Source organism: Micromonospora sp. S4605 (assembly GCF_003176715.1).
Taxonomy (GTDB): domain Bacteria; phylum Actinomycetota; class Actinomycetes; order Mycobacteriales; family Micromonosporaceae; genus Micromonospora; species Micromonospora echinaurantiaca.
Genome location: NZ_QGSW01000169.1, coordinates 1 through 45304 on the forward strand (window position 1 = coordinate 1; position 45304 = coordinate 45304).

The following is a 45304-nucleotide window of genomic DNA, read 5'->3' on the forward strand; positions in this document are numbered from 1 at the left end:
GGTCCGGCACACTCTCCGTATCCACCCATCCCTCTTCAGGAGCCGAGCCGATGTCGCTGCTCGCCAGATTCAGCCTCGCCAACCGAGGGCTGGTCGCCCTCATCGCGGTGGTGGCCACGGCGTTCGGAGCGTTCGCCGTACCGTCGCTCAAGCAGCAGCTGCTGCCGTCGCTGGAGTTCCCGGCCGCGTTCGTGGTGGCCGCCTACCCCGGCGCCGGCCCGGAGATCGTCGAATCCCAGGTCACCGAGCCCATCGAGAACAGCCTTCAGGGCATCCCGGGGCTGGAGGAGGTCACCTCGACCTCCCGCGAGGGCTTCGCGACCGTCCAGGTGCTCTACGAGTTCGGCACCGACCTGGACGACGTGGTCAACAAGATGCAGACCGCGTTGAGCCGGATCGACACGCAGCTGCCGGAGAACGTCGACCCGCAGGTCATCGCGGGCAGCACGGACGACCTGCCGGCGGTGGTGCTGGCCGCGTCCGGCGGCGACGACCAGCGCGCGCTCGCCGAGCGGCTGCGCGGCACGGTGGTGGCGGACCTGGAGGCGATCGACGGGGTCCGGTCGGTCGACGTCACCGGCACCCGGGACCAGGTCGTGGTGATCACCCCCGACCCGGCGAAGCTGGCGGCGGCGAAGCTCCAGCCCACCGCGATCGGCGCCGCGCTGAAGACCAACGGCGTGACGATCCCGGTCGGCACGGTCACCGACGGCACCGAGGCGCTGCCGGTGCAGGTCGGCACCCCGCTCGGCACGCTGGACGACCTGCGCGGCATCGTGGTCTCCCCGGCCGCGGGCAGGACCGGCCCGGTGCTGCTGGGTGACGTGGCCAGCGTCGCCGAGCAGACCGCCCCGGCCACCGCGATCACCCGGACCAACGGCAAGGACAGCCTGGGCATCGCGATCACCGCGAGCCCGGACGGCAACGCGGTGGAGATCTCCCACGAGATCCGGGACCGGCTCGCCCAGCTGCGCGAGGCCTCCGGCGCCGAGCTGACCATCGTCTTCGACCAGGCGCCGTTCGTCGAGAAGTCCATCGAGAGCTTGACCACCGAGGGCCTGCTCGGCCTGGTGATGGCGGTCGTGGTGATCCTGGTCTTCCTGCTGTCGGTACGGTCCACCCTGGTCACCGCGGTGTCCATCCCGCTGTCCGTGGTGGTCGCGCTGATCGCGCTCTGGATCGGCGACTACTCGCTCAACCTGCTCACCCTGGGCGCGCTGACCATCGCCGTCGGCCGGGTGGTGGACGACTCGATCGTGGTGCTGGAGAACATCAAACGGCACCTGGAGTACGGCGAGGAGAAGATCCACGCGATCCGCGCCGCCGTCCGCGAGGTCGCCGGCGCGGTGACCGCGTCCACCCTGACCACGGTCGCCGTGTTCGCCCCCATCGCCCTGGTGGGCGGGTTCGTCGGGCAGCTCTTCGCGCCGTTCGCGATCACCGTCACGGTGGCCCTGCTCGCCTCGCTGCTGGTCTCGCTGACCGTCATCCCGGTGCTCGCCTACTGGTTCCTGAAGCCGAAGGGCGGCACCCCGGACGACGAGGCGGTCCGCCGGGCGGCGGAGGAGAAGGAGCTGCGCAGCCCGTTGCAGCGGGCGTACCTGCCGGTGATCGGGTTCGCCACCCGGAAGCGGGCCACTCGCTGGATCACCCTGGGGCTCGGCGTGCTGGTGCTGTTCGGCACGTTCGGCCTGTCCCGGCAGCTGGAGACCAACTTCCTGGACGACTCCGGCCAGGACACCCTGAGCATCCGCCAGGAGTTGCCGGTCGGGACCGGGCTGGCCGGCACCGACGCGGCGGCCCGACAGGTCGAGGCGGTGCTGAAGCGGACCGCGGGCGTCGAGACGTACCAGCTGACCGCCGGGGCCGGCGACACCCCGTGGGCGGGCGGCGGCGGCAACAACGTCGCCACCTGGTCCCTCTCGCTCGGCGACGACACCGACGCCAAGGAGATGCGGGGCATCCTGCGCAAGGAGTTCGACGCTCTCGGCGCGGGCGCGGGCGAGTTCAGCTTCGGTGGCGGGCAGGGCGCGGCGGCCAACCAGATCGAGGTGGTCGTCCAGGCCAGCGACCCGGCGACGCTGGACCGGGCCGCCAAGGAGGCGGAGGCGGCGCTGGCCGGCGTCGCCGGCGTGGAGGACGTCGCCAGCAGCCTGGCCGCCGAGGTGGAGCGGGTGGAGGTGACCGTCGACCGGGTCGCCGCCGGCCGGTTCGGCCTCACCGAGGCGGCTGTGGGCCAGCTGGTGTCGCAGGCCTTCCGCGGCGCCCCGCTCGGCCAGGTGACGCTCGACGGCGGGCAGCGGGACGCGGTGCTGCGGCTGTCGGCCGTGCCGCCGACCACCGTGGAACAGCTGCGCGCGCTGCCGGTCGGCCCGATCAAGCTGGACGACATCGCCGACATCGCCACCACCGCCGGGCCCCAGCAGGTGACCCGGATCGACGGTGAGCGCAGCGTCTCGGTGACCGGTACGGCCACCGGCTCCAACCTCGGCGCCACCAGCCAGGAGCTGCAGCGCCGGCTGGACGACATCGACGTGCCGGGTGCGACGTTCCGCATCGGCGGCGTCAGCGCCGACCAGGAGGAGGCCTTCGCCGACCTCGGGCTGGCGGTGCTGGCGGCGATCGCGATCGTCTTCCTGATCATGGTGGCGACGTTCCGGAGCATCACCCAGGCGCTGATCCTGTTGATCTCCATTCCGTTCGCCGCCACCGGCGCGATCGCGTTGCTGCTGGGCACCGGCACCCCGCTCGGCGTGCCGGCGCTGATCGGTGTGCTCATGCTGGTCGGCATCGTGGTGACCAACGCGATCGTGCTGCTGGACCTGGTCAACCAGTACCGGGCCCAGGGCCTCGGGGTCGCCGAGGCGGTCATCGAGGGCGGCCGGCGGCGGCTGCGGCCGATCCTGATGACCGCGGTGGCCACCATCTTCGCGCTGCTGCCGATGGCGTTCGGGCTCACCGGCGAGGGTGGCTTCATCTCCAAGCCGCTGGCCATCGTGGTGATCGGCGGTCTGCTCAGCTCCACGCTGCTGACCCTGATCCTGGTGCCGACGCTCTACGCGATGGTGGAGCACACCAAGGAGTCGATCCGGCAGCGGCGCCAGCGCCGTCGCGGCGGGCCCAGCCCGGCCACCCCGGTCGAGTCGACCGAGCCGGCCGACGGCGGGCAGTCCGCGGCGGAGCGGGCGCCGGCACCCGTCCCGGCCGGCGAGGCCGCCGACCGGGAGCGCACCGAGCCGGCGACCCCCCCGGCGCCGTCGGCCGCGCTGGTGGACGGCACCGACCAGTTCGAGGTGCTGCGGCTGCCGAAGAGCCGCACCTCGCCACTGCCGCCGACCGAGTGACCCGGTAGCACCGCAGACGCCCCCGACGGGTCTCCTGTCGGGGGCGTCTGCTGTCCGCGCTCCGACGGTTCGGCGGTGGCCCGGCGGGTAGGGTCCGGTCCGTGGCGTCCACCCTCTCGGTCCTCACCCGGAACCGGAACTTCCGCAACCTCTTCCTGGCCGAGCTGGTGGTCTTCGGTGCCGACTGGTTCGTCATGGTGCCGCTGCTGGTGCTCCTGCCGAAACTGACCGGCAGCGGGGTGTGGGGCGCGCTGGTGCTCGCGGTGGACACCGGGATCGTGGCGCTGCTGCTGCCGTACACCGGCACGGTGGCCGACCGGTTCGACCGGCGGAAGATCATGATCGCGGCGAACGTCGCCGCGCTGCTCGGCGTGCTGCTGCTGCTCGGTGTCCGCAGCGCCGGCACCGCGTGGCTGGCCCTGCTGGGCATCGGTGTGGTGGCGGTGGCCAAGGCGTTCTACTCCCCGGCGGCCCAGGCCGCCCTGCCCAACGTCCTCGAACCGGACGAGTTGGCCGCCGGCAACGCCGTGGCCGGGTCGGCCTGGGGCACCATGACGATCGTCGGCGCTTCGCTCGGCGGCGTGCTCAGCGGGGAGGTCGGCCCGTACGCCTGCTTCTGGGTGGCCGCGGTCGGCCTGGTGCTCGCGGCCGGCCTGGCCGCGTTCATCCGCCGGCCGTTGCAGGCGCCGCGGGAGAGCGGGCGGCCGACGCCGCAGACCTGGGCGGCGGTCGGCGAGGCGCTGGGCTACATCGGGCACCGGCCCCGGGTGCTGGCGCTGGTCACCGTGAAGTCGGCGGTGGGCCTGGGCAACGGCGTGCTGACCGTCTTCCCGTTGCTGGCCGGGGTGTACGGGGCCGGCTCGGCGGGGACCGGCCTGCTCTTCGCGGTCCGCGGGGCCGGCGCGCTGGTCGGGCCGATCCTGATGCGCCGGGTGCTCACCAACCGGTCCTGGCTGCTGCCGGGCCTGGCCCTGTCGATGTCGCTGTACGGGCTCTCCTACCTCGGCATCTCGCTGGTCGACTGGTTCCCGCTGGTGCTGGCCCTGGTCTTCGTCGCCCACTTCGCGGGCGGCAGCAACTGGGTGATGTCGAACTTCGCCCTGCAGGGCGAGGTGCCGGACCGGCTGCGGGGGCGGGTCTTCGCCACCGACATGATGCTGGCGACGCTGGCCATCTCGGTCAGCCAGCTGGTGGTGGCCGCCGTGGTGGACACCGTGGACGAGCGGGTGGTGCTGGCCGGCTGCGGCCTGGTCACGCTGGTTTACGCGGTGGGCTGGCGAATCGCCACCCGGCGGCTGTCGCTCTCCGACCCGGTCGCCGAGCCGGACCCGACCACCGTCCGGTGACCGCCGGCCGCACGCCCGCCGGTGAGCCGTCGCGGGTCCCAGGGTGCGGACGGCGGTCCGTGGTGTCGGTACCGGGCCATAGCATGAGCGCGTGCCGACGACTTTCGCGCCCGGGCCGGTCCGGGTCCGGGTTCCCGCCACCAGCGCCAACCTGGGGCCGGGCTTCGACGCGCTCGGGCTGGCCCTGACGCTCTACGACGACGTGGCGGCCGAGGTCACCTCGGGCGGCGTGGCGGTGACCGTGACCGGGCAGGGCGCCGGTGAGCTGCCGGCCGACGACCGGCACCTGGTGGTGCGGGCCATGCGGGTGGCCTTCGACGCCCTCGGCGCGCAGCCGCCCGGGCTGGCGGTCGAGTGCGTCAACCGCATCCCGCAGGCCCGCGGGCTCGGGTCCTCCTCGGCGGCGATCGTGGCCGGGGTGCTGCTGGCCCGGGCCCTGGTGGCCGACGGCGAGCGGCGGCTCGACGACGCCGGCGCGCTGCGGCTGGCGGCCGAGCTGGAGGGCCACCCCGACAACGTCGCTCCCTGCCTGCTGGGTGGGTTCACCCTGGCCTGGACGGAGCCGTCCGGTGCCCGGGCGGTGTCGCTGCCGGTCGCCGAGGGCGTCCGCCCCACCGTGTTCGTGCCCGAGGAGCGGGGCCTGACCGCCTCCGCGCGGGCGGCGCTGCCGGCGACCGTGCCGCACGGCGACGCGTCGTTCAACGCCGGCCGGGCGGCCCTGCTGGTGCACGCGCTGACCACGGATCCCGCGCTGCTGCTGCCGGCCACCGCCGACCGGCTGCATCAGGCATACCGCGCGCCCGGCATGCCCGGCACCGCCGCCCTGGTCGATGCGCTGCGTGCGGCCGGTGTGGCGGCTGTGGTCAGTGGGGCGGGGCCGACGGTGCTGGCGCTGGCCGAGCCGCCGGAGAGTTTCCAGGCGGGAACAGGTTGGCAGGTTCTGCGGTTGCAGTCAGACGTAGGCGGAGCACAGGTCGCCCGGGGTAGACTTGGACACGCGGAGCGGGACCCTGTTGCCGCAGGTCGGAAGAGTTGATTACGCTCTAGACCTAGCACAGCCGCGAAGCATGCGATCTCCTGCGGGTCGGCGCACCCCCGAAGCTCTCGGCGGTAAGCCCGTCACCCCTGCCTAGGCCCACGCCGCACCGCAGTTTCCACAGGTCGCCGCAGACGGCGAGACCTGCTCACCGACGCTGGTGAGTCGGGAGACCGACCGGCTGCTGTGTCACAGACTCCCGCGACGCGTCCATGCGAGGCGGGTGCACCGAGGCCGCCCGGCCACCTGCTGTTCGACTCCGGGCAGTCCCGGCCTATCGAGGGAAGGAATCCATTGAGCGACACCACCGACGTGACGTCGGATGTTTCCAACGTCGCTGGCGATGCCACCACCGCCGCTCCCGCCCGTCGTCGGCGTAGCGGCACCGGTCTGTCGGCGATGCTGCTGCCAGAGCTGCAGAGCCTGGCCGCGTCGCTCGGCATCTCCGGTACGGCTCGCATGCGCAAGGGCGAGCTGATCAGCGCGATCTCCGAGCGGCAGGGCGGCGCCGCCGCCGGGACCCCTCGACCGCGGGCCGAGGTCGCGGCAGCGGCCGCTCCCGCCCGTGACGAGGTCCACGCCGAGGTACGGGAGACCGGCGAGCGGCCGGAGGCCGAGCGGCGTACCGCGGAGACGCCTGCGGCGCCGGCGGCCGCCGAGCCCGAGGGCCGGGGCCGGTCCCGGCGCAGCCGGGCCGCCGCCGCCGAGGCGCGGGCCGAGGAGGCCACCGCCGAGACCGGCGAGCGGGCCGAGCGCGGCGAGGGCCGCGGCGGTCGCGACCGTGCCGAGCGGGGCGAGCGGACCGCCGAGCGCGGTGAGCGTGCCGATCGGGCTGAGCGCGGCGAGCGGGCCGAGCGGGCTGAGCGCGGCGAGCGAGCTGAGCGGGCCGAGCGCGGCGAGCGGGCCGAGCGCAACGAGCGTGGCGACCGTGGCGAGCGGGGCGACCGCAACGAGCGGGGCGAGCGCGCCGAGCGGGGCGAGCGCAACGAGCGGGGCGAGCGCAACGAGCGGGGCGACCGCGGGCAGCGCGCCGAGCGTGACAACGACTCCGACGACGAGGGCGAGGGCGGCGGCCGGCGTGGCCGGCGCAGTCGGTTCCGCGACCGTCGGCGGGGCCGGGGCGAGCGCGCCGAGGGCGGCGACGGCGGGCGCGAGCCGCAGGTCAGCGAGGACGACGTGCTCGTCCCGGTGGCCGGCATCATCGACGTGCTCGACAACTACGCCTTCGTGCGGACCACCGGCTACCTGGCCGGCCCGAACGACGTCTACGTCTCGATGTCCCAGATCAAGAAGTACGGCCTGAGGCGCGGTGACGCGATTACCGGTGCGGTGCGCGCGGCCCGGGACGGCGAGCAGCGGCGGGACAAGTACAACCCGCTGGTCCGGCTGGACACCATCAACGGGATGGAGCCCGACGAGGCCAAGCGCCGGCCGGAGTTCTACAAGCTGACCCCGCTGTACCCGCAGGAGCGGCTGCGGCTGGAGACCGAGCCGCACATCCTCACCACCCGGGTGATCGACCTGGTCATGCCGATCGGCAAGGGCCAGCGGGCACTCATCGTCTCGCCGCCGAAGGCCGGTAAGACGATGGTGCTGCAGGCGATCGCGAACGCGATCACCCACAACAACCCGGAGTGCCACCTGATGGTGGTGCTGGTCGACGAGCGGCCCGAAGAGGTCACCGACATGCAGCGGTCGGTGAAGGGCGAGGTCATCGCGGCGACGTTCGACCGTCCGCCGCAGGACCACACCACCGTCGCGGAGCTGGCGATCGAGCGGGCGAAGCGACTGGTCGAGCTGGGCCACGACGTGGTCGTGCTGCTCGACTCGGTGACCCGGCTCGGTCGGTCGTACAACCTGGCGGCGCCGGCCAGCGGCCGGATCATGTCGGGTGGTATCGACTCCACCGCGCTCTACCCGCCGAAGCGCTTCCTCGGCGCGGCCCGCAACATCGAGAACGGCGGCTCGCTGACCATCCTCGCCACCGCGCTGGTGGAGACCGGGTCCATGGCGGACACGGTCATCTTCGAGGAGTTCAAGGGCACCGGTAACGCGGAGCTGAAGCTGGACCGGAAGATCGCCGACAAGCGGACCTTCCCGGCCATCGACATCCACCCGTCCGGCACCCGCAAGGAGGAGATCCTGCTCGCGCCGGAGGAGCTGGCCATCGTCCACAAGCTCCGCAAGGTCCTGCACTCGCTGGACTCGCAGGCGGCCCTGGACCTGCTGCTCGACAAGCTCAAGCAGACCCGGACCAACATCGAGTTCCTGATGCAAATCGCCAAGTCGACGCCGGGGGAGTGACCCTCCCCGGGTGACGGACGACAAGGGGCACGGCCGTTCGGCCGTGCCCCTTCGTCGTGTCGGCGGCCACCGGCCGTTCAGCTTCCCGCCGGTGACCACGCCCGGTCGAGTGCCGAAGTTTTCCTTCGGTTCAGTCGTGGAGTATTGAAACTTCTATTCACTGTCCGGTTGACTGTCGTCCATGCGTACCCGCAGACGATCCGCCCGGCTCGCCGGCGTCCTGCTGATGACGCCGTTGCTCACCCTGGCCGGCCCCGTGCCGGCGACCGCCGGGGCACCGGCCCCCGACCGCTTCGCCACCGCCGCCGAGGACGCGCCGCGCGCCTCCTCCCATCCCACGGACTCCGTGACGCTGGCCGGCGACCCCGCCGCGAGCACGGCGAGCGCCGGGGCGCCGACCGGCGTGGAGCCGGCCGGCGGCCTGGAGACCACGAAGACCACCCGGCCGGTCGCTCCCGGCCTGGAACTCACCTCGTTCGACCGGTACGACGCGGATGGCTGGCTGCGCGCCGACGCGCTCACCGCCGACCTGACCGGCGGCGTCACCGTCGACTACGTCAACTCCGGCGTGGTGAGCCGCGCCGAGCCGCTCCGCGGGTCGGTGGACGCCGCCCGCGCCGTCGCCGCGGTCAACGGGGACTTCTTCGACATCAACAACTCCGGCGCCGCCCAGGGCGTCGGCATCCAGAGCGGCAAGCTGGTGCAGTCCGCGGTCAGCGGGCACCGCAACGCCGTCGCGATCACCACCGAGGGCCTCGGCCGGGTGATCGAGGTGAACTTCGACGGCACCGCGACGCTGCCCACCGGGCCGGTACCGCTGACCCAGTTCAACAACATGGTCCAGACCAACGGCATCGGCGTGTTCACCGCGCTCTGGGGTTCGTACACCCGGGAGCGGGCGGTCGCCGGAGCCGGTCGGGTCACCGAGGTCGCGGTGGTGGACGGCCGGGTGGCGAGCGTGGGCACGACGGCCGGCAGCGGGCCGATCCCGGCCGGCACCACCGTGCTGCTCGGCCGCGAGGCCGGCGCCGACGCGCTCGCCGGGCTGCGCCCCGGCGACCCGGTGGACGTCGCCTACCAGCCCAAGCCGGCCGACGGCAGCACCCTGCACGCGGCGGTCGGCGGCGGCAACGTGCTGGTCCGCGACGGCGTGGTGCAGAGCATCGCCGACGCGTCGCTGGCGCCGCGGACCGCTGTCGGGTTCTCCGCCGACGGCCGCCGCATGATCATGCTCACCGTGGACGGCCGGCAGGTCGACAGCCGTGGCGTCACGCAGACCGAGATGGGCCGGATGATGGCCGAACTCGGCGCGCACCACGCGCTGAACCTGGACGGCGGCGGCTCATCGACGCTGCTCGCCCGGGAACCCGGCGCGGCCGCCGTGCAGGTCGAGAACAGCCCGTCGGACGGCACCGAACGCGCCGTGCCCAACGGTCTCGCGCTCTACGCGCCGAAGGGCAGCGGCCGGCTCACCGGCTACTGGCTGGAGACCGCCAGCGACCCGACCACCGCGCCGGGCGTCTCCCCGGTGCGTGGCGGCCGCCCCGACCGGGTCTTCCCGGGCCTCACCCGGCGGCTCACCGCCGCCGGCCACGACGAGACGTACGGCCCGGCGGCCGGCACGCCGAAGTGGCGGGCCAACCCGGCGGTGCACGGCGTCGTCGACGCCGACGGCCGCTTCCGGGCCGGACTGCCCGGCCGCACCACCGTCACCGCCTGGCGTGACGGGGCCAGCGGCACCCTCGACCTGACAGTGCTCGGGCCGCTGGCCCGGATCGACTCCACCGTGGACCGGGTCGGGCTGACCGCCACCGGCGGCACCGCGCTGTTCGGCGTGGTCGGCTACGACGCCGAGGGCAACACCGCCCCGATCGAGCCCGCCGACCTGCGGCTCGACTACGACCGGGAGTTGCTGACCATCACCCCGACCGCGGACGGCAACCTCTCCGTGACCGCCCGGCGGGACACCGGTTCCGCCCTGGTCACCGTCCACGTCGGCCGGAGCAGCACTGTCGTGCCGGTCACCGTCGGGCTCACCGACGTGCCGGTGGCCACCTTCGACGACGCCGCGTCCTGGCGGTTCAGCCAGGCCCGGGCCAGCGGCGCGGTCGCCCCGGCGCCCGGTCGCACCGGCACCGGCCTGCGGATGACGTACGACTTCAGCCAGTCCACCGGCACCCGGGCCGCGTACGCCGACCCGCCGGCCTGGATCCCGGTCGCCGGACAGCCGCAGGCGTTCGGCATGTGGATCCACGGCAACGGCACCGGCGAGTGGCCCAGCCTGCACCTGCACGACGCGCAGGACACCCAGCACGTGCTGCGCGGCCCGTACATCACCTGGACCGGCTGGCGGTACGTCGAGTTCGCCGTGCCGGCCGGGGTGCAGTACCCGGTGCGGATCCGCCGGTTCTACGTGGCGGAGACCAACGCCGCCGCGCAGTACCAGAGCCAGGTGATCATCGACGACCTGGTGGCCCGGGTGCCGCCGACGGTCGACGTGCCGGTCGAGGCGCCGCGTACCGACCGGGTGGTGCTGCGCGACGGCGGCGTCGACGGCGCGCCGTGGCGGTTCGCGGTGCTGTCCGACGCGCAGTTCGTCGCCGCCGACCCGGACAGCGACCTGGTCGCCCAGGCCCGCCGTACGCTGCGCGAGGTGAAGGCGGCCCGACCGGACTTCCTGGTGATCAACGGTGACTTCGTGGACACCGCGTACCCGGCGGACTTCGCGCTGGCGAAGCGGGTGCTGGACGAGGAGCTCGGCGGGGAACTGCCGTACTACTACGTGCCGGGCAACCACGAGATCATGGGTGCCCCGATCAGCAACTTCCGGGCCGCCTTCGGCGACACCGAGCGGGTCTTCGACCACAAGGGCACCCGGTTCGTCACGCTGAACTCGTCCACCGGCTCGCTGCGCGGCGGCGGCTTCGACCAGGTCCGGATGCTGCGCGAGGCGCTGGACTCCGCGGCCGGCGATCCAGCCGTCGGCTCGGTGGTCGTGCTGCACCACCACCCGCCGCGCGACCCGAGCCCGGCCGAGGCCAGCCAGCTCGGCGACCGGAAGGAGGCGGCGCTGCTGGAGCAGTGGCTGGCCGACTTCCAGCACCGCACCGGCAAGGGGGCGCTCTTCGTCGGCGGGCACGTCGGCACCTTCCACGCCGACCGGGTCGACGGGGTCCCGTACGTGATCAACGGCAACTCGGGCAAGAACCCGTCCACCCCGGCGGACCAGGGCGGCTTCACCGGCTGGACGGAGTTCGGGGTGGACCCGGTGAGCCCGGCCGAGGCCGACCGGGCCCGCCGCGACCCGCTCGCCGAGGGGCCGCGCTGGGTGAGCGCCGAGACGCACGCGCACGTCGATCAGCTCGCGCTGGCGGCGCCGGGGACCGTCGCGGTCGGCGCACCGGCGACCGTCACCGCCACGGTCACCCAGCCGGGTGGACGTACGGTGCCGGTGGCCGCCCCGGTGAGCGCGGACTGGTCCGCCTCGCCGAACCTGCACATCGGCTCGGCCGCCGGCCTGCGGCCGTGGCACGTGGCCCGCTTCGACCCGGCCACCGGGCGGCTCACCGCGCTGCGTCCGGGCGCCCAGGTCACCCTCGCCGTCGAGGTCAACGGCGCACGGGCGCAGGCGAGCATCGCCCTGACCGCGGCGACGGCGGCGGAGGCGCCCGCCGCCTGACCGCGCACCGGTGGGCTCTCCGCGGACCGCGGGGAGCCCACCGGGGTCAGAAGTCGCCCTCGGCCACCTGGAAGACGGTCAGGCCGAGGTCGCGCCACATCCGCACCACCTGCTGGCGGTCGTCGAAGACGCCCACCACCCGGTACCGGTCGCGGATCTCGCGCTCGTAGATCTCCCGCTTGACGATCGAGTCCCTGCGCGAGTCGCCGATCGCCCGCAGGTGCAGGGCCAGGTACGGCACCCGCACGTGCCGGGCCAGCCACGCCTCGGTGTCGGCCCGGGCCGAGGCGTCCCGGCCGGAGCAGAAGACCACCCCGTGGCCGGCGGCGTGCATCGCCCGCACCGCCGCGATCACCGCCGAGTTCGGCGCGTCCTCGCCGACCCGGGTCATGTCGTACGGGCTGCGCGAGACGTTCAACGCCACCGTGCCGTCGATGTCGACCAGCACGATCTCGGGCGGCTCGGCGGACGGTGGGTGCACCCGGGCGGGGCGGCCGGTGCGGGCCTGCGGCACCGGCAGCGGCAGGGTGCGCCCCTCCAGGTACCGCTCGTGCAGCCGGCGGATCGCCGCCTCGCCGACCCGGTCGGCCGCCGGCCGCTCGGCGTCCCGGCGCAGGCACTCGGCCAGCGGCACGTCGGTGAAGTCGTGCACCTCGAACTCGGCGCCGTACCGGGCGGCCAGGTCGGCCCAGTCGCGCAGCGTCCGGGAGCGCAGGTTGGTGTCGTCCACGCAGACGTCCGCCCCGGCCCGCAGCAGCGTCTCCACCTGGGCCCGCTGCACCAGCGTCACCTGCCACTCCGCCCGCTGGGTGAAGAGCCGCTCGCCGTGCAGCATCCGGCGCAGGTCGTCCCGGTTGACCCGGACCACCCCGGGTTGCAGGGTGCGGGCGAAGGTGGTCTTGCCCGAGGCGGGCAGTCCCCGGGTCGCGATCAGGCGGGCCATCACTCACTCCGGTTGGTTCGGACGGGCGGGCCGGAAGCGCTCGCCGGCCGGGGCCTCCGGCCGACGCGATCAGCGGGCCGGCGTACCCCGGACGGGGCACGGCCGCGCCCGGCCGTCCCGGGGTGAATGCCCCGCCAGGCGGCGGGAATGCGACGGGGCGGGCCGGTGTTGTCGATGCCGGACCCGCTGTGCGGCCCGGTTGCCGGGTCGGCGTAAGCCCATGGCACACTGGTCAATCGGCCACCGGTTCCGGTTCACGCCCGAGCCCGTCGCGAGTCGCGGCGGGTGGCGACGGCGACCCGGCGACCACCGACGAGAGGACCGAGGCGACATGAAGCCCAACATCCACCCGGAGTACGTGACCACCGACGTCACCTGCTCCTGCGGCAACACCTTCACGACCCGCAGCACCGCCAAGGGCGGCTCGATCCACGTCGAGACCTGCAGCGCCTGCCACCCGTTCTACACCGGCAAGCAGCGCGTGCTCGACACCGCCGGCCGGGTCGCGAAGTTCCAGCAGAAGTACGCCAAGGTTCAGGCCAAGAAGGGCAAGTAACTTCTCGTTCGGCGCCCGCGTCCGGTTTCCTGCCGGACGCGGGCGCCGTCCGTATGTGCACCGGTCCGTCGCGTCGAAGGAGCAACCCCAGCATGAGCAGTGAGCGCCTGGCCGCCCTCCTCGACGAGTACGCCGAGCTGGAGAAGCGGCTGGCTGATCCGGCCATCCACGCCGACCAGGGCACCGCCCGGCGGGTCGGTCGGCGGTACGCCGAGCTGGTCCCGCTGCACAAGGCCGCCGGCGAGCTGGAGCAGGCCCGAGCCGACCTGGCCGCCGCCCGCGAACTGGCCGCCGAGGACCCCGCCTTCGCGGCCGAGGCCGAGGCCATCGCGGCGTCCCTGCCGGCGCTCGAGGAGCGCCTGGCCGAGCTGCTGATCCCGCGCGACCCGCACGACGCCAAGGACGTGATCGTCGAGATCAAGGCCGGCGAGGGTGGCGAGGAGTCCGCGCTCTTCGCCGCCGACCTGCTCCGGATGTACACCCGGTACGCCGAGCGGCGCGGCTGGCTGACCGAGGTGATCGACGCGCAGGACTCCGACCTCGGCGGGGTGAAGGACGTTTCGCTGGCGATCAAGACCAAGGGCGTGCCCGAGGGGGGCAACGGCGTCTGGTCGCGGCTGAAGTGGGAGGGCGGCGTGCACCGGGTGCAGCGCGTCCCGGTCACCGAGTCGCAGGGCCGGATCCACACCAGCGCGGCCGGCGTGCTGGTGCTGCCGGAGGCGGAGGACGTCGACGTCACCATCGACCCCAACGAGCTGCGGATCGACGTGTTCCGCTCGTCCGGCCCGGGTGGGCAGTCGGTGAACACCACCGACTCGGCGGTGCGGATCACCCACCTGCCGACCGGGATCGTGGTCTCCTGCCAGAACGAGAAGTCCCAGTTGCAGAACCGCGAGCAGGCCATGCGGATCCTGCGCGCCCGGCTGCTGGCGGCGGCCCAGGAGCAGGCCGACGCGGCCGCCGCGGACGCCCGCAAGGCGCAGGTCCGCACGGTGGACCGCTCGGAGCGGATCCGCACCTACAACTTCCCGCAGAACCGGATCACCGACCACCGGATCGGCTACACCGCGTACAACCTGGACCTGGCTCTCGCCGGTGACCTGGACGGCGTGCTGGACGCCCTGACCGAGGCCGACCGCGCCGCCCGCCTGGCCGGCGACCCCGAACTAACCCGCCGCTGACCCCTGCCCCGTCGGACGGGTCAGGAGGCGCGGGGGCGGGCCTTGGCGCGGAGCATCTCCCGGTCGGCGATCTCGAAGGCGGTGCCCAGCGCGTCGCGCAGCCCGGTGCCCGAGCCGGAGACCTCGGCGAACCCGATGCTCACCCCGACCGGGGTGCCCGGCACCAACGACTCCCAGTCCTCGGTACGCACGGCGGCCTCGATCCGGCGGGCCACCTCGGCGGCCTCGGTCATCCCCGCGCCGGGCAGCACCACCACGAACTCGTCGCCGCCGTAGCGGGCCACGAAGTCGCCCCGGCGCATCACCCGGTTGATCACCCCGGCCACCCGTTGCAGCACCAGGTCACCGGAGTGGTGCCCGTGCCGGGTGTTCACCGCCTTGAAGCCGTCCAGGTCGCAGACGCCGATCACCACCTGCTCGCCGCGGGCGACCACGGCGGCGATGTAGCGCTCCAGGCGGCGGCGGTTGGGCAGCCCGGTCAGCGGGTCGGTCAGCGCCTCACCCTCGTAGCGGGCCGCCTCGCGGCGCATCTCCTCGTGGTCGATGCGGGCGGCGATGCCGTCGATGTAGACGTCCCGCAGCCGGTCGTTGCGCTGGGCGGCGAGCCGGAACGCCAGCCGGTCGGCCCGGTGCGCCGCCGCGTGGTCGCCGGCCCGGGCCAGCGCGATGCTGCGCAGCCGGGCTGGTTCGGCGGCACCGAGCGTCTCGCTGGAGACCCGGACGGACTCCAGCCGGGTGACCGCCTCGATCGGCCGCCCCTCGGCGATGGCCAGGCACACCTGGCCGAGTTCGCGCATGTCCCGGGCGCGGGCGCTGTCCCCGCCGTGGCCGAGCAGCCGGGCCGGCGCGGCGTCGGTGCCCACCTCCAGCCGGTCGCCCAGCGCCGCCTGCCGGGCGGCGGCGTAGCCGTACGCGGCGAGGCTGCTCGGGCGCAGCCGCCCGGCACGCCCGCCGCGGATGAACCGGCCGAGGTCGGCGGCGACGTCGCGGAGCACCCGCAGGCAGCCGTCGCTGTCGCCGTTGTGGTCCAGCGCCACCGCGTTGCGCAGCCGGATGCCCGGCGCGGCGAAGGTCTCCTCGGGAATGCCGGCCGCCTGCCCGAGCTGGCGGGCCCGCTCGATGGCCCCCAGGGCGTAGCCGTGGAAGCTGAGGTAGGAGTAGGCCATCGCGAGGTCGTGCCAGCCCCAGGCGGTGTCCCGGTCGGGGTCGTCCACCGCGCCCAGCGCCCGGGCGGATTTGACCAGGTGGGTGACGCAGCGGTCCAGCGCGCCCTGGTGGTGCGCGGCGAGCGCGGCCAGCGCGTTCAGGTGCCCGTGCAGGTAGGGCTCGGCGAGGTCGCGGACGGCGCCGGAGGCCTCCTCGATGGCCCGGGTGAACTCCGCGGTGCGGCCCAGGTTGATCAGCGCGGAGAGCCGCTGCACCAGCGCGTCGGCCCGGGCGTACGGGTCGCTGGTGCTCCGGATCACCCGGTCGACCACGCTGTACGCCTCGGCGGACCGGCTCGCCTCCTGCAAGGCCCGGGACTGCCGCAGGGCGTCAACCTGGTCGGTGACCCGGTCGAGCCAGCCCACTCGCGACCTCCTGTCGGTGTGCGTCGGCACGCACCCGCTCGTAATGTGAACCGCGACGCTTCATGATTATGTCGTGACCATCGTGCCGCAACACCCGTCCGAAGGGACGAACCGGGAGCGTCCGTCCGTGGCGGTGCTCCGGGCGGCCCGCGTGCTGGCCGAGGCCGGGGTCGAGGCGGCGCGGGCGGAGGCCGAGCTGCTGGCCGCGTACGTGCTGGAGGTGCCGCGCGGCCGGCTCGCCCTGGCGGACGGGTTCTCCCCGGCGCAGCGCGACCGGTACGCGGCGCTGGTCGCCCGCCGGGCGGACCGGGAGCCGTTGCAGCACCTCACCGGCCGGGCCGCCTTCCGGCACCTGGAGCTGGCCGTCGGCCCGGGGGTGTTCGTGCCCCGCCCGGAGACCGAACTGCTCGCCGGCTGGGGCGTCGAGCGGGCCGCGCGGGTGGCCACCCCGCTGGTGGTGGACCTGTGCAGCGGCTCCGGCGCGATCGCCCTCGCGGTCGCCCAGGAGCTGCCGTCGGCCCGGGTGGTGGCGGTGGAGGGTTCGCCGGCGGCGCTGCCCTGGCTGCGGCGCAACGCGGCCGAGCGGGCCGCGGCGGGGGACCGGCCGATCGAGGTGGTCGCGGCCGACGTCACCGCGCCGGACCTGCTGGCCGAGCTGGCCGGCCGGGTGGACGTCCTGCTCTGCAACCCGCCCTACGTGCCGGCCGAGGTGGCCGTGCCACCCGAGGTGGCCCGGCACGATCCGGCAAACGCGGTCTTCGGCGGGCCCGACGGGTTGGCGGTGATCCGCCCGGTGCTGGCCCGGGCGGCGGTGCTGCTGCGGCCTGGTGGCGCGCTCGGCGTGGAGCACGACGACAGCCACGGCCGGGTGGTGCCGGAGCTGCTCGCCGCCGACGGCCGGTACGCCGACGTCGCCGACCATCCGGACCTGGCCGGCCGGCCCCGGTTCGCCACCGCGTCCCGGCGGGCGGACGGTCAGCACCGGTTCACCGGCCCGGCGTGGCAGACTGGCTCCTCGTGATGCTCTACGACTGCCGGTCGCCCGCCGACCGGGACCGCGGCATCGCTGCGGCCATCGAGGCGGTCAAGAACGGCGAACTGGTCGTCCTGCCGACGGACACGGTCTACGGGATCGGCGCGGACGCGTTCACCCCGTACGCGGTCAAGGCGCTGCTCGACGCCAAGGGCCGGGGCCGGCAGATGCCGCCCCCGGTGCTGATCGGCTCCCGGCACACCCTCGACGGGCTGGTCTTCTCGCTGCCGCAGGCGGCCCGGGACCTGGTCGAGGCGTTCTGGCCGGGGGCGCTGACCATCGTGGTCGAGCACTCGCCGAGCCTGCAGTGGGACCTCGGGGACAAGACCGGCACGGTGGCGGTGCGGATGCCGCTGCACCCGGTGGCCCTGGAGGTGCTGCGGGAGACCGGCCCGATGGCGGTCTCGTCGGCGAACAAGACCGGCCAGCCGGCCGCGGTCACCGCCGAGGAGGCGCGCGACCAGCTCGGCTACTCGGTGCGCGCGTACCTGGAGGCCGGGCCCTGCCCGGACCCGGTGCCGAGCACGATCGTGGACCTCACCGGCGAGGTGCCGCAGCTGCTCCGGCTGGGCGCCATCCCGCTGGAGAAGCTCCGCGACGTGGTGCCGGACATCGTCGAGAGCCAGGTGGCCTGAGTGCCCCCGTTCACCGTGCTGCACGTGTGCATGGGCAACATCTGCCGGTCGCCGATGGCCGAGCGGCTGCTCGCCCTCGCCGTCCGGGAACGGCTGTCCCGCCGGGGGCTCGACCCGGCCCGCGCGGACGAGCTGCTGCACAGCCACAGCGCCGGCACCGGCGGCTGGCACGCCGGCGAGGAGATGAACCCGCCGGCGGCCCGCCAGGTCACCACCCGCGGCGGCAGCACCGAGGGGTTCGCCGCCCGCAAGCTCCGCTCGGACCTCATCGACGCGGCCGACCTGGTCCTCACCGCCACCGCCGACCAGCAGGAGTACGTGGTGGCGCTGCGCCCGGACGCCGCCGAACGCACCTTCGTGCTCGGCGAGTTCGGCCGGCTGCTGGCCGCGGTGGACGCCGCCGCGCTGCCCCCGGCCGAGTCCACCGGCGAGGCGGTGTACGCCCGCGGGGTGGCGCTGGTCGAGGCCGCCCACGCCGCCCGCCAGGGCACCACCCCGCTGCCCACGGACGACCTGGACGACCCGTGGGGTCGGGGCGACCAGTGCTTCAGCCGGGTCGCCGACGAGATCGAGGAGACCGTCCACCCCCTCGCCGCAGTCCTCCTCCCCTGAGCCCCACCCGCCCCGCCTGCCCCGCATGTCGATCATGACGTTGTTGACCCGACACGCCGATGCGCGCGCAACAACTTCCTGATCGACACTGTCGGCGCTCGCTCGACGGCGTGTCCGGCGGCGCGTGCCGTGTCCGGCTCGCGAATTTCCTGCGGGTTTCGCGAAACGCAGGGGCGAAAGGGGCGTTTCGGGTCATTCTGAACGGGTCCTAGCGCGATCCGGCTCCTGCGGGGAGAGCTGATGACCCGGGCCCATCTGCACCGAGTGCTGACCATCCTGATCGCCGGCGTGCTGGCCGGCCTGGCGCTGGCGGCGGCGGCCCTGCCGGCCGCGCTGGTCTTCGGGATCGGCTTCTCGGCGCTCGCCGCGCCGTACGCGGAGCTGCCGAACACGCTGCGCACCCCGCCCACCGCCCAGCGGTCCAACCTGTACGCCAGCGACGGCACCACCCTGATCACCTCCTTCTACCAGGAGGACCGGGTGGACGTCCCGCTGGCCGAGGTGGCGCCGGTGATGCGCCAGGCGATCGTGGCCGCCGAGGACGCCCGGTTCCACCAGCACAGCGGGGTGGACCTGCGGGGCGTGGCCCGGGCCTTCACGGTCAACCAGGGTTCGGGCGAGACCCGGCAGGGCGCCTCCACGCTGACCATGCAGTACGTCCGCAACGTGCTGAGCAGCGACCCGCGGCTCAGCGAAGCCCAGCGCGCCGCGGCCACCGAGATCACCACCGCCCGCAAGATCCAGGAGATGCGGTACGCGTTGGCGCTGGAGCGGGAGCTGAGCAAGGACCAGATCCTGGCCCGCTACCTGAACATCGCGTACTTCGGGGCCGGGGCGTACGGGGTGGCGGCCGCTAGCAAGCGCTACTTCTCCAAGGCGCCGGCCGACCTCACCCTCGGTGAGGCGGCTCTGCTGGCCGGCCTGGTCCGCTCCCCGCACAGCGACGACCCGATCAACGGGGACGCGGACAGCGCGCTGCGCCGCCGGGCGTACGTGCTGGACCGGCTGGTGGAGGCGGGGCAGGTGCCGGCCGAGGAGGCCGCCCGGGCCGCGGCCGAGCCGCTGAAGCTGCGCCCCAGCGAGACGCCGAACGACTGCACGGCGGTGCCCGAGGGGCACAACGACTGGGGCTACTTCTGCGACTGGTTCACCCGGTGGTGGAACGCCCAGCCGGCGTTCGGGGCCAGCGTGGACGAGCGGCAGCGCACGCTGCGCCGGGGCGGCTTCGCCATCGTCTCCTCGCTCGACCCCACCGTGCAGCGCGCCGCCGTCGAGCAGGTCCACCGGATCTACCGGGTGGACGACCGCAAGGCGATGCCGACCGCGGTGGTGCAGCCCGGCACCGGGCGGGTGCTGGCCATGGCGGTGAACCGGAACTACCGGGTGGAGGCCAACCCACCCGGGCAGAAGAACCACCCGAACACGGTCAACCAGCTGGTCGCCGGCGGCGGGGCGATCGAGGGCTACCAGGCCGGCTCGACGTTCAAGCTCTTCGCCATGCTGGCCGCCCTGGAGTCCGGGCTGCCGCTGCGGACCGAGTTCGACGCGCCGGACCGGTTCGTCACCCGCTACCCGGCCTCCGGCGCGGCGAGCTGCGACGGCTACTGGTGCCCGGAGAACGCCAGCCGGTCGATGGCGGGCTGGCACGACATGTGGACCGCCTTCGGCGAGTCGGTGAACACGTACTTCGCCTGGCTGACCGAGCGGGTCGGCGCGGACCGGGTGGTGGAGATGGCCGAGCGGCTCGGCATCGTGCTGCGCTCCCCGGACGACGCCCGGCTGGCCCGCCACGGCGCCCGCAACTGGGGCCCGTTCGTGCTGGGCGTGGCCACCACCACGCCGCTCGACCTGGCCGGCGCGTACGCCACGCTGGCGGCCGAGGGCACGTGGTGCGCGCCGCTGCCGGTCACCTCGATCACCGACGCGGCCGGTCGCCCGGTCGACGCGGCGAAGCCGGACTGCCGCCAGGTGCTCGACACCGAGGTGGCCCGGGCGGCGGCGGACGCGGCCCGCTGCCCGGTCGGCGACCAGTCCATGTACAACCGCTGCGACGGTGGCACCGCGACCCGGCTGCGGGACCGGCTGGGCCGTCCGGTGGCCGGCAAGACGGGCAGCTCGGAGCGGTACGCCACGGAGACCGTGGTGGCGTTCACCCCGCAGCTCGCGGTCGCCGCGATCGCCGCGAACCCGGACGACCCGCGGGACGGGGTGGGCCGGACGGTGCAGGGCCGGATGGTGGACGCGGTGGCCGAGCTGATGTCGTTCGCGCTGCGCGACCAGCCGGTGCGCGACTTCGTGCCGCCGAGCGAGGCGATCGCCTTCGAGGTCAGCGGAGAGCGGAGCGGGAACTGACCGAAGCCCCGGCCAGGTGCTCGGCGCCCCGGGCGATGTTGCGGGCCATCCCGCCGAACACCACCGCGTGGAACGGCGCCACCGAACCCCAGTACGCGTGCCCGGCCAGGCCGTGCGGGAGGAAGACCGCCCGCTGGTGGTAGCGGCTGCGCCCGTTCTCGGCCGGCAGCACCCGCATCTCCAGCCAGGCCCGGCCGGGCAGCCGCATCTCGGCGCGCAGCCGCAGCAGCTCACCGGGGACGATCTCCTCCACCCGCCAGAAGTCCAGCGCCTCGCCGACCTGGAGCCGGTGCGGGTCGCGCCGCCCCCGGCGCAGCCCCACCCCGCCGATCAGCCGGTCCAACCAGCCCCGCACCGACCAGGCGAGCGGGAAGGAGTACCAGCCGTGCTCCCCGCCGACCCCCTCGATCACCTGCCAGAGCACGGCCGGCGGGGCGGCCACGGCGCGTTCCCGCACGTCGGTGTACGTGGTGCCGCCGGACCACTTCGGGTCGCTGGGCAGCGGTTCGGCCGGCGCGTCCGGGCCGCTCGCGTTCGACCACCGGGTCTCCACCGCGGCGTCGCGGATCTTGGCCAGTGCCAGCTCCACCGCCCGGTCGAAGCTGGTGAGCCCCTCCGGCGGGTCGGGGACGTACCGGGCGATGTCGTGCTCGCGGGCGACCGCCTCGTGCACCAGGCTCTCCACCAGCGGCCGGGCGATCGCGTTCGGCACCGGGGTGATCAGCCCGACCCAGAGCGAGGAGAGCGCCGGGGTCAGCGGCCGGACCGGCACGATGACCCGCCGGGGCAGCTCGGCCACCCGGGCGTAGCGCTGCATCATCTCCTGGAAGGTGAGCACGTCCGGCCCGCCGATGTCGAAGGCCCGGTTGACCTCCGGCGGCAGTTCCGCGCAGCCGACCAGGTAGCGCAGCACGTCGCGGACCGCGATCGGCTGGATCCGGTTGCGCACCCAGCGCGGGGTGACCATCATCGGCAACCGCTCGGTGAGGTGGCGCAGCATCTCGAACGACGCCGAGCCGGACCCGATGATCACCGCGGCCCGCAGCACCGCGGTGGGCACCCCGCTGTCCAGCAGGATCCACCCCACCTCGGCCCGGGAGCGCAGGTGCGCCGAGGGGACCGACCGGTCGGCGGCCGGCTCCGGCCCGCCCAGGTAGACGATCCGGCGGACGCCCGCGGCGCGGGCCGCCGTCGCGAAGTTCGTCGCCGCCTCCCGGTCGGCGGCCTCGAACCCGGCCTGGCCGAGCGAGTGCACCAGGTAGTAGGCGACGTCCACGCCGTCGAGCGCGGCCGGCAGCGTCTCCGGCTTGCGCAGGTCGCCCTCGGCGATCTCCACCCGGCTCGCCCACGGCACGTCCCGCAGCCGGCCGGCCTTGCGGGCCAGGCAGCGTACGGTGTGGCCGTCGGCCAGCAGTCGGGGCGCGAGCCGCCCGCCGATGTACCCCGTTGCTCCGGTGACCAGGCATCTCACGATCCCCAGTCTGCGGCCCAATAGACTCTGGCGCTGTGGACACCGCGCAAAGCACCTTCTGGGGGCCGGATTTCGACCAGCTCCGGGCCACCGACCCGGAGATCGCCGGGGTGGTGCTCGGTGAGCTGGACCGGCTGCGCGGCGGCCTCCAGCTGATCGCCAGCGAGAACCTCACCTCGCCGGCGGTGCTGGCCGCGCTCGGCTCGACGCTGACCAACAAGTACGCCGAGGGCTACCCGGGCCGGCGGTACTACGGCGGCTGCGCCGAGGTGGACCGGGCCGAGGAGATCGGCATCGCCCGGGCGAAGGAGCTCTTCGGGGCCGAGCACGCCAACCTCCAGCCGCACTCCGGGGCGAGCGCCAACCTGGCCGCGTACGCGGCGCTGGTGCAGCCGGGTGACACGGTGCTCGCCATGGACCTGCCGCACGGCGGGCACCTGACCCACGGCAGCCGGGTGAACTTCTCCGGCAAGTGGTTCCACACCGTCGGCTACACGGTGCGCCGGGACACCGAGCTGATCGACTACGACGAGGTGCGTGACCTGGCCCTGGCACACCGGCCCAAGATGATCATCTGTGGCGCGACCGCGTACCCGCGGCTGATCGACTTCGCCCGGTTCCGGGAGGTCGCCGACGCCGTCGGCGCGTACCTCATGGTGGACGCCGCGCACTTCATCGGGCTGGTCGCCGGCAAGGCCATCCCCTCCCCGGTGCCGTACGCCGACGTCGTCTGCGCCACCACGCACAAGGTGCTGCGCGGGCCGCGTGGCGGGATGATCCTGTGCCGGGAGTCGCTGGCCCAGCGGATCGACAAGGCGGTCTTCCCGTTCACCCAGGGCGGCCCGCTGATGCACGCCGTCGCGGCCAAGGCCGTCGCGCTGCGCGAGGCCGCGCAGCCCGAGTTCCAGGCGTACGCGGCCCAGGTGGTGCGCAACGCGCAGGCGCTCGCCGCCGGGCTGGCCGCCGAGGGGATGCGCCCGGTCTCCGGCGGCACCGACACCCACCTCGCCCTGATCGACCTGCGCGAGGTGGGGGTGACCGGCGCGGACGCCGAGGCGCGCTGCGACGCCGCCGGCATCACGCTGAACAAGAACGCCATCCCGTACGACCCGCAGAAGCCGATGATCGCCTCCGGGATCCGGGTCGGCACGCCCGCCGTCACCACCCAGGGCATGCGGGAGGGCGAGCTGCGCCGGGTCGCCGGGCTGATCGCCCGGGCGGTGCGCACCGATCCGGCCGACCCGGGTGGCGCCGACCGGCTGGCCGCTGTCGCGTCCGAGGTGACCGAGCTGGTCACCGAGTTCCCGGCGTACCCCCGTGGCTGAGCCCGGGGTGCGCGAGCCGGTCGCGGCCGCCGACCGGCGCTGGCGGCTGCGGCACCTGCCGGTGCTGCTGGCCGCGAGCGGCCTGCTGACCGCCGTGGCCGCGCTGCTCGGCGCGGTCACCGGCGGCACCGACGCGGCGCTCGGCGCGGCGGCCGGCGTCGGCGTCACGGTGGCCAGCTACACCCTGACCACCGTTGTGCTGGCCTGGGCCGACTCGGTGAACCCGCAGCTGGTGCTCCCCTTCGGACTCGGCCTCTACGCGGCCAAGTTCACCCTGCTCGGGGTGGTGATGGTGGCCGTCGCGTCGACCGGCTGGGCCGGCCTGATCCCGCTCTGCCTGGGCATCGCCGCCGGGGTGGTCGTCTGGACCGGGGTGCACACCTGGTGGCTCACCGCCGTGCACGCCCGCGGTACCCGCTGACCGCGGGAATCCCACCCCTCGGACGGCGCGGAAATGTGTCCGGCACTGGTCATTTCCAGGCTGGCGGAAGGGGAGTAGCGTGCCCACAGACGAGCCTGCCCGCCCGACGCCCACACAACGACGGTTGTGCGGGGGGTGAGGCACAGCCTCGACTTCCCGACTGATATCGTTCGCCCCGTCATGGCTGGTGACCAAACCCCCCGACCCAGCGGCGACCGGGACGACGTTCCGTCCGGCGCCGGCCAGGGTTGGACCGCGCTCACGTACCTGATCGCGGGCATGCTCGTGTGGGGTTTCATCGGCTGGCTGGTCGACCAGTGGCTCGACACCGGGGGCATCGCCACCGGGATCGGCGTCGTGCTCGGCATGGCCGGGGGGATCATCCTGGTCGTCCGCCGACTCGGCACGCCTACTTAGGAAGGGACGCAGGTGTTCGGAGCGGCGAACGTTCTGGCTCAGGGCGAGGCAGCATTCCCACCCAGCGTGGAGGACTTCTACCTGCCCAGCATCCTGCCCTGGGGTGCGGAGAACTCCTACTGGTTCACCAAGATCACCGCGATGGTCTGGCTGGCCGTCGGCGTTCTGATCATCTTCTTCCTGGCCAGTTACCGGAAGCCGCAGCTGGTACCGACGAAGAAGCAGTGGTTCGCCGAGTCGATCTACGGCTTCGTGCGGAACAACATCGCTGTCGACATGATCGGGCACGCGGGGGTGCGGTTCGCGCCGTACTTCACCACGCTCTTCTGCTTCATCCTGCTGACCAACTTCTTCGCGATCTTCCCGCTGCTCCAGATCTCGCCGAACTCGCACATCGCCTTCCCGGCGTTCCTCGCCTTGATCAGCTACGTGCTCTTCATCTACGCGGGCATCCGGCACCACGGCGCCGGCAAGTTCATCAAGAACTCCCTCATCCCGCCGGCGCCCTGGTACATCCTGCCGCTGCTGATCCCGATCGAGTTCTTCTCGACCTTCCTCGTCCGGCCGTTCTCGCTGGCCGTCCGTCTCTTCGCGAACATGTTCGCCGGCCACATGCTCCTGCTGGTCTTCACGCTCGGCGGCTTCGCGATGCTCAACGCCAACGCCTGGCTGGCGCCGGTCTCGGTGCTCTCCTGGGTGATGACCATCGCGCTCACCTTCCTCGAGTTCCTGGTGATCGTCCTGCAGGCCTACGTCTTCACCGTGCTCACCGCCAGCTACGTGCAGGGCGCGCTCGCCGAAGAGCACTGATCCACCGCACCACCCGTTGTCGTCCCGCGTGACCGTCACGCGTGATAACCAGGAGGAACCCACTAATGGACATCTACGCCGCGGTAGAGGGCAGCACCGCCGCCATCGGCTACGGTCTCGCGGCCATCGGCCCGGGCATCGGTGTCGGCCTGGTCTTCGCCGCCTACATCCAGTCGACGGCCCGCCAGCCGGAGTCGTCCCGGATGACCCTGCCGTACGTCTGGATCGGCTTCGCCGTCATCGAGGCGCTCGCGCTGCTGGGCATCGCCTTCGGCTTCATCTGGCAGGGCCAGCTCTAATCCCGCCCCTCGACCGGGAGGTCATCCATGTTCCTGCTCGCCGCTGAGGGTGGTGAGTCGACCCACAACCCGATCGTGCCTGTCTGGCAGGAGATCGTGGTCGGCACCATCGCCTTCGCCATCCTCTGCTTCGTGCTGATGAAGTTCGTCTTCCCGCGCATGGAGCAGACGTTCCAGGCTCGGGTGGACGCGATCGAGGGCGGCATCAAGCGCGCCGAGGCCGCCCAGGCCGAGGCCAACCAGCTGCTCGAGCAGTACCGCGCGCAGCTCGCCGAGGCGCGTACCGACGCCGCCAAGATCCGGGACGACGCCCGGGCCGACGCCGAGGGCATCCGGCAGGACATCCTCGCCAAGGCGCGGGAGGAGTCCGACCGGATCATCGCGGCCGGCAAGGAGCAGCTCGCCGCGGAGCGGGCCACCATCGTGCGCGAGCTGCGTACCGAGGTCGGCACCATCGCGGTCGATCTGGCCAGCAAGATCGTCGGTGAGTCGCTCGCCGACGAGGCGCGCCGCAAGGGCACCGTCGACCGGTTCCTGAGCGGTCTCGAGAGCACGGGGGCCCGCTGATGCAGGCCGCCAGCCGGGAGTCGTACAAGATCGCGGCCGAGCGCCTCGACGCGTACGTCCGCGGCGCGGAGCCGTCGGCGGTGGCCACCACCGCCGACGACATCATCTCCGTCGCCGCCCTGCTGCGGCGGGAGCCGCGGCTGCGCCGGGCGCTCTCCGACCCGGCCCGCTCCGGCGAGGACCGGGCCGCCCTGCTGACCGGGATTCTCGGCGGCAAGGTCGGCGCGGACGCGCTCGAGCTGGTCGCCGCGCTGGTCTCCGGCCGGTGGTCGGCGCCGTCGGAACTGCTCGACGCCACCGAGCGGCTCGGCGTGGAGGCGCTCCTGGCCGCCGCCGACTCCGGCGGCGAGCTGGGTGAGGTCGAGGACGAGCTGTTCCGCTTCGGGCAGGTCGTCTCCGGTTCACCCGAGCTGTCCAACGCGCTCTCCGACGCGATGGTGCCGGCCAAGCAGCGGGCCACCCTGGCCGACCAGCTGCTCGCCGGCAAGGCCCGGCCCGTCACCGGCTACCTCGTCGGGGTCGCGCTCGCCGGCTTCGGCGGACGCTCCTTAACCGGGGCGCTCACCCGGCTGGTCGAGCTCGCCGCCGACCGGCGCGACCGGCAGGTGGCGTACGTGACCGTGGCGGCCCCGTTGAGTGAAGAGGAGGAGCGCCGGCTGGGCGCCAGCCTCTCCGCGATATACGGTCGGGAGGTATCCGTCAAGCAGACGGTGAACCCCGAGGTCCTCGGTGGCGCGAGCGTGCGGGTCGGCTCCGACCTGTACGACGGCACCGTCCTGCGCCGCCTCAACGAGACCCGCAACGCGCTCGCGAAGCGCTGAGGCGGCCCCGCCGCGCAGCGCCTGAATGACAGACGCCATTCGGACCGGTCGGTACTAGGTATCCCGGGCCCCTGATACTTAAGGAAGCAGAGGATGGCCGAGCTGACCATCTCGACGGAGGAGATCCGCGGCGCCCTGGAGCGCTACGTCTCCTCCTACACGTCCGACGTCTCCCGCGAGGAGGTCGGCACCGTCGCCGACGCCGGCGACGGCATCGCCCACGTCGAGGGCCTGCCCTCGACCATGACCAACGAGCTCCTGGAGTTCGAGGACGGCACGCTCGGCGTGGCGCTGAACCTCGACGTCCGGGACATCGGTGTCGTCGTCCTCGGTGACTACGCCGGCATCGAGGAGGGGCAGCGCGTCAAGCGCACCGGCCGGGTGCTCTCCGTGCCGGTCGGCGACGCCTTCCTCGGCCGCGTGGTCAACGCGCTCGGCCAGCCGATCGACGGCCTCGGCGACATCGCCAACGAGGGCTACCGCGAGCTGGAGCTGCAGGCTCCGAACGTGATGGCCCGGCAGTCCGTCTTCGAGCCGATGCAGACCGGCATCAAGGCGGTCGACGCGATGACCCCGATCGGCCGGGGCCAGCGGCAGCTGATCATCGGTGACCGGAAGACCGGCAAGACCACCGTCGCCCTGGACACCATCCTCAACCAGCGGGAGAACTGGCGCTCCGGCGACCCGACGAAGCAGGTCCGCTGCATCTACGTCGCCGTCGGCCAGAAGGCCTCCACGATCGCCTCGATCAAGGGCCTCCTGGAGGAGGCGGGCGCGATGGAGTACACCACCATCGTCGCCTCCCCGGCCTCCGACCCGGCCGGCTTCAAGTACCTCGCCCCCTACACCGGCTCGTCCATCGGGCAGCACTGGATGTACGGCGGCAAGCACGTCCTGATCGTCTTCGACGACCTGAGCAAGCAGGCCGAGGCGTACCGGGCCGTGTCGCTGCTGCTGCGTCGCCCGCCGGGCCGCGAGGCGTACCCGGGTGACGTCTTCTACCTGCACTCGCGGCTGCTGGAGCGCTGCGCGAAGCTGTCGGACGAGATGGGCGGCGGTTCGATGACCGGCCTGCCGATCATCGAGACCAAGGCCAACGACATCTCGGCCTTCATCCCGACCAACGTCATCTCGATCACCGACGGCCAGATCTTCCTGGAGACCGACCTGTTCAACCAGGGCGTCCGGCCGGCCATCAACGTCGGCACCTCGGTGTCCCGGGTCGGTGGCGCCGCGCAGGTGAAGCCGATGAAGAAGGTCGCCGGCTCGCTGCGGCTGAACCTGGCCCAGTACCGCGAGCTGGAGGCGTTCGCCGCCTTCGCCTCCGACCTGGACAAGGCCTCCCGGGCCCAGCTGGAGCGCGGCTCCCGCCTGGTCGAGCTGCTCAAGCAGCCGAACTACTCGCCGTTCCCGGTGCAGGAGCAGGTCGTCTCGGTCTGGGCCGGCACCGAGGGCAAGCTGGACGACATCCCGGTGGGTGAGATCCGGCGGTTCGAGTCGGAGTTCCTCCAGTACCTGCGGCACAAGCACGAGGGCGTCCTCGCGGCCATCGCCGACCACAAGTGGGACGACGACATCATCGGCTCGCTGGACACCGCCATCACGGAGTTCAAGCAGGTCTTCCTCGGCAAGGAGGACGAGCGCCGGATCAACGAGGCGCCGGCCGCCCCGCTGGAGGGCGACGAGGCCCGCGAGACGGTGACCCGCTTCCGCGACGGCACGACCGACCGCCCGGTCGAGAACCAGTAAGGGCTGACCATGGCGGCCCAGGTTCGCGTTCTTCGTCAACGGATCCGCTCGGCGAAGTCGATGAAGAAGATCACCAAGGCGATGGAGCTCGTGGCGACGAGCCGGATCGCCAAGGCCCAGGCCCGGGTGGAGGCGTCCCTGCCGTACGCCCAGGCCATCACCAACGTGCTCACGGCGCTGGCGTCCAACGCGCGGATCGACCACCCGCTGCTCACCCCGCGGCCGCGGGTGCGGCGGGCCGGCGTCCTGCTGGTCACCAGCGACCGGGGCCTGGCCGGCGGTTACAGCACCAACGCGATCAAGACCGCTGAGTCGCTGATCGCCCGGCTCAAGGCCGACGGCAAGGAGCCGGTGCTCTACGTCGTCGGGCGCAAGGGCGTCACGTTCTACCGGTTCCGTAACCGGCCGATCGAGGCGAACTGGACCGGGTTCAGCGAGCAGCCGTCGTTCGCCGACGCCCGCGAGGTGGGCGAGACGCTGATCAAGGCGTTCTCGGCCGGCGCGGACGACGTGGACGGCGGCGCCGGGCCGGACGGGGTGCTCGGAATCGACGAGCTGCACATCGTCTACACCGAGTTCAAGTCCCTGATGACCCAGACCCCGGTGGCGAAGATCATCGGCCCGATGCAGGTGGAGGACCGCCCCCGGTCCGAGGGCCTGCTGCCGGCGTACGAGTTCGAGCCGGAGGCGGAGGCGCTGCTCGACGCGCTGCTGCCGAAGTACATCAACACGCGGATCTACGCGGCGTTGATCGAGTCGGCGGCGAGCGAGTCGGCGGCCCGGCGGCGGGCGATGAAGAGCGCCACCGACAACGCGGAAGAGATGATCGAGAAGTACACGCGTGAGATGAACTCGGCCCGCCAGGCCGGGATCACCCAGGAGATCAGCGAGATCGTCGGCGGCGCGAACGCGCTGGCCGCGTCGGGAAGTGAAGTGTGATGACTGCCCCAGTAGAGACCAAGACGGCCACGGGTCGCGTGGTCCGGGTCATCGGCCCGGTCGTCGACGCCGAGTTCCCGCGCGACGCCATGCCGGACCTGTTCAACGCCCTGCACGTCGAGGTGACGCTCTCCGGCGGCGAGAAGACGCTGACCCTGGAGGTCGCCCAGCACCTGGGTGACAACCTGGTCCGCGCCATCTCGATGCAGCCGACCGACGGCCTGGTCCGTGGTGCGGAGGTGCGCGACAGCGGCTCGCCGATCACCGTTCCGGTGGGCGACGCGGTCAAGGGCCACGTGTTCAACGCGATCGGCGAGGTCCTGAACCTCACCGAGGGCGAGACGCTCCAGGCCGACGACCGCTGGAGCATCCACCGCAAGGCCCCGGCCTTCGCGGACCTGGAGCCGAAGACCGAGATGCTGGAGACCGGCATCAAGGTCATCGACCTGCTCGCCCCGTACGTCAAGGGCGGCAAGATCGGCCTGTTCGGCGGCGCCGGCGTGGGCAAGACGGTGCTCATCCAGGAGATGATCACCCGGGTCGCCCGCAACTTCGGTGGTACCTCGGTCTTCGCCGGCGTGGGTGAGCGGACCCGTGAGGGCAACGACCTCATCGCCGAGATGACCGAGTCCGGCGTCATCGACAAGACCGCGCTGGTCTACGGCCAGATGGACGAGCCGCCGGGCACCCGGCTGCGGGTCGCTCTCTCCGCGCTGACCATGGCGGAGTACTTCCGCGACGTGAAGAAGCAGGAGGTGCTGCTCTTCATCGACAACATCTTCCGCTTCACCCAGGCCGGTTCCGAGGTCTCCACCCTGCTCGGCCGGATGCCGAGCGCGGTGGGCTACCAGCCGACCCTGGCCGACGAGATGGGCGAGCTCCAGGAGCGGATCACCTCCGTCCGGGGCCAGGCCATCACCTCGATGCAGGCGATCTACGTGCCGGCGGACGACTACACCGACCCCGCCCCGGCCACCACGTTCGCCCACCTCGACGCGACCACCAACCTGGAGCGGTCGATCTCCGACAAGGGCATCTACCCGGCCGTGGACCCGCTGGCGTCCTCGTCCCGGATCCTCGCCCCGGAGTTCGTCGGCCAGGACCACTTCCAGGTGGCCACCGAGGTGAAGCGGATCCTGCAGCGCTACAAGGACCTGCAGGACATCATCGCCATCCTCGGTATCGAGGAGCTCTCCGAGGAGGACAAGGTCACGGTCGGCCGGGCCCGCCGGATCGAGCGGTTCCTGTCGCAGAACACCTACGCGGCGGAGCAGTTCACCGGTGTGCCGGGCTCGACGGTCCCGATCAAGGAGACCATCGAGGCGTTCCGCAAGATCAGCGAGGGCGAGTACGACCACTTCCCCGAGCAGGCCTTCTTCATGTGCGGCGGTCTGGAGGACCTGGAGCGCAAGGCGAAGGAGCTGATGGCGGAGGGCTGAGCCCGCCCGTTGTGAGCAAGAAAAAGGCCGCCCCGGCAATGCCGGGGCGGCCTTTTGTTCATCTTCGCGCCGTATCCTGCCCGCTGGCCGGTTTCCCGCGCTCGGCGATCGTGCCGCGTGCGAGGTACCGTCGGTTCGCGCGCTCACCGGAATGAGCGTTGGTCTATGGCAACCATTCGGCTGGGTGCGCCCGTCTCCTGATCGTGGGCGTGACGAACGGAGATGATCGTGGGTAAGGCCGGCAAGGGCGGCAAGCGGCCGTCCATCTGGGCGGGTGTGCCCCGGTGGGCCCGCGTCTGCACCGTGTTCGGCGCCGTGCTGATGCTGCTCAGCGGGGCGGTGCTGGTCGGCGCGGAGGCGCTGATGGCTCGCTACGAGGGCGCGGTGGGCAAGGCCGACCTCTTCGGCGACCAGGCCGCCGGCGCGAAGGAACGCAAGAGCGACATCAAGGGTCCGCTGAACATCCTGCTGGTGGGCATCGACCCGCGCAACCCGGAGACGCCGCCGCTGGCCGACTCGGTCATGGTGCTGCACGTGCCCGCCACGATGGACCGGGCCTACCTCTTCTCCATGCCCCGCGACCTCATCGTGGAGATCCCGAGGTTCAGCAAGGCCGACTTCAACGGCGGCACCGACAAGCTCAACGCCGCCATGTCGTACGGCAGCCGGGTGCCGGGGAAGAACCCCGACGCGGCCCGCGGTTTCGAGCTGCTCGCCATGACCGTGCAGGACGTGACCGGGATCAAGCGCTTCGACGCCGGGGCGATCATCAACTTCACCGGCTTTCAGAAGATCGTCGACGCGATGGGCGGCGTCGACATGTACATCGAGCGCGAGGTGCGCTCCGAGCACCGGGAGCCGGACGGCAAGCACCGCAAGGGCAACCCGAACGGTGAGGGCTACATCGGCCCGCAGGCGGTCTACAAGAAGGGCAACCAGCACCTCAAGGGCTGGCAGGCGCTGGACTACGTCCGGCAGCGCTACCCGAAGAACGGCGTCCCGGACGGCGACTACGGCCGGCAGCGTCACCAGCAGCAGTTCGTCAAGGCCATGGTCGGCCAGGCGTTCAGCGCTGACGTGGTGACCAACCCGCTCAAGCTGGACCGGGTGCTCCGGGCCGCCGGGCAGTCGCTGATCTTCAACGGCCGCGGCCACAGCGTGGTCGACTTCGGGCTCGCGCTGAAGAACATCCGTCCGGAGACCATCCAGATGGTGAAGCTGCCCGGCGGCGGGGTGACGGAGAACGGCAAGTACCGCGGCGAGGCGTTCAAGCCCGAGGTGGACGACTTCTTCACCGCGCTGCACAACGAGCAGTTGGACGCGTTCCTGCTGGAGCACCCGGACTTCCAGAACAAGACCAAGTAGGGCGTGGCGTAGCTCTCGCCACCCGCCTTGGGGGCGCTCCGGCGGCGGGACTAGACTTTCGGCAATCCGCCGCCGCAGCAAGGAGACAGCGTGGCACAGCAGCTTCACGTCGAGCTCGTAGCCGTCGAGGAGAAGGTCTGGTCCGGCGAGGCCGAGATGGTCGTCGCCCGGACGACCGAGGGTGAGCTGGGTGTGCTGCCGGGGCACGCGCCGCTGCTCGGCCAGCTCGCCGAGCCCGGGCAGGTACGCATCAAGCTCGCCGGCGGCGAGCAGGTCTCCTACGAGGTGGCCGGCGGCTTCCTGTCGGTGAGCGCCGAGGGCGTGACCGTCCTGGCCGAGAGCGCCACCCCGGTATCCGCCGCGCAGAGCCGCTGAGCCGTACCGCCGATGGAGATCGTCGAAGGGATCGGAATCGGCATCGCCGTGATCCTCGGCGCGCTGCTGATCCTCTTCGTCCGGCGAGCGGTGGTCACCCGTAGCGGTGGCATCATCCGACTCAGCGTCCGGGTCTCCACCATGCTCGACGGCCGTGGCTGGTCGCCCGGCTTCGGCCGGTTCGTCGGCGACGAACTCCGCTGGTACCGGATGTTCAGCTTCGCCCTGCGCCCCAAGCGGGTGCTGTCGCGCAAGGGCCTGGCGGTCGAGCGCCGCCGCCTTCCCGAGGGTCAGGAGCGGCTCTCCATGCCCGCCGACTGGGTCATCCTCCGGTGTACCAGTCACCACGCTCCGGTCGAGATCGCCATGGCGCGATCCACCGTCACCGGATTCCTCTCCTGGCTCGAGGCCGCCCCACCCGGGGCGGTCTCGCCGCGTCTGGCCTCCCAGGACTGGCCCGCGGCCTGACCCCCGCTGCTGCCGACCGACCCGGCCAGCCGGACGGTCAGAGCAGCATGTCCGCCACGAAGCAGGCCACCGCGCCCTCGACGTCCCGCCCGATCCAGGTCGGGTACGCCCCGTCGCCCCACCCGCTGAGCCAGAGCACCATCCCGCCGTCGCCGGCGCGCAGGTACGCCTCGTCCCCGAACCCGAGTTCCCGCCACGTGTCGATCCGGCCGGCGGCCTCGTCGGCGTCCACGAAGCAGGCCATCCCGGCGTCCACGCCGAACCCGAAGAACTCGTCGTGGCCCAGGTCGATCGGGTCCTGCCCCGGTCGCAGCGCCATCTCCCAGCTCCGTACCGGCCGGTCGGTGACGTCCAACCGAGCGGCCGCCACGCGCAGGTGGCGGGGGTCGTCGCCGATCCGGGCCAGGCTGAGCGTCACCGGGTAACGGCCGGGCGGAACGGTGACGGTGTACGGGACGGCATCATGCTCCAGCCACGCCGGGTCGGTCGCGATCAACCGCCCGGACGGCAGGTGGACGTCGCCGACCTGGCGTACCTCCAGCCGGGCCCGCTCGGCGCCGCCGGCGACGGTCCGCTCCGATCCCTCGACGAAGAGGTTCTCGACATCTCCAGGCGCCATCGGCCGGGGCGGTCGCCAGGGCGGTTCCCCGTCCGACGTCACGGGCAGCCCGTCGGCGGCGGCTGCCACGAGCCGGACGCCCGCGGCCAGGCCGAGCAGGTCGTGCCAGACGCCGAAGGCCGGCCGGGGCGTCCGGGGTGCCGCCTCGATCCGGGACGTGTCCAGCCGACCGCCCCGGTCACCCTGCGGTTCGTCGATGTCGTGCCGGCGGCCGTTCAACCGGTACGTCGTGGCGTGCCGAGCCGCCACGTGCGGGAACTCGTGCTCGCCGATGCTGTCCGGGCCGTTCCAGGTGCGGCGGCAGCGCAGGAACAGGTCGCCGTCGGGCGTCCGGCGCCACTCGTCGGCGGCCACCCGTCGCCCCCGGTGGTCGAAGCGGGTGGTGCCGCAGTAACCGTCGGCCCACGACATCGCCAGCACGCATTCCGGCCGGCCGTCCGCCAGCAGCAGCACCGCGTACGGCGTGCCCGCCGCGTCGCGCGCCTCGGCTTCCGTCCGACTCAGTGGGTTGACGACCGATCCGTCCCAGCCGTCGGCGTACACCACGTTTCGGGTATCCGTCACCGGCGTACCCTAGCGGCGGCACGCCGGTCGCCGCCGCCCCGGTCTAGTCGACGGCGGCGACCAGTTCGACCTCGTACCCCTGGTTGTCGGTGAGGTAGGCGGCGTGAGTTCCCGGCCCGCCGGCGTGCGGATGGCGGTCGGGGAAGAGGAGTGTCCAGCCGTGCGCCGGCGCCGCGGCGACCAGCCGATCCACGGCGGTCGGCGGGCCGGCGTGGAAGGCCAGGTGGTTGAGGCCCGGGGCGAGCCGGTCGTGCCGCCGCCCGGAGAGCGCGGGAGACTCCTCCAGCACCAGGTAGGTCGGGCCGAGCCGCCAGGAGCGGCCGGCCGGCCACTCCTGGAACGGCGTCCAGCCCAGCTCGCCCAGGAGCCAGCCCCAGCTCCGGCGGGCGGCCGTCAGGTCGGGTACCCAGATTTCCACGTGGTGCAACCCGCCCACGCGGGAAAGGGGCGGTGTCGGCGGCTGCGCGGTCAGCGCTTACCGCCGGGAACCCATAGCACATCTCCGTCCGGATTTGCCGTTCTTGACAGGATGAACAGCAGGTCGGAGAGCCGGTTGAGATACTTTGCCGGGAGAGTGCTGGTCCGCTCGGAGTCATGGCTGACCAGGGCCCACGCCGCACGCTCGGCGCGCCGGGCGGTCGTCCGCGCCACGTGCAGCAGCGCCGCGCCAGCGGTGCCGCCGGGGAGGATGAAGGAGTCGAGCTTGCTCAGGCGTGCGTTGTACTCGTCGCACCAGCCCTCGAGGCGCTCGACGTACTCCTCGGTGACCCGCAGCGGCGGGTACTTCGGGTCCGGTTCGACCGGGGTGGCCAGGTCGGCGCCCACGTCGAACAGGTCGTTCTGGACGACGGCGAGCACCGCCCGCAGCTCGTCGTCGAGCTGGCCCAGCGCCAGCGCCACGCCGATCGCCGCGTTGCACTCGTCGACGTCGGCGTACGCGGCGATCCGGGGATCGGTCTTCGGCACCTGCTCGTTGTTGCTCAGCCTGGTCATGCCGGCGTCGCCGGCCTTGGTGTAGATGCGCGTGAGGTGGACGGCCATGACGCACAGCCTACGGATACCGGACCTGACGATCCCGGCGCGGCCGGACCCCGCCGCCGGCTGGCCGGCCGGGGTGGGCCCCGGCGACGCGGGCGACCCGGCGGTCAACGACGTCGACGTGATCCGGGTGAACGGCGGCGCCCGGCTGGCCGGCACGGTGCACGTGGTGGGGGCCAAGAACTCCGCTTTGAAGCTGATGGCGGCCGCGCTGCTCGCCCCCGGCCCCAGCGTGATCACCAACGTGCCCCGGATCACCGACATCGCGATCATGGGGGAGGTGCTCCGCCGGCTCGGCTGCGCGGTGCGCTTCGACCCCGACGACCCGGTCGACCCGATGGTCGCCCGGGGCGGGGCCGCCCGCTCCCTGTCGGTCACCATCGACGTGCCCGACCAGCCGGACACGGCGGCCGACTACGACCTGGTCCGCCGGCTGCGCGCGTCGATCTGCGTGCTCGGCCCGCTGCTCGCCCGGCGCGGATACGTGCGGGTGGCCCACCCCGGCGGTGACGCGATCGGCTCCCGCGGCCTGGACATGCACATCTCCGGGCTGACCCGGATGGGCGCCGAGATCTCCGGCGAACACGGCTTCGTGATCGCCGCCGCGCCGCACGGCCTGCACGGGGCCGACATCGTGCTCGACTTCCCCAGCGTCGGGGCGACCGAGAACCTGGTGATGGCGGCGGTGCTGGCCCGCGGCCCGAGCGTGATCGACAACGCCGCCCGGGAACCGGAGATCGTCGACATCTGCACCATGCTCAACCAGATGGGCGCCCACATCTCCGGGGCCGGCACCTCCACCCTGCACATCGAGGGCGTGTCCGACCTGCGGCCGGTGCGGCACGCCACGGTGGGGGACCGGATCGTCGCCGGCACCTGGGCCTTCGGCGCGGCGATGACCCGCGGCGACGTGACCGTGACCGGGGTGGACCCGGCGTTCCTCGAGGTGGCGCTGGACAAGGTGGTCTCGGCCGGTGGCCTGGTGGAGACGCGGGCGGACGCCTTCCGGGTCCGGATGGACGACCGGCCGCAAGCGGTGGACGTGGTGACGCTGCCGTACCCCGGCTTCGCCACCGACCTGCTGCCGATGGCGATCGGGCTGGCCGCGGTCAGCGACGGCGCCTCGCTGATCACCGAGAACATCTTCGACGGGCGGTTCATGTTCGCCAACGAGATGATGCGGCTCGGCGCGGACATCAAGACCGACGGCCACCACGCCGTGGTCCGGGGCCGGGAACGGCTCTCCGGCGCCCCGGTGCAGGCCACCGACATCCGGGCCGGCGCCGGGCTGATCATCGCCGGCCTCTGCGCCGACGGGGTCACCGAGGTCTCCCACGTGCACCACGTGGACCGCGGCTACCCGGACTTCGTGGCCGACCTGCGGGCGCTCGGCGTCGCGGTGGAGCGGGGCGTCGCCCCGGAGGAGCCGGCGGTCACCATCTGAGTGCCTTAGCAGTCGTTCAGGCTCGCCGACAGACTGGCTGGTCATGCCCGCACGGCCCTCGCTGCGCCCGGTGCGTTCGGTCATGACTAGGGTGCTGGCAGACATTCATTCAGGCGAGGGAGTAAGCAGATGGCGGGTCGACTCGCGGTCGTCGGGGCCGGGCTGATGGGCTCGGGCATCGCCCAGGTGGCGGCGCAGGCTGGCTGGCAGGTGACGCTGCGGGACCTGGACGACGCGGCCACCCGGCGCGGCCTGGACGGCATCCGGAAGTCGCTGGAGAAGTTCGCCGAGAAGGGCAAGATCGAGGCGTCCGAGGTCGAGGCGACGCTGGGCCGGATCACCCCGACCACCGACCTGGAGGCGGCCGCGGACGCCGACATCGTGGTGGAGGCGGTCTTCGAGCGGCTGGACGTCAAGCACGAGGTGTTCCGGGCGCTGGACAAGATCTGCAAGTCGGACGCGGTGCTGGCCACCAACACCTCGGCCATCCCGGTGACGCAGATCGCCGCGGTCACCGAGCGCCCGGAGGCCGTGGTCGGCACGCACTTCTTCTCGCCGGTGCCGATGATGAAGCTCTGCGAGCTGGTCCGCGGCTACAAGACCAGCGACCAGACGCTGGCCACCGTGAAGGCGTTCGCCGAGGAGATCGGCAAGACGGTGGTCGTGGTCAACCGGGACATCGCCGGCTTCGTCACCACCCGGCTGATCGCCGCGCTGGTGGTGGAGGCGGTCAAGCTGGTCGAGTCCGGTGTGGTGTCGGCGGAGGACCTGGACACCGCGTGCCGGCTCGGCTTCGGCCACGCCATGGGCCCCCTGGCCACCACCGACCTGACCGGCGTGGACGTGCTGCTGCACGCCTCGAAGAACATCTACACCGACACCGCGGACGAGAAGTTCTTCCCGCCGGAGCTGCTCCAGCGCATGGTCACCGCCGGCGACCTGGGCCGCAAGACCGGCAAGGGCTTCTACACGTACTGACGGTGGCGCGCCCCCGGCCGCTCAACGGACCGCTCCCGCCACCGCGGGGGCGGTCCGCCGCAGTCCGGCGGTGAGCACCAGCGTGGCCGCCAGCGCCGCCGCGGCGAGCAGCGCGACGGCCCGGTTGGCCGGGACCAGGTCCGCGACCGTGCCGGCCAACGCGGCGCACACCGCCTGCCCGGCCATCATGCCGTTCTGGTGCAGGCCGAGCACCTGGCCCCGGGCCTCGGGTGGGGAGTGGGCGATCAACCGCTCCTGCAACGGCAGTCCGCCGGCGAAGCCGACCGACGCGACCAACGCGACGACCATGGCCAGTGGCAGCGGCGGTGACAGCAGGAACACCAGGTACGGCACCGCGAGCAGCAGCCGCAGTCCGGGAACCCACCGCTCCCGGCGGGCTCCGGTCAGGAACCGCCCCACCACCACGTCACCGATCAGCATGCCGAGGGCGGCGGCGGCGAACAGGAACCCGGCGCGGTCACCGGCGTACGGGACGAAGAGCGCCTCGCACCCGACGACCAGGCCACCCGGCACCCACAGGTTCAAGAAGAGGGACCGCCGGCCCGGGTCCGCCCAGAGTTCCCGGTTGACCCGCAGGGTGCGCGCGACCGTCGTCCGCTCGGTGACCCGGACCGGGCGTTCGGACAGCCCGAACCAGCCCACCGCGGCGGCCACCGCCCGGAGCACCGCGGCGAGCAGGAACACCTGGTACGGGCTCAGCCACACGAGCAGGGCGCCGGCCAGGCCGAACCCGGCTATCTGCATCACCCCGACGCTCGTGTTCATGGTGGCCCGGGCCAGTACGTAGGCGTCGGCCGGCAGGATGTCGGTGAGCAGCGCCCACCTCGCCCCACCGGTGATCGAGCCGACGTACGCGCTGACGAAGATGATCGTGAAGCGGGCCCACAGTGGCAGCCCGGGCACCGCCTGCACCGCCGCTCCGACGGTGACCAGCACCGCGGCGAGGGTGAGCGCCCGGCGCGGAGGCAGGCTGTCCGCGGCCGACAGCAGCGTCAGGCTGCCGAGCACGCCGGCCAGCGGTGCGCCGAACATGCTCAGCGCGGTGAGCAGCGCCGAGCCGGTCGACGCGTAGGTCAGTGCGCCCAGCGCCAGGGCCGACGTGGTGTGCCCGGCGATCCCCGCGCAGTTGGCCAGGAACAGGTTGCGGAACTCGCGGGCGGCGAACAGGTCTGCGTACGTTCTCACGGGCACGATCGTGCGGGGCGCCGGGTGGTATCCCGTAGAGTTACGTCCGGAGGCGAAACGTGGGCGTCTGGCAGGTGCCATCGGATCTGCTCGCGCGCAGCCGCTTCACGGTCTCCCCGATGGTCGACACGGTCGCCGCGCTGCGCGCGCTGTACGACGCCCGTACTCCCTGGCAGCGGGCCTGGCGAGGGCCGCACGTCGAGGCGTTCCGGCGGATGCTGGGCGCCCGGCCGGTGGCCCGGGCGCTGCTGCCCGCGTCGTTCAACCCCCGGTGGGTCGCCGACTTCCTCACCATCGCGCCCGCCTCGCCGGAACCGACGTTCGCGGCGGAGCTGGCCGCCGTCGGGCGGTTGCCCGACGAGCGGATCCGGGCCGACCTGCGCGCCACCCGCCCGGAGCCGCTCGCCGCCGAACTGCTGGCGGACGGCCTCACCGGGCAGGTGGTGGAACTCCTCGACTGGGTCTGGACGCACACCGTCGAGCCGGAGTGGCCGGAGCGGGAACGCCGGCTCCGGGCGGACATCGTGGCCCGTACCGCGGCGTTGAGCAGGGGCGGCTGGGCCGGAGTGTTCGCCGACCTCAACCGCAACGTGCGCTGGGTGGGCGACGGCCGCCTCCAGGTCAACGACTACCCGGAGCCGCCGCTGTCGCTGAGCGGGGCCGAGCAGCTGTTCCTCGTCCCGGCGCACTGCGGGCGCGGCTGGGTGGTCTGGGACCGGCCGACCCGGTTCGGGATGGTGTACCCGGCGCGCGGGATCCTGGTCGATCCCACCTCACCGGCGCCCGACGGGCTCGCCCGGCTGATCGGCGCGAACCGGGCCAACATCCTCGCCCGGCTGGACACCCCGCTGAGCACCTCGCAGCTCGTGGTGGTGACCGGGCTGTCCCTCGGGACGGTCAGCGACCACCTCCGGGTGCTGCTGGACGCGGGAGCGGTCAGCAAGCGGCGGTCCGGGCGCGAGGTGCTCTACTGGCGTACGCCGCTCGGCGACGCACTCGCCGCCAGCGGCTGAGCGGAGGCTCGGCCCCGGTCGCCCCGCCGGGTCAGCCGTCGCGCTTGGTGGTCCAGCGGAAGGTGGTCAGGCAGAGCACCAGGCCGACGACGCACCACACGGCGAGCACCAGGGCGACCCGACCCAGCTCGAACGATCCGGCCGGCTCCTGCGCGCCGAAGCTCTCCGGCAGGAAGACCGACCGCAGGCCCTGGCACATCCACTTCAGCGGGAAGATCGCCGCCACCTGCTGCATCCAGGACGGCAGCTCGGTGAAGACGAAGAACACCCCGGAGATGAACTGGAGCACCAGCGCCACCGGGGTGACCACCGCCGACCCGCTGCGCGCGGTGCGGGCCAGCGACGAGATGGCGATGCCGCACAGGGTGCAGGCGGTCACACCGAGCACCGACACCCAGCCGAAGGTCAGCCACTTCGCCGCGGTGCCGGGCAGCTCCAGGTCGAACAGCGCCACCGAGACGGCGAGCAGCAGCACCGTCTCCGCGACGCCGATGGCGACCACCATCAGCACCTTGCCGGCGAACCACACCCACTTCGGCATCGGCGTGCCCCGGTAGCGCTTGAGCACTCCCCGGTCGCGCTCGATCGGGATCCAGATGCCGAGGTTCTGGAAGCTGACGGTCATCAGGCCGGTGGCGATCATCCCGGTGATGAAGTATTGGGTGTAGCTGACCCCGGGGGCGATCTCGTCGCTGAAGATCGCCGCGAAGATCAGGATCATGATGACCGGGAAGCCCATCGTGAACACGACGGACTCCCGGCTGCGCAGGAACTGGGTGATCTCCAACCGGCCCTGCCGCAGGGCGAGGGCCGCCGGGCCCCGCCGCCGCGCCGGTGCCACGGCGGCCCGCGGGGCCGGCTTCATGGTGGCGGTCATGCGTGTCCGATCATGGTGAGGTAGATGTCCTCCAGGGTCGGCCGGGTCACCGTGAGGCCGGGCACCTCGCCGCCGAAGCGCGCGGCCAGCTCCGCCACCAGCGCCGTCGGCGTGGCGCTCTCGACGCTCTCCAACGCCCCCTCCGGCGTACGCCAGGAGACCGTGGCCAGCGCCTCCTGCCGGTTGCCGAGCCGGTTCGGCGCGGCGACCTCGACCAGCCGGCCGCCAGCGATCACCCCGACCCGGTCGGCCAGCGCCTCGGCCTCGTCCAGGTAGTGGGTGGTCAGCAGGATGGTGGTGCCGGCCGCGGCCAGGTCCCGGATCAGCTCCCAGAACTCGCGCCGCGCCTCCGGGTCGAAACCGGTGGTCGGCTCGTCGAGGAAGAGCAGCTCGGGCCGGCCGACGATGCCGAGCGCCACGTCGAGCCGGCGCTTCTGGCCGCCGGAGAGGGTGTGCGTGCGGGCCTTCGCCTTGCCGGCCAGGCCGACCCGCTCGACGACCTTGTCCGGGTCGTCGGCGTCGGCGTAGAACCCGGCGAAGTGGCGGACCACCTCGCCGACGGTCAGCTCGTCGAACTCGCCGGTGCCCTGCAGCACGATGCCCACCCGGGAGCGCCAGTCCGCGGCCGGCTGCGCCGGATCACTGCCGAGCACCGAGACCTCGCCGGCGTCCCGGCGCCGGAAGCCCTCCAGGATCTCCACCGTGGTGGTCTTGCCCGCGCCGTTCGGGCCGAGCAGGGCGAACACCTCGCCCCGGCGCACGTCGAGGTCGACGCCCGCCACCGCGACGGTGTCCCCGTACGCCTTGCGCAGCCCCCGGACGGAGATCGCGAGCTCGTCATCCATGCCGTCAAGTGTGCGACCTGGGCGGCGGGGCCGGCCGGCCGGGGGTGTGGTGGTCCCCGCCATGCCGGGCGGTTGGCACCCGGACGTCCCCTCCATGGAGCTGTGTGGTTTTCCACAGCGCCGGTGACTGAACGGTAACTTAGACTCCGGCCATGGACGAGAAGGCTCCCCCCGGCCGGCTGCCCGAGCGCGACCGCCCCTGGGTGATGCGCACCTACGCCGGGCACTCCTCGGCCGCCGCGACCAACGCGCTCTTCCGCCGCAACCTGGCCAAGGGGCAGACCGGCCTGTCGGTCGCCTTCGATCTGCCCACCCAGACCGGCTACGACCCGGACCACGAACTCGCCGCCGGCGAGGTCGGCCGGGTCGGGGTGCCGGTCGCCCACCTCGGCGACATGCGGGCCCTCTTCGACGGCATCCCGCTGGCCGAGATGAACACCTCGATGACCATCAACGCGCCGGCGATGTGGCTGCTCGCCCTCTACGGCACGGTCGGCGCCGAGCAGGGGGCCGAGCTGGCCCGCTGCGCGGGCACCACGCAGAACGACATCATCAAGGAGTACCTGTCCCGGGGGACGTACATCTTCCCGCCGGCGGCGTCGCTGCGGCTCACCGCGGACGTCATCGCGTACACCCTGCGCGAGATGCCGCGCTGGAACCCGGTCAACATCTGCTCGTACCACCTCCAGGAGGCCGGCGCGACGCCCGTGCAGGAGGTCGGCTTCGCGCTGGCCACCGCGGTCGCCGTGCTCGACGCGGTACGCGACTCCGGCCAGGTGCCCGCCGAACGGATGGGCGACGTGGTGCAGCGGATCTCGTTCTTCGTCAACGCCGGGGTCCGCTTCGTCGAGGAGATCGCCAAGATGCGCGCCTTCGGCGCGCTCTGGGACGAGATCACCCGGGACCGCTACGGGGTCGAGGACCCGAAGCAGCGGCGGTTCCGCTACGGCGTACAGGTCAACTCGCTGGGGCTGACCGAGGCGCAGCCGGAGAACAACATCCAGCGGATCGTGCTGGAGATGCTCGGCGTCACCCTCTCCCGGGACGCCCGGGCCCGCGCCGTGCAACTGCCGGCCTGGAACGAGGCGCTCGGCCTGCCCCGGCCGTGGGACCAGCAGTGGTCGCTGCGCATGCAGCAGGTCCTGGCGTACGAGTCGGACCTGCTCGAGTACCCCGACCTGTTCGCCGGCTCGCACGTGATGACCGCGCTGGTCGACGAGATCGTCACCGGGGCCCGGGTCGAGCTGGCGAAGGTGCTGGAGATGGGCGGCGTGGTCACCGCCGTGGAGACCGGCTATCTGAAGAGCGCGCTGGTCGCCTCGCTGGCCGAGCGGCGGCGCCGGATGGAGGCCGGCACCGACGTGGTGGTCGGCGTCAACCGGTTCACCGAGACCGAGCCGTCGCCGCTGACCGCGGCCGGTGCCGAGGCGATCGAACAGGTGGACCCGGCGGTGGAGAAGTCCGCCGCGGTCGCCGTCCGCGAATGGCGGGCCAACCGGGACGCGGCAGCGGTCGACGCGGCCCTGGCCCGGCTCCGCGCGGACGCCGCGACCAGCACGAACCTGATGCCGGCGACGCTGGAGTGCGTGCGGGCCGGGGTGACCACCGGCGAGTGGGCCGGCGCGCTGCGGCAGGTCTTCGGCGAGTACCGGGCGCCGACCGGGCTGGCCGGTGGCGCCGGGGCCGGCGCGGACGCCGGGCTCGCCGGGGTGCGCGAGCGGGTCGCCGCCACCGCCCGCGAGTTGGGCAGTGGCCGGCTGCGGCTGCTGGTCGGCAAGCCCGGCCTGGACGGGCACTCCAACGGCGCCGAGCAGATCGCGGTACGCGCCCGCGACGCCGGCTTCGAGGTGGTCTACCAGGGCATCCGGCTGACCGCCGGACAGATCGTCGCCGCCGCCGTCGAGGAGGACGTGGACCTGGTCGGGCTCTCCGTGCTCTCCGGCTCGCACCTGGCCGCGGTGCCCGCGGTGCTGGACGGGCTGCGTGCCGCCGGCCGGTCGGACCTGCCCGTGGTGGTCGGCGGCATCATCCCGGCGGCCGACGCGGAGCAGCTGCGCGCCGCCGGGGTGGCCCGGGTCTTCACGCCGAAGGACTTCGCCCTCACCGGCATCATCGACGAGCTCGTCACCGTGGTTCGGCAGGCCAACGGTCTGCGCTGAGGCCCCCGCCGTCACCGACCACCGGGGCGGTGGCGGCGGGTCAGCGCTGGTTCTCGCTCAGGCCGGTCAGCGCTGGTCGTAGGTGATGCAGTCGGCCATGTCGTTGTCCGGGCCGACCTTGATCGCCGGTGCGTGGCACTCCAGCTGGTCGTTGTGCCGGCAGTCGGCCCGCTGGCAGGCGCCGACCTGCGCGATCAGGCCGTCCACGCCGGCCTGGACGGCGGGCATCTCGATGAACGTGTGGCAGTGCGCGTGGTCCATGCTGCCGATCGTGATGGCGAACGCGTGGCAGTCGCCGGTGTGGTTGTAGGCGCACGCCGCGACCACGCACTCCTGGACGCGGGGCATCTCCATCGCTGCGGTCATGCCGACCTCCTCTAGTCTTGCGTAGATTCTAGGGATTTGCCGGCCTTCCTGATCGGGATTCAGCCCTGCCCGAGCACTTCCGACAGCGGGGCGGGCTCCAGGCCGCGCTCGGCCAGTCCGGCCAGGATGTGCGGCAGCGCCTCGTCCGTCATGGGCGCGTTCGCTTCCGTCACGTGCAGGATGATCACCGAGCCCGGACGGACCCCGGTCAGCGCCGCCCGCACCACCGGCCGCCAGGACTTCGCGAACGGATCGCCGCTGACCACGTCCCCGTCCACCACTGTCAACCCGAGCGGGGCCAGCGCGGCGAGCGCCTTGCGGTCGTGACACAGGCCGGGGAAGCGGAAGTAGCGGGTCTGCCGCCCGCCGTACCCGGCCACCAGGTCGAACGTCCGGGCCACGTCGGCGGTCATCTCCCGCTCGGGGACCCGGGGGAGGCCGTAGCAGTCCGGGGTGAAGGCCAGATGCCCGTACGTGTGGTTGGCCAGCTCGAAGCGCGGGTTGGCGGCCAGCCGGCGGGTGAGCGCCGGGTACTGCTCGACCCACATGCCGGTGAGGAAGAAGGTGGCCGGCACCCGCTCCCGCTCCAGCAGGTCGATGATCTTCAGGTTCGCGTACGACCGCACCGCGCCGCTGCGCAGCTGGCGCCGCATCGCGTCGGTCATGTCCGCGTCGAAGGTGAGCGCCACCTTGTTCCCGGTACGCGGTCCGTGGTCGACGACGGGGGGCAGGCTCCCGACCGGGGTGGCGCCCGGCAGTCCCGCGCCGATCCCGGGCCGGGCGGTGACCGGCGGTGCCGAGGCGGGTGCCGATGCCGGCGGCGTGGCCGGCGCCGGGGACTGCGTGGCGGGTACGGCCGCCGGCATCCGGACCATGCCGGCGCTGGCCGGCGCACGGAGCGGGCTGGGGCCGGTCAGCAGGGCGGCCGCCGCGACCACGGCGGCGAGGACCGCGACGAGTGGAACGCGGGGAATCTTCACGGGCACCGCAAGATGATCGCAGCGTCGCCTCGGCTCGTGTGGCCCGGACCAGCGGGCCGGTGGTTGGAAGCGGCCGGTGACGGTGGGGGCGGACGCTCCGGTCTCGGGTCGTGGCCCGCAACCGACCTTGCGGTCAGCCGGGGCGCAGGAGGGGGCG

General features: G+C 72.9%; 39 protein-coding genes. 28 read left to right on the forward strand and 11 right to left on the reverse strand.

The annotated features are described in order from the left end of the window. Positions 1-50: 50 nt before the first annotated feature. From DLJ47_RS12440 to DLJ47_RS12460, 5 genes are all read left to right on the forward strand, one after another. The gene (locus DLJ47_RS12440; RefSeq protein ID WP_109900190.1) at positions 51-3344 is read left to right on the forward strand and encodes an efflux RND transporter permease subunit; all 3294 of its coding nucleotides are present in this window, start codon (positions 51-53) and stop codon (positions 3342-3344) included. Positions 3345-3445: 101 nt separating this feature from the next. Then, positions 3446-4690, forward strand: coding sequence for an MFS transporter (locus DLJ47_RS12445; protein ID WP_109900191.1), 1245 nt, complete (start codon positions 3446-3448; stop codon positions 4688-4690). Between the two features lie 91 nt (positions 4691-4781). Then, positions 4782-5726, forward strand: a complete 945-nt coding sequence (gene thrB / locus DLJ47_RS12450) for a homoserine kinase (protein ID WP_109900192.1) — start codon at positions 4782-4784, stop codon at positions 5724-5726. A gap of 294 nt (positions 5727-6020) precedes the next feature. Then, complete coding sequence (gene rho / locus DLJ47_RS12455; RefSeq protein WP_109900193.1) at positions 6021-8030, forward strand: transcription termination factor Rho; 2010 nt, start codon at positions 6021-6023, stop codon at positions 8028-8030. Positions 8031-8211: 181 nt separating this feature from the next. Next, positions 8212-11709: a phosphodiester glycosidase family protein gene (locus DLJ47_RS12460; protein WP_109900194.1), complete on the forward strand. Its 3498-nt coding sequence runs from the start codon at positions 8212-8214 to the stop codon at positions 11707-11709. A 46-nt stretch (positions 11710-11755) separates the two neighbouring features. On the opposite strand, the gene DLJ47_RS12465 is transcribed toward DLJ47_RS12460, so the two are convergent. Then, a complete protein-coding gene (locus tag DLJ47_RS12465; RefSeq protein ID WP_109900195.1) occupies positions 11756-12652 on the reverse strand; it encodes a phosphatase domain-containing protein in 897 nt (298 codons plus the stop codon). Between the two features lie 331 nt (positions 12653-12983). Here DLJ47_RS12465 and rpmE point away from each other — a divergent pair, with 331 nt between their 5' ends. Together rpmE and prfA are read left to right on the forward strand one after the other, a co-directional pair. Next, the gene (gene rpmE / locus DLJ47_RS12470; RefSeq protein ID WP_109900196.1) at positions 12984-13208 is read left to right on the forward strand and encodes a 50S ribosomal protein L31; all 225 of its coding nucleotides are present in this window, start codon (positions 12984-12986) and stop codon (positions 13206-13208) included. Between the two features lie 92 nt (positions 13209-13300). Next, the gene (gene prfA, locus DLJ47_RS12475) at positions 13301-14389 is read left to right on the forward strand and encodes a peptide chain release factor 1 (RefSeq protein ID WP_109900197.1); all 1089 of its coding nucleotides are present in this window, start codon (positions 13301-13303) and stop codon (positions 14387-14389) included. A 20-nt stretch (positions 14390-14409) separates the two neighbouring features. Here prfA and DLJ47_RS12480 read toward each other — a convergent pair whose 3' ends face one another. Continuing rightward, the gene (locus tag DLJ47_RS12480) at positions 14410-15960 is read right to left on the reverse strand and encodes a GGDEF domain-containing protein (protein ID WP_109900198.1); all 1551 of its coding nucleotides are present in this window, start codon (positions 15958-15960) and stop codon (positions 14410-14412) included. An 82-nt stretch (positions 15961-16042) separates the two neighbouring features. Between DLJ47_RS12480 and prmC the strand changes: the two genes are divergently transcribed. From prmC to DLJ47_RS12500, 4 genes are all read left to right on the forward strand, one after another. Then, on the forward strand, positions 16043-16981 hold the full coding sequence (gene prmC, locus DLJ47_RS12485; RefSeq protein ID WP_446723555.1) for a peptide chain release factor N(5)-glutamine methyltransferase: 939 nt from the start codon (positions 16043-16045) through the stop codon (positions 16979-16981). Beyond that, positions 16981-17628, forward strand: coding sequence for an L-threonylcarbamoyladenylate synthase (locus DLJ47_RS12490; protein ID WP_088997429.1), 648 nt, complete (start codon positions 16981-16983; stop codon positions 17626-17628). Before prmC ends, DLJ47_RS12490 begins: the two co-directional genes overlap by 1 nt. Beyond that, complete coding sequence (locus DLJ47_RS12495; protein ID WP_109900200.1) at positions 17629-18240, forward strand: arsenate reductase/protein-tyrosine-phosphatase family protein; 612 nt, start codon at positions 17629-17631, stop codon at positions 18238-18240. A 240-nt stretch (positions 18241-18480) separates the two neighbouring features. Then, positions 18481-20592: a transglycosylase domain-containing protein gene (locus tag DLJ47_RS12500; protein WP_109900201.1), complete on the forward strand. Its 2112-nt coding sequence runs from the start codon at positions 18481-18483 to the stop codon at positions 20590-20592. On the opposite strand, the gene DLJ47_RS12505 is transcribed toward DLJ47_RS12500, so the two are convergent. Further along, entirely contained in the window at positions 20567-22063 is a 1497-nt protein-coding gene (locus DLJ47_RS12505; protein WP_109900202.1) for an SDR family oxidoreductase, read from the reverse strand. The genes DLJ47_RS12500 and DLJ47_RS12505 overlap by 26 nt on opposite strands. Positions 22064-22098: 35 nt before the next feature. Here DLJ47_RS12505 and DLJ47_RS12510 point away from each other — a divergent pair, with 35 nt between their 5' ends. The 13 genes from DLJ47_RS12510 to DLJ47_RS12570 all read left to right on the forward strand — a co-directional run bounded on the left by DLJ47_RS12510 (position 22099) and on the right by DLJ47_RS12570 (position 33058). Next, on the forward strand, positions 22099-23388 hold the full coding sequence (locus DLJ47_RS12510; protein WP_109900203.1) for a serine hydroxymethyltransferase: 1290 nt from the start codon (positions 22099-22101) through the stop codon (positions 23386-23388). Beyond that, on the forward strand, positions 23381-23809 hold the full coding sequence (locus DLJ47_RS12515) for a hypothetical protein (RefSeq protein ID WP_109900204.1): 429 nt from the start codon (positions 23381-23383) through the stop codon (positions 23807-23809). Before DLJ47_RS12510 ends, DLJ47_RS12515 begins: the two co-directional genes overlap by 8 nt. A 180-nt stretch (positions 23810-23989) precedes the next feature. After that, positions 23990-24226, forward strand: coding sequence for an AtpZ/AtpI family protein (locus DLJ47_RS12520; RefSeq protein ID WP_088997430.1), 237 nt, complete (start codon positions 23990-23992; stop codon positions 24224-24226). A 12-nt stretch (positions 24227-24238) separates the two neighbouring features. Next, positions 24239-25036, forward strand: a complete 798-nt coding sequence (gene atpB / locus DLJ47_RS12525) for a F0F1 ATP synthase subunit A (RefSeq protein ID WP_109900205.1) — start codon at positions 24239-24241, stop codon at positions 25034-25036. 65 nt (positions 25037-25101) lie between these two features. Beyond that, positions 25102-25335 (forward strand): ATP synthase F0 subunit C, encoded by a 234-nt coding sequence (locus DLJ47_RS12530; protein WP_043966050.1) that lies wholly within the window; start codon positions 25102-25104, stop codon positions 25333-25335. A gap of 27 nt (positions 25336-25362) precedes the next feature. Beyond that, entirely contained in the window at positions 25363-25902 is a 540-nt protein-coding gene (locus tag DLJ47_RS12535) for a F0F1 ATP synthase subunit B (RefSeq protein WP_088992196.1), read from the forward strand. Beyond that, entirely contained in the window at positions 25902-26723 is an 822-nt protein-coding gene (locus DLJ47_RS12540; RefSeq protein WP_109900206.1) for a F0F1 ATP synthase subunit delta, read from the forward strand. Before DLJ47_RS12535 ends, DLJ47_RS12540 begins: the two co-directional genes overlap by 1 nt. Positions 26724-26816: 93 nt before the next feature. Next, positions 26817-28472 carry a F0F1 ATP synthase subunit alpha gene (atpA, locus tag DLJ47_RS12545; RefSeq protein ID WP_109900207.1) on the forward strand — a complete coding sequence of 552 codons (1656 nt, stop codon included), beginning with the start codon at positions 26817-26819 and terminating at the stop codon, positions 28470-28472. Between the two features lie 9 nt (positions 28473-28481). Beyond that, positions 28482-29411: a F0F1 ATP synthase subunit gamma gene (locus tag DLJ47_RS12550; protein ID WP_088992199.1), complete on the forward strand. Its 930-nt coding sequence runs from the start codon at positions 28482-28484 to the stop codon at positions 29409-29411. Then, positions 29411-30850 carry a F0F1 ATP synthase subunit beta gene (gene atpD / locus DLJ47_RS12555; RefSeq protein ID WP_088992200.1) on the forward strand — a complete coding sequence of 480 codons (1440 nt, stop codon included), beginning with the start codon at positions 29411-29413 and terminating at the stop codon, positions 30848-30850. The genes DLJ47_RS12550 and atpD overlap by 1 nt, the downstream gene beginning before the upstream one ends. Positions 30851-31072: 222 nt before the next feature. Continuing rightward, positions 31073-32215 carry an LCP family protein gene (locus DLJ47_RS12560; protein ID WP_109900208.1) on the forward strand — a complete coding sequence of 381 codons (1143 nt, stop codon included), beginning with the start codon at positions 31073-31075 and terminating at the stop codon, positions 32213-32215. A 90-nt stretch (positions 32216-32305) separates the two neighbouring features. Further along, positions 32306-32590, forward strand: a complete 285-nt coding sequence (locus DLJ47_RS12565) for a F0F1 ATP synthase subunit epsilon (RefSeq protein WP_088992202.1) — start codon at positions 32306-32308, stop codon at positions 32588-32590. A 12-nt stretch (positions 32591-32602) separates the two neighbouring features. Then, positions 32603-33058 (forward strand): DUF2550 domain-containing protein, encoded by a 456-nt coding sequence (locus DLJ47_RS12570; protein ID WP_109900209.1) that lies wholly within the window; start codon positions 32603-32605, stop codon positions 33056-33058. Positions 33059-33095: 37 nt separating this feature from the next. Here the strand turns inward: DLJ47_RS12570 and DLJ47_RS12575 are convergent, their stop codons facing one another. Genes DLJ47_RS12575 through DLJ47_RS12585 form a run of 3 tightly spaced genes read right to left on the reverse strand, consistent with a single transcriptional unit; the run spans position 33096 to position 35282 of the window. After that, entirely contained in the window at positions 33096-34241 is a 1146-nt protein-coding gene (locus tag DLJ47_RS12575) for a DUF4241 domain-containing protein (RefSeq protein ID WP_146228085.1), read from the reverse strand. A 43-nt stretch (positions 34242-34284) separates the two neighbouring features. After that, entirely contained in the window at positions 34285-34659 is a 375-nt protein-coding gene (locus tag DLJ47_RS12580) for a VOC family protein (protein ID WP_393347055.1), read from the reverse strand. A 50-nt stretch (positions 34660-34709) separates the two neighbouring features. Beyond that, the gene (locus DLJ47_RS12585) at positions 34710-35282 is read right to left on the reverse strand and encodes a cob(I)yrinic acid a,c-diamide adenosyltransferase (RefSeq protein ID WP_109900212.1); all 573 of its coding nucleotides are present in this window, start codon (positions 35280-35282) and stop codon (positions 34710-34712) included. Here DLJ47_RS12585 and murA point away from each other — a divergent pair. Both murA and DLJ47_RS12595 read left to right on the forward strand, forming a co-directional pair. Then, entirely contained in the window at positions 35281-36723 is a 1443-nt protein-coding gene (gene murA / locus DLJ47_RS12590) for a UDP-N-acetylglucosamine 1-carboxyvinyltransferase (protein WP_109900213.1), read from the forward strand. The genes DLJ47_RS12585 and murA overlap by 2 nt on opposite strands. A gap of 129 nt (positions 36724-36852) precedes the next feature. After that, the gene (locus tag DLJ47_RS12595) at positions 36853-37701 is read left to right on the forward strand and encodes a 3-hydroxyacyl-CoA dehydrogenase family protein (protein ID WP_109900214.1); all 849 of its coding nucleotides are present in this window, start codon (positions 36853-36855) and stop codon (positions 37699-37701) included. Between the two features lie 21 nt (positions 37702-37722). On the opposite strand, the gene DLJ47_RS12600 is transcribed toward DLJ47_RS12595, so the two are convergent. Then, positions 37723-38907 carry an MFS transporter gene (locus DLJ47_RS12600; RefSeq protein WP_109900215.1) on the reverse strand — a complete coding sequence of 395 codons (1185 nt, stop codon included), beginning with the start codon at positions 38905-38907 and terminating at the stop codon, positions 37723-37725. Positions 38908-39026: 119 nt separating this feature from the next. Here DLJ47_RS12600 and DLJ47_RS12605 point away from each other — a divergent pair, with 119 nt between their 5' ends. Then, a complete protein-coding gene (locus DLJ47_RS12605; RefSeq protein ID WP_233257802.1) occupies positions 39027-39920 on the forward strand; it encodes an ArsR/SmtB family transcription factor in 894 nt (297 codons plus the stop codon). 31 nt (positions 39921-39951) lie between these two features. Here the strand turns inward: DLJ47_RS12605 and DLJ47_RS12610 are convergent, their stop codons facing one another. Beyond that, on the reverse strand, positions 39952-40797 hold the full coding sequence (locus DLJ47_RS12610; RefSeq protein WP_109900217.1) for an ABC transporter permease: 846 nt from the start codon (positions 40795-40797) through the stop codon (positions 39952-39954). Then, entirely contained in the window at positions 40794-41642 is an 849-nt protein-coding gene (locus tag DLJ47_RS12615; RefSeq protein WP_109900218.1) for an ABC transporter ATP-binding protein, read from the reverse strand. Before DLJ47_RS12615 ends, DLJ47_RS12610 begins: the two co-directional genes overlap by 4 nt. A gap of 152 nt (positions 41643-41794) precedes the next feature. On the opposite strand from DLJ47_RS12615, the gene DLJ47_RS12620 reads away from it, so the two are divergent. Beyond that, complete coding sequence (locus tag DLJ47_RS12620) at positions 41795-43801, forward strand: protein meaA (RefSeq protein WP_109900219.1); 2007 nt, start codon at positions 41795-41797, stop codon at positions 43799-43801. 66 nt (positions 43802-43867) lie between these two features. On the opposite strand, the gene DLJ47_RS12625 is transcribed toward DLJ47_RS12620, so the two are convergent. Continuing rightward, positions 43868-44167 (reverse strand): DUF1540 domain-containing protein, encoded by a 300-nt coding sequence (locus tag DLJ47_RS12625; protein WP_109900220.1) that lies wholly within the window; start codon positions 44165-44167, stop codon positions 43868-43870. A 59-nt stretch (positions 44168-44226) separates the two neighbouring features. After that, on the reverse strand, positions 44227-45153 hold the full coding sequence (locus DLJ47_RS12630) for a polysaccharide deacetylase family protein (protein ID WP_233257803.1): 927 nt from the start codon (positions 45151-45153) through the stop codon (positions 44227-44229). Between the last annotated feature and the right edge of the window lie 151 nt (positions 45154-45304).

What these genes read in the sequence shown, in the direction of transcription:
- DLJ47_RS12440 (WP_109900190.1), top strand. Translation starts at nt 51, where the DNA reads ATGTCGCTGCTCGCCAGATTCAGCCTCGCCAACCGAGGGCTGGTCGCC.
- DLJ47_RS12460 (WP_109900194.1), top strand. Translation starts at nt 8,212, where the DNA reads ATGCGTACCCGCAGACGATCCGCCCGGCTCGCCGGCGTCCTGCTGATG.
- DLJ47_RS12465 (WP_109900195.1), bottom strand. Translation starts at nt 12,652, where the DNA reads ATGGCCCGCCTGATCGCGACCCGGGGACTGCCCGCCTCGGGCAAGACC.
- rpmE (WP_109900196.1), top strand. Translation starts at nt 12,984, where the DNA reads ATGAAGCCCAACATCCACCCGGAGTACGTGACCACCGACGTCACCTGC.
- prfA (WP_109900197.1), top strand. Translation starts at nt 13,301, where the DNA reads ATGAGCAGTGAGCGCCTGGCCGCCCTCCTCGACGAGTACGCCGAGCTG.
- DLJ47_RS12490 (WP_088997429.1), top strand. Translation starts at nt 16,981, where the DNA reads ATGCTCTACGACTGCCGGTCGCCCGCCGACCGGGACCGCGGCATCGCT.
- DLJ47_RS12500 (WP_109900201.1), top strand. Translation starts at nt 18,481, where the DNA reads ATGACCCGGGCCCATCTGCACCGAGTGCTGACCATCCTGATCGCCGGC.
- DLJ47_RS12520 (WP_088997430.1), top strand. Translation starts at nt 23,990, where the DNA reads ATGGCTGGTGACCAAACCCCCCGACCCAGCGGCGACCGGGACGACGTT.
- DLJ47_RS12530 (WP_043966050.1), top strand. Translation starts at nt 25,102, where the DNA reads ATGGACATCTACGCCGCGGTAGAGGGCAGCACCGCCGCCATCGGCTAC.
- DLJ47_RS12535 (WP_088992196.1), top strand. Translation starts at nt 25,363, where the DNA reads ATGTTCCTGCTCGCCGCTGAGGGTGGTGAGTCGACCCACAACCCGATC.
- DLJ47_RS12540 (WP_109900206.1), top strand. Translation starts at nt 25,902, where the DNA reads ATGCAGGCCGCCAGCCGGGAGTCGTACAAGATCGCGGCCGAGCGCCTC.
- atpA (WP_109900207.1), top strand. Translation starts at nt 26,817, where the DNA reads ATGGCCGAGCTGACCATCTCGACGGAGGAGATCCGCGGCGCCCTGGAG.
- DLJ47_RS12550 (WP_088992199.1), top strand. Translation starts at nt 28,482, where the DNA reads ATGGCGGCCCAGGTTCGCGTTCTTCGTCAACGGATCCGCTCGGCGAAG.
- atpD (WP_088992200.1), top strand. Translation starts at nt 29,411, where the DNA reads ATGACTGCCCCAGTAGAGACCAAGACGGCCACGGGTCGCGTGGTCCGG.
- DLJ47_RS12560 (WP_109900208.1), top strand. Translation starts at nt 31,073, where the DNA reads ATGATCGTGGGTAAGGCCGGCAAGGGCGGCAAGCGGCCGTCCATCTGG.
- DLJ47_RS12570 (WP_109900209.1), top strand. Translation starts at nt 32,603, where the DNA reads ATGGAGATCGTCGAAGGGATCGGAATCGGCATCGCCGTGATCCTCGGC.
- murA (WP_109900213.1), top strand. Translation starts at nt 35,281, where the DNA reads ATGACGCACAGCCTACGGATACCGGACCTGACGATCCCGGCGCGGCCG.
- DLJ47_RS12585 (WP_109900212.1), bottom strand. Translation starts at nt 35,282, where the DNA reads ATGGCCGTCCACCTCACGCGCATCTACACCAAGGCCGGCGACGCCGGC.
- DLJ47_RS12595 (WP_109900214.1), top strand. Translation starts at nt 36,853, where the DNA reads ATGGCGGGTCGACTCGCGGTCGTCGGGGCCGGGCTGATGGGCTCGGGC.
- DLJ47_RS12605 (WP_233257802.1), top strand. Translation starts at nt 39,027, where the DNA reads ATGGTCGACACGGTCGCCGCGCTGCGCGCGCTGTACGACGCCCGTACT.
- DLJ47_RS12610 (WP_109900217.1), bottom strand. Translation starts at nt 40,797, where the DNA reads ATGACCGCCACCATGAAGCCGGCCCCGCGGGCCGCCGTGGCACCGGCG.
- DLJ47_RS12615 (WP_109900218.1), bottom strand. Translation starts at nt 41,642, where the DNA reads ATGGATGACGAGCTCGCGATCTCCGTCCGGGGGCTGCGCAAGGCGTAC.
- DLJ47_RS12620 (WP_109900219.1), top strand. Translation starts at nt 41,795, where the DNA reads ATGGACGAGAAGGCTCCCCCCGGCCGGCTGCCCGAGCGCGACCGCCCC.
- DLJ47_RS12625 (WP_109900220.1), bottom strand. Translation starts at nt 44,167, where the DNA reads ATGACCGCAGCGATGGAGATGCCCCGCGTCCAGGAGTGCGTGGTCGCG.